The organism is Streptomyces sp. NPDC003393 (assembly GCF_053589015.1).
The window spans coordinates 56,482-111,094 of sequence record NZ_JBSFRB010000023.1 but is presented as its reverse complement, the minus strand read 5'-3'; the positions used below and the strand labels follow the sequence as shown (position 1 = coordinate 111,094).

52 protein-coding genes and 14 pseudogenes (2 of these 66 running past the window's edge) are annotated in these 54,613 nt (G+C 69.4%); 28 read left to right on the top strand and 38 right to left on the bottom strand.

From position 1 onward, the window contains the following. Both istB and ACWDUZ_RS22535 read right to left on the bottom strand, forming a co-directional pair. Positions 1-589, bottom strand: a pseudogene (istB, locus tag ACWDUZ_RS22540) (IS21-like element helper ATPase IstB) (it extends 214 nt beyond the left edge of the window). A 396-nt stretch (positions 590-985) separates the two neighbouring features. After that, positions 986-1,501 (bottom strand): hypothetical protein, encoded by a 516-nt coding sequence (locus ACWDUZ_RS22535; protein ID WP_451633578.1) that lies wholly within the window; start codon positions 1,499-1,501, stop codon positions 986-988. Between ACWDUZ_RS22535 and ACWDUZ_RS22530 the strand changes: the two genes are divergently transcribed. Further along, positions 1,401-1,805, top strand: coding sequence for a transposase (locus ACWDUZ_RS22530; RefSeq protein WP_451633581.1), 405 nt, complete (start codon positions 1,401-1,403; stop codon positions 1,803-1,805). The two genes, ACWDUZ_RS22535 and ACWDUZ_RS22530, sit on opposite strands and share 101 nt — an antisense overlap. Positions 1,806-1,941: 136 nt before the next feature. Here ACWDUZ_RS22530 and ACWDUZ_RS22525 read toward each other — a convergent pair whose 3' ends face one another. Beyond that, the gene (locus ACWDUZ_RS22525) at positions 1,942-2,520 is read right to left on the bottom strand and encodes a TetR/AcrR family transcriptional regulator (protein WP_451633577.1); all 579 of its coding nucleotides are present in this window, start codon (positions 2,518-2,520) and stop codon (positions 1,942-1,944) included. Positions 2,521-2,619: 99 nt separating this feature from the next. Here ACWDUZ_RS22525 and ACWDUZ_RS22520 point away from each other — a divergent pair, with 99 nt between their 5' ends. Next, on the top strand, positions 2,620-3,066 hold the full coding sequence (locus ACWDUZ_RS22520; RefSeq protein ID WP_451633576.1) for an anthrone oxygenase family protein: 447 nt from the start codon (positions 2,620-2,622) through the stop codon (positions 3,064-3,066). A gap of 106 nt (positions 3,067-3,172) precedes the next feature. Here the strand turns inward: ACWDUZ_RS22520 and ACWDUZ_RS22515 are convergent, their stop codons facing one another. Next, positions 3,173-3,640, bottom strand: coding sequence for a hypothetical protein (locus ACWDUZ_RS22515; RefSeq protein WP_451633575.1), 468 nt, complete (start codon positions 3,638-3,640; stop codon positions 3,173-3,175). A 50-nt stretch (positions 3,641-3,690) separates the two neighbouring features. Further along, positions 3,691-3,759 (bottom strand): annotated as a pseudogene (locus ACWDUZ_RS22510) (hypothetical protein); the annotation flags it as partial. A 1,286-nt stretch (positions 3,760-5,045) separates the two neighbouring features. Here ACWDUZ_RS22510 and ACWDUZ_RS22505 point away from each other — a divergent pair. The 3 genes and pseudogenes from ACWDUZ_RS22505 to ACWDUZ_RS22495 all read left to right on the top strand — a co-directional run bounded on the left by ACWDUZ_RS22505 (position 5,046) and on the right by ACWDUZ_RS22495 (position 6,706). Further along, the gene (locus ACWDUZ_RS22505; protein ID WP_451633574.1) at positions 5,046-5,510 is read left to right on the top strand and encodes a helix-turn-helix transcriptional regulator; all 465 of its coding nucleotides are present in this window, start codon (positions 5,046-5,048) and stop codon (positions 5,508-5,510) included. A gap of 5 nt (positions 5,511-5,515) precedes the next feature. Next, a complete protein-coding gene (locus ACWDUZ_RS22500; RefSeq protein WP_451633573.1) occupies positions 5,516-6,148 on the top strand; it encodes a glyoxalase in 633 nt (210 codons plus the stop codon). Positions 6,149-6,242: 94 nt separating this feature from the next. After that, a pseudogene (locus ACWDUZ_RS22495) lies at positions 6,243-6,706 on the top strand (iron chaperone). Positions 6,707-6,963: 257 nt separating this feature from the next. Here ACWDUZ_RS22495 and ACWDUZ_RS22490 read toward each other — a convergent pair. After that, positions 6,964-7,152: pseudogene (locus ACWDUZ_RS22490) on the bottom strand (neocarzinostatin apoprotein domain-containing protein); the annotation flags it as partial. 516 nt (positions 7,153-7,668) lie between these two features. Continuing rightward, positions 7,669-8,187 (bottom strand): class I SAM-dependent methyltransferase, encoded by a 519-nt coding sequence (locus ACWDUZ_RS22485; RefSeq protein ID WP_451633572.1) that lies wholly within the window; start codon positions 8,185-8,187, stop codon positions 7,669-7,671. Between the two features lie 192 nt (positions 8,188-8,379). On the opposite strand from ACWDUZ_RS22485, the gene ACWDUZ_RS22480 reads away from it, so the two are divergent. Further along, positions 8,380-9,072 carry a class I SAM-dependent methyltransferase gene (locus ACWDUZ_RS22480; protein WP_451633571.1) on the top strand — a complete coding sequence of 231 codons (693 nt, stop codon included), beginning with the start codon at positions 8,380-8,382 and terminating at the stop codon, positions 9,070-9,072. Between the two features lie 14 nt (positions 9,073-9,086). Here the strand turns inward: ACWDUZ_RS22480 and ACWDUZ_RS22475 are convergent, their stop codons facing one another. After that, entirely contained in the window at positions 9,087-9,317 is a 231-nt protein-coding gene (locus ACWDUZ_RS22475; protein ID WP_451633570.1) for a hypothetical protein, read from the bottom strand. A gap of 451 nt (positions 9,318-9,768) precedes the next feature. Next, positions 9,769-9,867, bottom strand: a pseudogene (locus ACWDUZ_RS22470) (hypothetical protein); the annotation flags it as partial. 31 nt (positions 9,868-9,898) lie between these two features. Here ACWDUZ_RS22470 and ACWDUZ_RS22465 point away from each other — a divergent pair. After that, positions 9,899-10,856, top strand: a pseudogene (locus ACWDUZ_RS22465) (helix-turn-helix transcriptional regulator); the annotation flags it as partial. On the opposite strand, the pseudogene ACWDUZ_RS22460 reads toward ACWDUZ_RS22465, so the two are convergent. Continuing rightward, positions 10,839-11,081, bottom strand: a pseudogene (locus ACWDUZ_RS22460) (hypothetical protein); the annotation flags it as partial. The pseudogenes ACWDUZ_RS22465 and ACWDUZ_RS22460 overlap by 18 nt on opposite strands. 101 nt (positions 11,082-11,182) lie before the next feature. On the opposite strand from ACWDUZ_RS22460, the pseudogene ACWDUZ_RS22455 reads away from it, so the two are divergent. Beyond that, positions 11,183-11,593 (top strand): annotated as a pseudogene (locus ACWDUZ_RS22455) (zinc-binding dehydrogenase); the annotation flags it as partial. 171 nt (positions 11,594-11,764) lie between these two features. Here the strand turns inward: ACWDUZ_RS22455 and ACWDUZ_RS22450 are convergent. Beyond that, positions 11,765-12,220, bottom strand: a complete 456-nt coding sequence (locus ACWDUZ_RS22450; RefSeq protein ID WP_451633569.1) for a VOC family protein — start codon at positions 12,218-12,220, stop codon at positions 11,765-11,767. A gap of 380 nt (positions 12,221-12,600) precedes the next feature. Then, entirely contained in the window at positions 12,601-12,912 is a 312-nt protein-coding gene (locus ACWDUZ_RS22445; protein WP_451633568.1) for a sigma factor-like helix-turn-helix DNA-binding protein, read from the bottom strand. 256 nt (positions 12,913-13,168) lie between these two features. On the opposite strand from ACWDUZ_RS22445, the pseudogene ACWDUZ_RS22440 reads away from it, so the two are divergent. After that, positions 13,169-13,886, top strand: a pseudogene (locus ACWDUZ_RS22440) (FAD-binding protein); the annotation flags it as partial. A 579-nt stretch (positions 13,887-14,465) separates the two neighbouring features. Here ACWDUZ_RS22440 and ACWDUZ_RS22435 read toward each other — a convergent pair. The 4 genes and pseudogenes from ACWDUZ_RS22435 to ACWDUZ_RS22420 form a co-directional block, all read right to left on the bottom strand. After that, complete coding sequence (locus ACWDUZ_RS22435) at positions 14,466-14,609, bottom strand: hypothetical protein (RefSeq protein WP_451633567.1); 144 nt, start codon at positions 14,607-14,609, stop codon at positions 14,466-14,468. Between the two features lie 385 nt (positions 14,610-14,994). Beyond that, positions 14,995-15,336, bottom strand: a complete 342-nt coding sequence (locus ACWDUZ_RS22430; protein WP_451633566.1) for a hypothetical protein — start codon at positions 15,334-15,336, stop codon at positions 14,995-14,997. A 264-nt stretch (positions 15,337-15,600) separates the two neighbouring features. Continuing rightward, complete coding sequence (locus ACWDUZ_RS22425) at positions 15,601-16,551, bottom strand: alpha/beta hydrolase (protein ID WP_451633565.1); 951 nt, start codon at positions 16,549-16,551, stop codon at positions 15,601-15,603. A gap of 345 nt (positions 16,552-16,896) precedes the next feature. Further along, positions 16,897-17,340 (bottom strand): annotated as a pseudogene (locus ACWDUZ_RS22420) (DUF427 domain-containing protein); the annotation flags it as partial. Between the two features lie 376 nt (positions 17,341-17,716). Between ACWDUZ_RS22420 and ACWDUZ_RS22415 the strand changes: the two are divergent. After that, positions 17,717-18,220 carry a cupin domain-containing protein gene (locus tag ACWDUZ_RS22415; RefSeq protein WP_451633564.1) on the top strand — a complete coding sequence of 168 codons (504 nt, stop codon included), beginning with the start codon at positions 17,717-17,719 and terminating at the stop codon, positions 18,218-18,220. Positions 18,221-18,477: 257 nt separating this feature from the next. Here the strand turns inward: ACWDUZ_RS22415 and ACWDUZ_RS22410 are convergent, their stop codons facing one another. Both ACWDUZ_RS22410 and qcrB read right to left on the bottom strand, forming a co-directional pair. Continuing rightward, complete coding sequence (locus tag ACWDUZ_RS22410) at positions 18,478-19,320, bottom strand: alpha/beta fold hydrolase (RefSeq protein ID WP_451633563.1); 843 nt, start codon at positions 19,318-19,320, stop codon at positions 18,478-18,480. 320 nt (positions 19,321-19,640) lie between these two features. Then, positions 19,641-21,260 (bottom strand): cytochrome bc1 complex cytochrome b subunit, encoded by a 1,620-nt coding sequence (gene qcrB / locus ACWDUZ_RS22405; RefSeq protein WP_451633562.1) that lies wholly within the window; start codon positions 21,258-21,260, stop codon positions 19,641-19,643. Between the two features lie 425 nt (positions 21,261-21,685). On the opposite strand from qcrB, the gene ACWDUZ_RS22400 reads away from it, so the two are divergent. The 5 genes and pseudogenes from ACWDUZ_RS22400 to ACWDUZ_RS22380 all read left to right on the top strand — a co-directional run bounded on the left by ACWDUZ_RS22400 (position 21,686) and on the right by ACWDUZ_RS22380 (position 25,417). Further along, a complete protein-coding gene (locus tag ACWDUZ_RS22400; RefSeq protein WP_451633561.1) occupies positions 21,686-22,438 on the top strand; it encodes a class I SAM-dependent methyltransferase in 753 nt (250 codons plus the stop codon). A gap of 173 nt (positions 22,439-22,611) precedes the next feature. Beyond that, positions 22,612-23,850, top strand: coding sequence for an NAD(P)/FAD-dependent oxidoreductase (locus tag ACWDUZ_RS22395; protein WP_451633560.1), 1,239 nt, complete (start codon positions 22,612-22,614; stop codon positions 23,848-23,850). 107 nt (positions 23,851-23,957) lie between these two features. Next, a pseudogene (locus ACWDUZ_RS22390) lies at positions 23,958-24,101 on the top strand (PIG-L family deacetylase); the annotation flags it as partial. A gap of 333 nt (positions 24,102-24,434) precedes the next feature. Next, positions 24,435-24,686 (top strand): hypothetical protein, encoded by a 252-nt coding sequence (locus ACWDUZ_RS22385; protein ID WP_451633559.1) that lies wholly within the window; start codon positions 24,435-24,437, stop codon positions 24,684-24,686. A gap of 191 nt (positions 24,687-24,877) precedes the next feature. After that, a complete protein-coding gene (locus ACWDUZ_RS22380; protein WP_451633558.1) occupies positions 24,878-25,417 on the top strand; it encodes a hypothetical protein in 540 nt (179 codons plus the stop codon). A 93-nt stretch (positions 25,418-25,510) separates the two neighbouring features. Here ACWDUZ_RS22380 and ACWDUZ_RS22375 read toward each other — a convergent pair whose 3' ends face one another. Further along, on the bottom strand, positions 25,511-27,448 hold the full coding sequence (locus tag ACWDUZ_RS22375; RefSeq protein WP_451633557.1) for an N-acetylmuramoyl-L-alanine amidase: 1,938 nt from the start codon (positions 27,446-27,448) through the stop codon (positions 25,511-25,513). A 526-nt stretch (positions 27,449-27,974) separates the two neighbouring features. Here ACWDUZ_RS22375 and ACWDUZ_RS22370 point away from each other — a divergent pair. Next, a pseudogene (locus tag ACWDUZ_RS22370) lies at positions 27,975-28,820 on the top strand (RNA polymerase subunit sigma). Between the two features lie 197 nt (positions 28,821-29,017). On the opposite strand, the gene ACWDUZ_RS22365 reads toward ACWDUZ_RS22370, so the two are convergent. Genes ACWDUZ_RS22365 through ACWDUZ_RS22355 form a run of 3 tightly spaced genes read right to left on the bottom strand, consistent with a single transcriptional unit; the run spans position 29,018 to position 30,535 of the window. Beyond that, positions 29,018-29,491: a hypothetical protein gene (locus tag ACWDUZ_RS22365; protein ID WP_451633556.1), complete on the bottom strand. Its 474-nt coding sequence runs from the start codon at positions 29,489-29,491 to the stop codon at positions 29,018-29,020. Beyond that, positions 29,488-29,805, bottom strand: coding sequence for a hypothetical protein (locus tag ACWDUZ_RS22360; RefSeq protein ID WP_451633555.1), 318 nt, complete (start codon positions 29,803-29,805; stop codon positions 29,488-29,490). Before ACWDUZ_RS22360 ends, ACWDUZ_RS22365 begins: the two co-directional genes overlap by 4 nt. Before the next feature lie 49 nt (positions 29,806-29,854). Continuing rightward, on the bottom strand, positions 29,855-30,535 hold the full coding sequence (locus tag ACWDUZ_RS22355; protein WP_451633554.1) for a DJ-1/PfpI family protein: 681 nt from the start codon (positions 30,533-30,535) through the stop codon (positions 29,855-29,857). A 207-nt stretch (positions 30,536-30,742) separates the two neighbouring features. Between ACWDUZ_RS22355 and ACWDUZ_RS22350 the strand changes: the two genes are divergently transcribed. Next, positions 30,743-31,681, top strand: coding sequence for a GlxA family transcriptional regulator (locus tag ACWDUZ_RS22350; protein ID WP_451633553.1), 939 nt, complete (start codon positions 30,743-30,745; stop codon positions 31,679-31,681). Positions 31,682-31,782: 101 nt separating this feature from the next. Here ACWDUZ_RS22350 and ACWDUZ_RS22345 read toward each other — a convergent pair whose 3' ends face one another. Next, positions 31,783-32,082, bottom strand: a complete 300-nt coding sequence (locus ACWDUZ_RS22345; RefSeq protein WP_451633552.1) for a hypothetical protein — start codon at positions 32,080-32,082, stop codon at positions 31,783-31,785. A gap of 395 nt (positions 32,083-32,477) precedes the next feature. Between ACWDUZ_RS22345 and ACWDUZ_RS22340 the strand changes: the two genes are divergently transcribed. Beyond that, positions 32,478-33,026 (top strand): hypothetical protein, encoded by a 549-nt coding sequence (locus ACWDUZ_RS22340; protein WP_451633551.1) that lies wholly within the window; start codon positions 32,478-32,480, stop codon positions 33,024-33,026. A 138-nt stretch (positions 33,027-33,164) separates the two neighbouring features. Here ACWDUZ_RS22340 and ACWDUZ_RS22335 read toward each other — a convergent pair whose 3' ends face one another. The 5 genes from ACWDUZ_RS22335 to ACWDUZ_RS22315 form a co-directional block, all read right to left on the bottom strand. After that, positions 33,165-34,031 (bottom strand): ATP-grasp domain-containing protein, encoded by an 867-nt coding sequence (locus tag ACWDUZ_RS22335; protein ID WP_451633550.1) that lies wholly within the window; start codon positions 34,029-34,031, stop codon positions 33,165-33,167. Then, positions 34,028-34,933 carry an ATP-grasp domain-containing protein gene (locus tag ACWDUZ_RS22330; protein WP_451633549.1) on the bottom strand — a complete coding sequence of 302 codons (906 nt, stop codon included), beginning with the start codon at positions 34,931-34,933 and terminating at the stop codon, positions 34,028-34,030. Before ACWDUZ_RS22330 ends, ACWDUZ_RS22335 begins: the two co-directional genes overlap by 4 nt. Positions 34,934-35,212: 279 nt before the next feature. Further along, positions 35,213-35,560, bottom strand: a complete 348-nt coding sequence (locus tag ACWDUZ_RS22325; RefSeq protein ID WP_451633548.1) for a MerR family transcriptional regulator — start codon at positions 35,558-35,560, stop codon at positions 35,213-35,215. A gap of 21 nt (positions 35,561-35,581) precedes the next feature. Further along, positions 35,582-36,520, bottom strand: a complete 939-nt coding sequence (locus tag ACWDUZ_RS22320) for an aldo/keto reductase (RefSeq protein ID WP_451633547.1) — start codon at positions 36,518-36,520, stop codon at positions 35,582-35,584. 214 nt (positions 36,521-36,734) lie between these two features. Further along, on the bottom strand, positions 36,735-37,589 hold the full coding sequence (locus tag ACWDUZ_RS22315) for an NAD-dependent epimerase/dehydratase family protein (protein WP_451633546.1): 855 nt from the start codon (positions 37,587-37,589) through the stop codon (positions 36,735-36,737). Positions 37,590-37,725: 136 nt separating this feature from the next. Here ACWDUZ_RS22315 and ACWDUZ_RS22310 point away from each other — a divergent pair, with 136 nt between their 5' ends. Continuing rightward, positions 37,726-38,574 (top strand): helix-turn-helix transcriptional regulator, encoded by an 849-nt coding sequence (locus ACWDUZ_RS22310; RefSeq protein WP_451633545.1) that lies wholly within the window; start codon positions 37,726-37,728, stop codon positions 38,572-38,574. Positions 38,575-38,842: 268 nt separating this feature from the next. Next, the gene (locus ACWDUZ_RS22305) at positions 38,843-39,730 is read left to right on the top strand and encodes an SDR family oxidoreductase (protein WP_451633544.1); all 888 of its coding nucleotides are present in this window, start codon (positions 38,843-38,845) and stop codon (positions 39,728-39,730) included. 32 nt (positions 39,731-39,762) lie between these two features. Here the strand turns inward: ACWDUZ_RS22305 and ACWDUZ_RS22300 are convergent, their stop codons facing one another. Next, positions 39,763-39,897: a hypothetical protein gene (locus ACWDUZ_RS22300; protein WP_451633543.1), complete on the bottom strand. Its 135-nt coding sequence runs from the start codon at positions 39,895-39,897 to the stop codon at positions 39,763-39,765. Positions 39,898-40,304: 407 nt separating this feature from the next. Between ACWDUZ_RS22300 and wrbA the strand changes: the two genes are divergently transcribed. Further along, positions 40,305-40,922 carry an NAD(P)H:quinone oxidoreductase gene (gene wrbA, locus ACWDUZ_RS22295; RefSeq protein WP_451633542.1) on the top strand — a complete coding sequence of 206 codons (618 nt, stop codon included), beginning with the start codon at positions 40,305-40,307 and terminating at the stop codon, positions 40,920-40,922. Between the two features lie 126 nt (positions 40,923-41,048). Here wrbA and ACWDUZ_RS22290 read toward each other — a convergent pair whose 3' ends face one another. From ACWDUZ_RS22290 to ACWDUZ_RS22270, 5 genes are all read right to left on the bottom strand, one after another. After that, positions 41,049-41,966, bottom strand: a complete 918-nt coding sequence (locus tag ACWDUZ_RS22290; RefSeq protein WP_451633541.1) for an NADP-dependent oxidoreductase — start codon at positions 41,964-41,966, stop codon at positions 41,049-41,051. Between the two features lie 231 nt (positions 41,967-42,197). Continuing rightward, entirely contained in the window at positions 42,198-42,581 is a 384-nt protein-coding gene (locus ACWDUZ_RS22285) for an MmcQ/YjbR family DNA-binding protein (RefSeq protein ID WP_451633540.1), read from the bottom strand. A gap of 83 nt (positions 42,582-42,664) precedes the next feature. Beyond that, positions 42,665-43,312: a nitroreductase family protein gene (locus ACWDUZ_RS22280; RefSeq protein ID WP_451633539.1), complete on the bottom strand. Its 648-nt coding sequence runs from the start codon at positions 43,310-43,312 to the stop codon at positions 42,665-42,667. Next, on the bottom strand, positions 43,309-44,190 hold the full coding sequence (locus ACWDUZ_RS22275) for an isocitrate lyase/PEP mutase family protein (RefSeq protein WP_451633538.1): 882 nt from the start codon (positions 44,188-44,190) through the stop codon (positions 43,309-43,311). The genes ACWDUZ_RS22280 and ACWDUZ_RS22275 overlap by 4 nt, the downstream gene beginning before the upstream one ends. An 80-nt stretch (positions 44,191-44,270) precedes the next feature. Next, positions 44,271-44,819 (bottom strand): carboxymuconolactone decarboxylase family protein, encoded by a 549-nt coding sequence (locus tag ACWDUZ_RS22270; protein WP_451633537.1) that lies wholly within the window; start codon positions 44,817-44,819, stop codon positions 44,271-44,273. Positions 44,820-45,347: 528 nt separating this feature from the next. Between ACWDUZ_RS22270 and ACWDUZ_RS22265 the strand changes: the two genes are divergently transcribed. The 4 genes from ACWDUZ_RS22265 (at position 45,348) to ACWDUZ_RS22250 (ending at position 48,221) form a co-directional block, all read left to right on the top strand. Then, positions 45,348-46,064 carry an HAD family hydrolase gene (locus tag ACWDUZ_RS22265; RefSeq protein ID WP_451633536.1) on the top strand — a complete coding sequence of 239 codons (717 nt, stop codon included), beginning with the start codon at positions 45,348-45,350 and terminating at the stop codon, positions 46,062-46,064. A 276-nt stretch (positions 46,065-46,340) separates the two neighbouring features. Beyond that, the gene (locus tag ACWDUZ_RS22260; protein ID WP_451633535.1) at positions 46,341-46,979 is read left to right on the top strand and encodes an HAD family hydrolase; all 639 of its coding nucleotides are present in this window, start codon (positions 46,341-46,343) and stop codon (positions 46,977-46,979) included. 82 nt (positions 46,980-47,061) lie between these two features. Further along, positions 47,062-47,565: an NUDIX hydrolase gene (locus ACWDUZ_RS22255; protein WP_451633534.1), complete on the top strand. Its 504-nt coding sequence runs from the start codon at positions 47,062-47,064 to the stop codon at positions 47,563-47,565. A gap of 98 nt (positions 47,566-47,663) precedes the next feature. Further along, entirely contained in the window at positions 47,664-48,221 is a 558-nt protein-coding gene (locus ACWDUZ_RS22250; RefSeq protein ID WP_451633533.1) for a hypothetical protein, read from the top strand. A 91-nt stretch (positions 48,222-48,312) separates the two neighbouring features. Here the strand turns inward: ACWDUZ_RS22250 and ACWDUZ_RS22245 are convergent, their stop codons facing one another. After that, positions 48,313-48,660, bottom strand: a complete 348-nt coding sequence (locus tag ACWDUZ_RS22245; protein WP_451633532.1) for a VOC family protein — start codon at positions 48,658-48,660, stop codon at positions 48,313-48,315. Positions 48,661-49,048: 388 nt separating this feature from the next. On the opposite strand from ACWDUZ_RS22245, the pseudogene ACWDUZ_RS22240 reads away from it, so the two are divergent. From ACWDUZ_RS22240 to ACWDUZ_RS22230, 3 genes and pseudogenes are all read left to right on the top strand, one after another. After that, a pseudogene (locus ACWDUZ_RS22240) lies at positions 49,049-49,228 on the top strand (alpha/beta fold hydrolase); the annotation flags it as partial. Positions 49,229-49,676: 448 nt separating this feature from the next. Next, positions 49,677-50,456 carry a hypothetical protein gene (locus ACWDUZ_RS22235; RefSeq protein ID WP_451633531.1) on the top strand — a complete coding sequence of 260 codons (780 nt, stop codon included), beginning with the start codon at positions 49,677-49,679 and terminating at the stop codon, positions 50,454-50,456. A 380-nt stretch (positions 50,457-50,836) separates the two neighbouring features. Next, the gene (locus tag ACWDUZ_RS22230; RefSeq protein WP_451633530.1) at positions 50,837-51,049 is read left to right on the top strand and encodes a hypothetical protein; all 213 of its coding nucleotides are present in this window, start codon (positions 50,837-50,839) and stop codon (positions 51,047-51,049) included. 333 nt (positions 51,050-51,382) lie between these two features. Here the strand turns inward: ACWDUZ_RS22230 and ACWDUZ_RS22225 are convergent, their stop codons facing one another. The 3 genes and pseudogenes from ACWDUZ_RS22225 to ACWDUZ_RS22215 form a co-directional block, all read right to left on the bottom strand. Next, positions 51,383-51,766 (bottom strand): VOC family protein, encoded by a 384-nt coding sequence (locus tag ACWDUZ_RS22225; protein ID WP_451633529.1) that lies wholly within the window; start codon positions 51,764-51,766, stop codon positions 51,383-51,385. 277 nt (positions 51,767-52,043) lie between these two features. After that, a pseudogene (gene ettA, locus ACWDUZ_RS22220) lies at positions 52,044-53,679 on the bottom strand (energy-dependent translational throttle protein EttA). Between the two features lie 435 nt (positions 53,680-54,114). Then, a protein-coding gene (locus ACWDUZ_RS22215) for a LysR family transcriptional regulator (protein WP_451633528.1) crosses the window boundary here: on the bottom strand, positions 54,115-54,613 show its 3' portion. Its footprint extends 434 nt past the window's final position; only the last 499 of its 933 coding nucleotides appear in the window; the start codon falls outside the window, past its right edge; it ends in the stop codon at positions 54,115-54,117.

Here is a 54,613-nt window from a genome sequence, read left to right as displayed (position 1 = left end):
AGCTCGGCGCCGTGCCGGTCGAGCTTGACGTAGCCAAGCTCGTCGAGGCAGAGCAGATCCACCCGGCCGTACTTCTTGATCGTGCGGCCCAACTGCTTGTCGCTGGCGACCTCGGCTAGCTCGTTCACCAGGTTCGCCGCGGTGGTGTAGCGGACACGGCCGCCGGCCTCGGCGATCGCGGTGCCCAGCCCGATCAGCAGGTGCGACTTGCCGGTGCCGGAGTCACCGATCAGGGCTGGGTGAGGGTGTTGATCACCTCTTGCGGGACGTTGGGGTTCTTCGAGAAGTCGAAGTCCTCGATCCGCTTCGGCCGTGGGAAGTTGGCCTCCTTGACCCGGCGGACCTTGCGGCGGGCGTCACGGTCCTCGCATTCGCTCTCCAGCAGATCGGCCAGGAAGTCCGCGTAGGACGCCTGCTCGCGCAGGGCCTGGGCGGCGAACTCTTCCCAGCGCGTGCGGACCCCGGACAGACCCAGGCTCCGGCAGGCCGCGTCGATCGTCTCTGACGGGTTGGGGCCGCGCTGGCCGGGCAGGCCGAAGGAACCCCACCGCCCCGTGGTCGCAGGGACAGGGGTGGTGCTCTGCGTCATGCCGAGCCTTTCGGTTGGATAGAGAGCAACTGGCCGTAGGCGGACCGACCGGCGCTTCTCGATCGGCTTCCGCGCAGGTGGCAATGCACTGTCCAACGCCTGGCGCACCACCCGGCGGTGCACTCCGTAACGCCGAGCCAGACTCCGGACCGAAGCGTCCTCCAGCCTTCGGTCACGACGAATCCGCTCGAACAACTCAACACGCTGCAAAACCCGGCCTCCTGACACGGCCAGCTGACAACTCGCACAGCGTGATCCCGGTCACGAACCCCGTTCAATCCGGCATTACTCCAAATGAGTGCATCCCACCCGATCAACTGCCGGGTGGGGCCAAAACAATCCGTTCCTCACCCGGGGCCAGAACAATCCGGTACCCCGGGGCCAAAAGAGGCCGCCCTAAACACCCGTGCCCACCAGACGCTGATATGGGAACGCACCCGCACCTTTCAGCGGCTGCGCAGCACGCTGCGCGAGTACTTCCCCGCCGCCCTGGCCGTCTACGCCGACCTCGCCTTGACCAGTACCGACGCCCTGGAACTGCTGGTCAAAGCCCCCACTCCGGCCACTGCGGCGAAGCTGACCCGCACGCAGATCACGGCCGTCCTGGCCCGCCACCGCCGACGCAACCGCGAGGCGAAGGCGGCCGCCATCCAGACCGCTCTGCGCGAGCGGCAGCTCTCTCTGCCCGACCCGGTCACGGCGGCCTACGCGGCCGCCGTGACCGCTCACGCACGGCTGATCACCGCGCTCAACGAGCAGATCGCCGGGATGGAAGAGCAGGTGAAGGCGCATTTCCTCGCGCACCCGGACGCTGAGATCTACCTCTCCATGCCCGGCATCGGGGAGATCACCGGAGCCCGGGTGCTCGCCGAGTTCGGAGACGACCCGATACGCCTCCGCGAAAGCACGCAAGAACTACGCCGGGACCAGCCCCGTCACCCGCGCCTCCGGCAAGAGCCGCACCATCCAGGCCCGCTACGTCCGCAACAACCGGCTCGCCGATGCCCTTCAACGGCAGGCGTTCTGCGCGCTGCAGGCATCCCCCGGCGCCCGCCGCTACTACGACAAGCAACGCGCCCGAGACGTCGACTACAACCCGGCACTACGCCAAGTCGGCAACCGCCTCGTCGGCATCCTGCACGGCTGCCTCAAGACCCGAACCCACTACGACGAAGCGACCGCATGGTCGCACCACGCACACCTCCAAGCCGCTTGACCTCTAACGGTACGGGGTGTCTGACACCGGCGCCGGCCCCGTCCAGGACGCCGCACCGCACGGCCCGGGTACGCACCGCGCGCACCCGGGCCACGGTGCGCGCGGGATACGGAGCCGCTCGCGCCCGGGCGGTGCGTCACAGGACGGCGAGCCGGCCGACCAGGAGTTCCACGCGCTGCTCGGTGTCCTGCGGTGGCAGCCGCCGCGCCCGGGTCAGGGTGGCCAGGCCGTGGAGGGACGCCCAGAACACCTCGGTGAACAGGCCCGTATGGACGCCGCCCCCCGCGACCTCGCCGACGTTTTCCAGCAGGGCGGCGAAGGCGTCCTTCAGCGGCTCGGGGGTGTCCTCCTGGGCGAACGCCAGGCCGCCGTCGAGCTGGAACATGGCGTCGTAGACCGCCGGGTTGCGCTCGGCGAAGTCGAGGTAGGCGCGGGCGAGGGCGGCCAGGCGGGAGCGCGGGCCGTCCGCGGCCGCGGCCGCGGCCCTCAGCTGTGCGGCCATCTCGGTGGCGCCCTGGAGGGCGACGGCGCCGATGATCTCGCGCTTGCCGCGGAAGTGGCTGTAGAGGACGGGCTGGCTGTATTCGATGCGCTCGGCGAGGCGGCGGGTGGTGACCGCGTCCCAGCCCTGCTGCTCGGCGAGTTCACGGGCCGTCGCCACGATCAGACGCTCGCGGCCCGCCCGTTCGCGCTCTTTGCGTTCCTGTACCGACATACACCGATCCTAGCAGCGCTAGACAATCGAGCGACTATAGGTCTAGCGTTGCCTCATTGCCTAGCAACGCTAGATTCCGGGAGTCCGGGAGGGGTCGCCATGCTCAACGCGCTCGAGGTCATCACCACCGTGATCGTCGGCCTGATGGTGGGGGTGGAGTTCTCCGTCGCCTTCGTCATCAACCCGATCCTCAACGCCCTTCCCGACGACAGCAACCAGCTCGGCCGCTCCCACGGAGGCCGGATGCTCGGCGCCGTGATGCCCCTCTGGTACATCGGCTCGCTCGTCCTCGTCGCGGCCTGGGCCATCGCCGGACGCCGCCACGAGGGCACCGCACTGCTCGTCGCCGCCGCGGCGTTGCTGGTCCTCAGCGTGATCATGTCGGTCCTGCTGCTCGTCCCGATCAACAACCGGGGCAAGACGTGGACCGCCGAGAACCGGCCCGCCGACTGGAAGCAGCAGATGAACCGCTGGGACCGCTACCACTACGTCCGCGTCGCCGTCATCGTCGCCGCCTTCACCCTGCTGGTCACCGCCCTCGCCTGAAACCCCGCAGGCCCGGCCCCGCACGGCCGGCGCCCAGGCCGGCCGTGCGGCCGCGGCCGGGCCGCCGGAACACGCAAAGGACGGGTGTCCCGGCGGGCCTGCCCGGTCAGGCCGCGCCGAGAACGGCCGCCGAGTTGAAGCCGCCCCGGCCCCGGGCCAGGACCAGGGCGTGCCGGACCGGGGTCCGGCGGGGTGCGGTGACCAGGTCCAGGGGGCAGTCGGCGGCGGGCCGGGCGGTCCCCGTGGTCGGCAGCAGGACCTGGTCGCGCAGTGCCAGCAGGGCGGCGGCGACGTCGAGGGAGGCGCCTCCGGCCAGCAGCCGTCCGGTCATCGACTCCGGCGCGGTCACCGGGACGCCCCGGGGGCCGAACAGCCCAGCCAGCGCCCGCGCCTCGGTGCGGTCCGCGGCGCGCGCGCCGGCCGCGTCGGCGAACACCACGCCGATCTCCTCGGGGCGCACCCCGGCATCGGCCAGGGCCAGCCGGGCGGCGTCGCCCAGGCGCGGGGTGCCGGCGCCGTCGAAGGTGGCCGCGTACCCGGTGAAATGCCCCGTACACGCGGGCGCCGCGCGCACGGGCGGCGGCCTCGCTCCACGACCTCGTCCGAGAGCACCCCGACGATCAGCCGCTCCCCGAAGTTCCGCACGGCCCTGAGCAGCGCGACGTGCCCCGGGTGGAACAGGTCGCCGACCATGTCGACGTAGACGTTTCCGCGATCAGCCGTGCCTGTTGCCCCCTCGACGGTCCCAAGCCGACCAAGGTTGGGCCAACCGCCCCGCTCCGTCAACCGTCCGTCGGTCGACGTCCGAAACGGCAAGAGACGATCCACTCATGATCCTTTTACCAGCTCATTCAACGGGCCCCGCAAGCCGACCTTTACACAATTCCCGGCTCACCATCAGCGACGAACCGCGTCAGGGACCACACCAGCAGCTCCGGAAACCCGCCGCAGGCCACCGGCCGCCTTCTCCCGCTCCGGTTCGTCCAGCGACACCGTTAACGCCCGATGAACCGACCCACCAGGGCCGACGACACAACACAAGCCGCGACCGTCCGAGCCGACGAGCACACCAAAGGCCCCTCCGGTACGCACGGACATCGACAACGCCGCACTCCCCGAAACCCCGCAACGACATCGCCTGCCGCATCGAGGAAGCAGCCGCTGCCCACACCCGCCCACACGGCACCGCCGGACGCAGCCGACACCGCCGCAAAAGGTGACCAGATCAGCGGCCCCCGGGGCCACCCCAACCGGAACCCAGCACCGAGATCACAGAACCCGGCACCGGTGCGGCAGCAACAGGAGCTTGTGGTGGTGGAATCGGCCGCCTACCTCAAACTCGACCGAAGCGACGCTGAATCACCCCTCATCAGCGGCCGGTTCAGCGTCGCAAGACTCGAACTCAATGTAATCGAGGGGATCCTCGTCGCGGCGTCCGAGCAGAGGCAGACCCCCGGACGCCAACCGGCCGCGAAGCCACTCCAGCAATGTCACGGTCAAACCGGCGCTGAACGCTCGGCCGGCATGACGCAGCACAACCATCAACGCCCACTCATCCCACGCGGCACCTCCAGCCAGCCAGCACAGCCTGTCGCCCTGGGTGCGGCGGCGAGGCGTGATCAATCCGGTTACATGGACAGTGGCCTCAGGTGCCGCGGACACCGCTCGAGCCGCAGTGCTCGCAGCCGTCGCGGGCATCGTGATCCACTCGGGCCCCGCCCGGGCCCCGCTCAAGATCTGCTGAGGGTCACCGCAGGTCCCGGCCCGAAGGGATCAGGATCCAAGAAGCCCGGGCAACGGGCCCGCGGCTAGCGTGAGGCCATGGACCTCACCCTTCCCGCGAGTTCCCTTCCAGCGAGTTCGCCTCCCACGGGTTGCCTGCCGCACGGCGTGAGGGACGGCGCGCCGTGTGATCCGGCGGGCGGCCCGGTCGGCATACACGAGCTGCGCTCCGGCACCGCGTAGGGAGGGGCTCTGCCATGTGTCACCCCGCCTGGCGGCAGGCGCAGATCGCCGCGCAGCGCCTGCTCGACCTCACGCGTCTGCGCCGCGTCCGCGACCGCATCGGCCGACACTACACCCGTCCGCTGGACCTGGAGGCCCTCGCCCGCCAGGCGGGCATGGCGCCCGGCCTGCTCGGCCGGCAGTTCCGCGACGCCTACGGCCAGTCGCCGTACGCCTATCTGATGACGCTGCGCGTCGAGCACGCGATGGCCCTGCTGCGCCACGGCGAGACCGGCGTGAGCGAGGTCTGCCGCGCCGTCGGATGCCCCTCGGCGGCCGCGTTCGCCACCCGCTTCACCGAACTGGTCGGCATGCCGCCCGGCGTCTACCGCAGCCGCGCGGCCCTCGGCACGGCAGGGCTGCCGTGGCGTGTGACGGCACCGGTGCCGGTATCGAGCAGGAATGAAGAAGCCCCGGCGAGCACGGCGCGGCTAGCGTGATCGCCATGACTTCCCTCTCATCCGTCACCCTGGAGGTGGCCGACGCCACGGCCGCCGACCGCTTCTACTCCGCCGCGTTCGGACTGGGTTCGCAGGTACGCCTGCGGGCCTGCGAGACGCCGACGACCGGCTTCCGCGGGTTCACGATGTCGATCACCGTCTCCCAGCCGGCCGACGTCGACGGCTTCGTCGCCTCCGCCCTGAAGGCGGGCGCCACCACGCTGAAGCCGGCCACGAAGTCCCTGTGGGGCTACGGCGCCGTCGTGCAGGCCCCGGACGGCACGATCTGGAAGATCGCGACCTCGTCGAAGAAGAACACCGGCCCCGCCACCCGGACGATCGACCAGTTCGTGCTCCTGCTGGGCGTCGAGGACGTCAAGGCGAGCAAGCAGTTCTACGTCGAGCAGGGCCTGTCCGTGGCGAAGAGCTTCGGCGGCAAGTACGTCGAGTTCGCCTCCGACGAGTCCAGCCCCGTCAAGCTGGCCCTGTACAAGCGCCGGGGCCTGGCCAAGGACGTCGGGGTGCCCGAGGACGGCAGCGGCTCGCACCGGATCGTGCTCGGCGGCACCACCGGGGCCTTCACCGACCCGGACGGCTTCGCCTGGGAGCCCGCACCGGTGACGTCCACGCCGGCCTGATCCGGACGAAAGACCCTGGGCCTGAACGCCGTGCGGGGTGATGCCCCCGCGTGAGAGGGTCACCTTGAATCCTGGCACGGGAGGAACAACCGCCATGAAGCGCATGCAGTCGTCCGCCGACAACTCCGGCTCGGCCGCCGGGAAGCACGAGGGCTTCACCGCCGAGGAACGGGAGGCGATGAAGGACCGCGCCAAGGAGCTGAAGACCGCGCGACGCGGGTCCAAGGGGGACCCGGAGGGCGAGGTGCTCGCGAGGATCCCGGAGATGCCGGAGGCGGACCGGGTCCTCGCCGAGAAGCTCCACGAGATCTCAAGGCCAGCGCCCCGGAGCTCACGCCGAGGCTGTGGTACGGGATGCCCGCCTACGCCAAGAACGGCAAGGTCCTGTGCTTCTTCCAGAGCGCGCAGAAGTTCAAGTCGAAGTACGCCACGCTCGGCTTCAGCGAACAGGCGGCGCTCGACGACGGCGCGATGTGGCCGACCTCGTACGCGCTGACCAAGCTGACCACCGCCGAGGAGAAGCGCATCGGCGCCCTGCTGAAGCAGGCGGTGGGCTGACGGCCGGCGCCCCTTCCGGGGCCCGCGTCCCTGGCACGGCCGTATACGTGCGGGCCCACCGAGCGGTGCCGGTCGCGGGCACCGCTCGGTGGGCTCCGGTCCGAGCGGACGGGGTGACCGGCGTGCCTCAGCCGAAGGAGATCCCCGTACCGACCGGGCCGGTGGCCTCCACGTAGGCGACCAGCCGGCACGCTTGCGTGGCGCAGTCCACGGTGACGGGGGTGCCGGTGCCGGTTGCTCCAGTCGATGGCGGTGAACTGCCGGTGCACGGTGTAGGGCGCGGTGAAGCCGCCGTCGGGGCCGACGGTGACCGTGGCCAGCACGTCGGTGCACGTGGTGTTCTCCCGGCACTGCGACACGGCGACCTCGGCACCCGCCGGGAAACCGGTACCGGTCACGGTCACCAACTGGCCGCCGGCCAGGCCGCTGCCGGGCGAGACGGTCACCGCCGCGACCGCGGAGGCCGCGCCGGTTCAGAGGGCCAGGGCGGCCACGCTTGCGGGTCAGGGCCACTTCCTCACCGTCGAGGAGGATCTCGCGGGCGCCGGCGTCGATGTGCACGCGGCCGTGGCGGATCCCGCGGGCGGCGGCCGGCCACCGCTGTGCCGCGCGGGCGCTCGTCCGCGGCCAGGCCCGCAGGACCACGGCCGGGTGGCGGCTGGAACGGCTGTCCTTCCAAGGCCTGTTCACCGAGGGCGTGGCGGCCTGGCTGACCGGCCGGTGTCGCACGGCAGCGACCCTGCCCGCCGGTGTCCCACCCCCGCACGGCACACTCCGAGGCACAGGGGTCCGCCGGACCGCCGCCGGGGCATCGGCCGGCGCCGGGCCACCCGCGGCCACCGGCCGGATCCGGGCCACCCGCGGCCACCGCACGGCAAGGACGGCCCCACCCGGAAAACCGCCCTCCGGTGAAAGCCGGCCGGGCGGAAGAAGCCTCGCCCCCTCGGGCCGGCCGGGGGACGTCAGGCCCGGCCGTGCGCCAGCAGCGCTGTGTGAGGCAGCACGAGCACCCCGTCCGGGCCGGTGAACTTCGCGGACAACGCCTCGAAGTGGTTCCTGATCTCGGCGATGACCACCGGCTCCTGACTGGTCACGATCCGGCCGATCGTCGCCACTCCGGCGGCCGGTCCGCTCCACCACTCCTCCAGCGTGGTCCGGTGGTCCCAGGTCAGGGTGGCGCAGCCGACGTCCCTCCACCCCGCCTCGGCGAGCAGCGCGGCCAAGCCCTCCTCGGTGCGGACGAAGCCGTCCTGGGGAGCGAGGGCCGACAGGTGGTCCAAAGGCGTGGCACCTGCCGCCCGGCAGGCCTCGCCCAGCAGGGCCTGCCCGGCGGCCGGAGAAACCGGCCAGATGGTGACCGCCGTCCGCCCGCCCGGCCGCGTCACCCGTCGCAGCTCCCTCAGAGCCGCCCGGGGCCGTCCGACATGGTTGAGGACGAAGTTGCCGACCACGGCGTCGAACGCGTCGTCGACGAACGGCATCCATCACCGGTCGGCAGCGCCCGGAAAGCACCACCATGCACACCGACCACACGCACCCATAAACCCCAACCAACCCCGCAACCAGGCGATAGCTCAACGGCCGCGTTCCGCGGAGGCGCTTCCCGCTTCGAGTCCCACGCGAAAACAGGTGAGGTAGGGAAACTACGGTGCGACCCGGACCGTTGGACAGGCATGGAGCTGAACAAGCGAGCGGGACATCAAGGGACCGGGCCCGGCGTGATCACGCCGGACGGCTGCGCGGTCGAGCTGTACACGCGGCTGCCGGTCGGGCCCGAACCGGACATCGCCGCCGGCGCCGTGCCGCCGGGTGCGCACATCCTGGAACTGGGCTGCGGTGTGGGGCGCGTGACCCATCCGCTGCTGGAACGGGGGTTCACGGTGACTGCCGTGGACGAGTCCCCGGAGATGCTCGATCACATTCGCGGGGCACGTGCGATACGCAGCGCAATCGAGGACCTCGAGCTGGGCGAGACGTTCGACGTGGTGATGCTTGCGTCGTTCCTCGTGCACGCCGGAGACGTCGAAGTGCGTCGTGCGCTGCTGCGTACCTGCGTCCGGCACCTCGCCGCGGACGGCTGCGTCCTGATCCAACGCGAGGGTGAGGGCTGGCACACGCATCTGCCCCGTGAGCGTGTCGACCCCAGCGGTTTCACGGTGCGGATCGTGTCGGCGGAGCCGACTGGCAATGGGGCGAACTCGGTGTATGCCGAGTACGAATTCCCGGACGCCACCTGGACCCAGACGTTCGTGTCCCGGCCACTGACGAAGGATCAGTTCGCGGAGGCTCTCGCGGAGGTCGGTCTGAAGGTGGACACGTACCTCACAGAGGACGGAACATGGGCGCGGTCGCATCTCGCGACGTAGGCGCATGTGACAGGTCAATCTCTGCCCGGCATAAGGGACGAGTACGGGGTTTTGGGCAGCCGGGTCCGATACCCGAAAGCCGGAACCGGCGGGATCGACTCGCGCAGCTTCGTGCCCTTGGAGACGACGTAGACGATCCCGGCCGGCCAGTCGACGTCGGCCGACGTGGCGTCGAGCACCTTGGAGGCGCGAACAGGCCGCGGCCGTCGGCGGTGGTTGCCGGGCAGGCCCTTGAGACCCGGCACGCTGCACGCGCAGCATGACGGTGCCGTGGCTGATGGAAATGCCGTGCCCGAGCTTGAGCTCCGCGTGGACGCGGCGGATCCCGTAGGAGCCGTGGAAGGCGGTGTGGATGGTGGTGATGGCCCCGGTCAGCCACGAGTGCCGCAGGGAACGGGGTGAGGGCGGGCAGGGGCGCCAGGCGTAGTAGCCGGACTCGGAAACGTTGAGCACCCTCGTCGCCGTCTGCACGGACAGGCCTTCGCCGGCCATCGCTGCGACGGCCTCGAACCGTCTTTTGGGGGCACCACCTTGCCTATGAGTCCGCTGCCGAGCAGTGGATGGCCAGTTCCGCCTCCAGTTCGGCGATCCGCCGGCGTGCGGCCACCGACTCAGCCTGGTCCTCGCTGGTTGACCGATGTCGATGAGGTGCTGACGGCGCCAGGCATAAATCGTCTGCTCGCTGATGCCGAGGTCTTGGGCAACCTGCCGGACAGGCCGGCCGGCTTCGACGAGATCGAGGACCTTGCGCCGGCGCGCGGCCGGGCAACTACGGGGTACTGAAGCCTCCTTGATTGTCTAAGGCATCATCTGTCCAGCAAGATGACTCCACCAGACCCGGGGCACATCACTCGCCGACCGGCTCGGTGTCGAAGGACGCACTGTGCGGCGCTATGTGAACCAGCTGATCGAACTGGACGTGCCCGTGGAGTCGGTGCGCGGCCGCTACGGCGGGTACCGGCTGGCTCCCGGATACCGCCTGCCTCCGCTCATGCTCAGCGACGACGAGGCGCTGGCCGTGCTGCTCGGCCTGGTCGCCGGCCGCCGGGCCGGATCCGGCGGGTGCTGCCCCAGCACATCGCCCGCCGGCTCGACACACTCCTGCAATCCCTCGCATTCACGGATCAGCCCGGCGAGCTGGACCACCCGGACGCCGCCCTGCTCCTCACCATCGCCGATGCCGTCCGCCACCGCCGGCCGGTCTCGATCCACTACACCGACCGGGACGGACGGCGCAGCGAACGCACACTGCAGGCGTACGGGATCGTCGCCCACGCGGGCCGGTGGTACGTGGCGGGCCAGGACACCCGGATCGGCGAGGACCGGACCTTCCGGCTCGATCGCATCTCAGCCGCGAGGACGCTGCCCGGCTCATTCGATCCACCCGGGGGTCCCGGTCCGGCACAGCGCGTGTTGTCAGGGTTCGCCAGAGCCGAGTACCGGCATGAGGTGACCTGGCGGATCCACGGGACAGTCGAGCAGATCCGCGCACACCTTCCCGCCGGCGTCGCGGCCGTGCAGGAGCCCGAGTCCGCGGACGACCAGGACCGGCACCCGCGCGCCGGACGCGCGTCGAGCTGAGGGCACAGCAGCTCGACTGGTTGCCTTGGGTACTGGCCGCACTCGACCGGCCGTTCGTCATCGAGCGCCCCGATGAACTACGCGACCTCGTCATCGCGCTCGCCGATCGCCTCACGTCCTACGCCCGTCCTGCCCCGATCGATGCTCCCGCCCCCTCCGGCGCACGCCCGCCCTCACCGGCGAGGTCACCCTGTGGTCCGTAGGACACCAGAGTTGCTGGGCGGGCGCGTGGGCTGCAGGTGCGGTGCGGGCGGCAGCGGCGTGAGTACTGCCGTCTCCGGTGCGGCGCGAAACGCCTCGATCACGTAGGCGGCGAAACGGCGGGAGGCCGTGACCCGGACGGCGGGCGGCGCGACCTGGAGGCCCCGGTGGGCCATGAGCATGAGGACGAGGTCGTCGACGACGAAGCCGGGGCGCACCCCACCGGTGATACCCGGCTGCAGGGCCGGTTCGCCCCCCCATCGCAGCAGTTGTGATCCCTTCCGCCACCGACCCGAGGAGCAGAGATGAAAGCCGTCCTGATCCGTACCTCGGTGCGCCTCACGTCCTCGACCGCTCCGGCGAGGGCAGCCCTCAGGCGCCGGCGGGGTTCGACGTGGTGATCGACGTCGTAGGAGGTCCCCAGGTTCCCCTCTTCCTTGACAAGTTGAGCTCCAACGGACGGTATGTGGCCGTCGGTGTGGTCGGTGGGCAGCCTCCGGCGCACTTCGGCATGCGGCGGATGGACTCCTTCCGCAGGTCGTTGTCGTTCGCCACCTTCAGCTCCGACGCCGTGCCCGGACCCGACCGGCAGGCCGTGCGCTCATCCCAGTTCGCCGATGCCGCGCGCGGGGACCTGCACACGGGCGTGCACAAGGTGTTGCCCCTGGACAAGGCGGTGCCGACCCACCGCGAGATGGACGCGGGCAAGGTGTTCAGCAGGATTGGGTCGGCGCCCTGAACCGGGCCCGGGCGGACTTCGCGCCCGGGCGGCGAAGTACCGGATCCGGCCGCGGCTGACGCCCGGCGCCGACGGTCACCACCGCCGCAGGGGATAAGTGCGGGCAGTGCCCAGTTGCCGGTCCGTGCCTTTGGACACCGGGATCAGGCCGACAGGGCTGGGGGGCGGTGCTCAACTGGGCTCTGCCGGCGGAGCCGCCTGGATCCCCACGAGCAAACCAGTGGACTGGCCCACCTCGATGAGATAGCCGTCGGGGTCGCGAAAGTAGCAGCGCAGCTCGGATCCGCGGTCGACGGGCTCGGTGAGGAAGTCGGCCCCTTGGGCGACGGCATGCGTGTAGAAGGCGGCGATGTCGGCCACTCGCACATTGAGGAAGCCCGAAACACGTTCACCACTGTGTGGCGCCTCCAGTGTGACTCCTGGCTTGTCGGGGGTGGGCCCGCCGCCGGGGTTCATGATGATCCACGAGTTGGCGACCCTGACGATCGCCGGATTCTCCTGCATCACGACCTCGCCGCCGAAGACGTCCGCGTAGAAGTCCCGGGACACAGCGACATCGCACACGGTCAGGAAATGCGTGAGGAGCAGACCGTGCTGCGGTGCAGGGAGATCCCCGTGAGGTGTCATCGTCCGTCATCCCTTCATGGGGCCCGAGTGGTCGTGGACCGGGTCAGACATGTCCTGATCCACCGCGCTCACGCAGATCCGGCGAGCACACCGGCGTGTGGCTGAGGGATTGACCGAGCAGCCACCCGAACTGTGACACCGTGGTCGTTCGGCGGGGTCGCTCGATGCCGATGCACCCGGCAGATAGCGGCACCGGCCGGCCGGACGCGCATGCAGCGCCCGCTGTGCATCGGCCCTCGTCGGCACGAGGTCGTGCGCGTCGGTGATCCGCTTGGGCCATGGCCTGCCGGGGGCATCGGGGCACGGGCGGGTGGTTCAGGGGGCCGCGTCAGCAGGCGGCGCACCGGTCGGGGACGAGCAGCCGGATGAGGCCTTCCAGGTCACCCGTGCCTGCCGCGGTCCGGAACGCAGCGACGAGACGACGGTGGGACTCCGCTGGGGACCGGCCGCTCGCGGCCGCACTCGAGGCGGGCCTGCGCACGGTGGACCGCCACCCGTGCGTTCTGGGCGCTGGTCCGAAGCAGCCCCGCCAGATCGGCGTAGGCGTGGTCGAAGCCCTTGCGCAGCACGTAGACAGCCAGCCGACCCGGTGTCAGCTTCGCCATGAGCAGTGCCAGGGCCGCCTCGACCGCCGCGGTTTGCTCGGCACGCAGCACGGGATCCGGGGCGGCCCGGTCGTGGAGGTCGGCCAACAGCGGTTCGGCCGGCGTCTCGTGACGGTGCCGCGCGGACTGGATGACGTTGATCGCCAGACGGCTTGTGGCCGTGGTGAGGAACGCGGCAGGTTGTCGGGGCGGTCCAACAACGATACCTGGGACAACCCCACACTTTGTGCCGCAATGTTGTGACAGAGTCCACTGAATATTTACTCAGACGCTGTCACACACGAGGCCGCTGTCCTGTCGACCACTGCCGTGCTCTCGCCCGTCCGCTGCCCCAGGAGGTCCCATGTCTTCGCTCGGCCACCAGCTCGCCACGTCCGTTCTCGTGGTGGGAGCCGGTACGGCAGGCCTCCGGGCGGCCATCGAAGTCGCCGAGGCGGGCATCGCGGTCATCGCTGTGACCAGACGTACGGCCGACGATGTCCACTGTCACGGCGTCTGAACGTTTGGCTGAGGCGTCCCCCGACACGGTGTTCGGGGACACGTGGGAACGGCACACGGCTGCCACGTTGCGGGAAGGGCAGTCGCTGGCCGACCCACGTACCGCCGAGGTCGTGGCCCGCTACGCGGCTCAGGGACTCCACGACATGAGGCGCTACGGGATGATGCGCCTCGACCGCCGGCGTTACGGCGGGACCGTCCGGCACCAGGTCGGCGATTCGTACCGCCGTACCCCTCTCACCGGTGAGTACACCGGTCCGGAGGTACGACGAGCGCTGCGTGAACGCGCCGAGCAGTTCGCCGTTCCCGTCCTGTCGAACGTCTACGTCACCCGACTGCTGGTCGACGACGGGGCGGTCTTCGGCGCCCATGGATTCGATCTCGTCGACGGCTCGCGCTACCTCGTGCACGCCGACTCCGTGATCCTCGCGTCCGGAGGACACACCCGCATCTGGCGGCATACGTCGTCGCGTCGAGGCGAGAACACCGGCGACTCCTTCCGCCGCGCCGTCGAGGCCGGTGCCCGGTTGCGCGATCCGGAGCTGGTGCAGTTCCACGGTTCGGAGGAGCTGCGAGGCAGCTGCGCAACTTCACGCCGTACCGCTCGATGACCCTCGCCGCTTGGCGGGGACGCGAACGCGAAGCCGCCCCGCTGATCGAGGCCGGCATGGAAGATGCCCGCAACCGCAGTGAGGGCATCGACGTGGCCGTGGCACGCCGATCCTCAACTGTGCTCTACAACGGTCTGGGGAGATACGAGGAGGCGTTCGACGCGGCTCGCCTGGCGAGCGCGCGTCCGCGGGACCTGGCAGCGGCCGACCGGGGGCTGGTGGAACTGGTGGAGGCCGGAGCTCGCAGGGGTCGCCTCGACGCGGCCGAAGCCGCACTGGTCCGGCTGACCCACACCGCGGAGGCCGCCGCCACGGGCTGGGCGCGTCGGGCGTCCAGGCACGCTCCCGGGCCCTGCTCGGCCGGAGGGCGACCACCGCAGAGCTGTACGGCTCGTCACGTGCTGTCCACGGCCGGGCACCGGTACGGATGCCTGCACGGCCGCTCGGTCGGCCTCCGGCACGGGTGCTTCCACGGCCGCTCGGTCGGCCTGCGGCGGGTCGTGAGGGGCTCCCCCCGGCCGGCCGGGGCGGTCAGCCGTTCGCCGGCCGGCCCGACGCCACACGCGTGGGCTGCCCGACGTCGCGCAGGAGGACCTGCTCCAGACGGGCCATGTCGCCTGCCTGTGCGGCCGCGAGGAACGCCTGCATGAACCGGCAGTGCGTGAGGCGATCCACGGGCTGCCTCCGGCGCTGTGCACCGAGGTACTGCTGTCCCCACGGCAGGATCGCCTGTGCGGCTCCGGCCTCGTCGAGGTGGCTCAGTTCCGCCGCATCCGTGAGGGCGATACCCCGGCACTCAGTGCCCCTGCATCGGCTCGAACCAGTTGCTCTCCGCACCACGGCGAGGTCCGGGCCGCCTTGATCCGGCCCCCTCTCTTCCTGCCCGTCACCATCCGCTCGGCCCGCTCGTCACCCTGACGTCGGCAGGCGCTCGCCGGGGTCGCGGCGACAGGACGAGCGCGCGCGACGCCGTTCGGCGCCCGCGGCCCGGCGGGGGGGCGCACATGGCCGCAAGCCGCCGCGACGCGCCTGTACGGCAGCGCGGTGACGCCTCGTCGGATCAGGCCACCGATCCCACGACGACGGCCGTGCACACGAACGTCAGCACGATGATCACCGCCATGGCGCTCAGTGTCCCGCGCAGCCATCGCCCGAACCGGACGTGGTTCGCCGCCTCGACCGCGCCGACGCTGTCGGCGATGTACTCCGTCACCATGCGGGCCACGTACTTCTGCTCCTCGAGATACCACTGCTCGATATCCCTCTTCTGTTCACCGGTCAGCCCGACCGCCTTCGTGGTGAAGGCGGCCACACGCCGGCGAGCAGCGCTGAGATGAGCCTCCCGGTACAGATACTCCTCCAGGTCGCCCAGCCCACGGGCTGCCTCTTCGTTCGTGTTCATGATGCGCTCCCAGAATCGGTGGTCCGGCGCACGGGACCGCGACGCGAGACGCTGACCGCATCGGAGGCGGAGACGGTGACCAACGTCGCTCCCGCCCCTTCGGCCACGCAGGTCAGCGCCCGCACCAGGATGTTCCGGTGTCCAGTGGCCACGAGAGCCCAGACGGACCTTCCTCCACGCGGCGCGGCGGCCCCCTCAGCCGGTGCGGCATCGGCCACAGGCCGCTGAGCGACGGCCGTGATCGCCGCGGGCCGGTGTGAGAGATCAGTCGGTGCCGAGGACCTTGCGCAGGACCTGGATGGCCTGCGCGATCGCCGCGGTGGAGGCCTGCGTTCCGCGAACCGGATTCAGCATCATGAAGTCGTGCAGGGTGGCGTTGTAACGGATGCTCGTGGTCGGCACGCCGGCCTGGATCAGCTTGCGGGCGTACGCTTCGCCCTCGTCGCGCAGTACGTCGTTCTCGTCGACCACGACGAACGCCGGCGGCAGTCCCCGGAGGTCTTCGAGGGTCGCCCGCAGGGGGGAGGCCGTGATCTGGGCGCGCTCGGCCGGATCGGTGGTGTAGGCGTTCCAGAACCACTCCATGGCCTTCGCGGTCAGGTGCGGTCCGTGGGCGAACGTCCGGTAGCTCTCGGTGTTCTGTCCCGCGTCCGTGACGGGGTAGTACAGCGACTGGTGCAGGAAGGTCACGTCCCCGCGCTGTTTGGCCATGTGGGTGAGCGCAGCACTCATGTTGCCGCCGACCGAGTCACCGGCGACGACCAGACGGGAACCGTCCAGCCCCTCTTCGGTGCCGTTGGTGGTGACCCACTGGGCGGTGGCGTACGCCTGCTCGATGGCGACGGGGTACTTCGCTTCCGGGGAACGGTCGTACTCGACGAAGACCAGGGCCGCCTCGGCGCCGACGGCCAGCTCCCGCACCAGACGGTCGTGAGTGCCGGCGTTGCCGAGAATCCAGCCGCCGCCGTGCACGTAGAGGATCGCAGGCAGGACACCGGTACTGCCGACCGGCTTGATGATGCGTACCCTCACATCGCCGACCTCGGCGGGGACAGTGATCCACTTCTCGTCCACGTCGGGCATGTCGACCGGCCCGGACTGTACGTCGTCGAGCAGATTACGGGCGCCCTCGACACCGCGTTCGTTGATCAGTGGCGGCTCGGCGGCCGCCTCGGCGAATTCCTGCGCTGCGTGCTCGAGAATGATGTCACTCAAGGCATACTCCTGAAGGTCGGCCCGTTCCGTACGGCTTTACTCTCATGAGACCGGACCGGGAGTCGATGTGTGACGCGCCGGGGCGCACGGCTCGGACATCTCCCCCGGCTGCACCGGTGCCCGGGTTCGGGAAGCCGGCGCCTCCTTCTTCAGACTCTGCCTGTTCTGCCGTGGCGCCTCAGGGATGTGCGGCGGTTGGCTGTGCTCGTCTCTGCGGGGTCGGTAGTCGTGGTGGACCTTCTGAGCAGGTGCCATGGACCTTGCTCCGGCTCGTACCACGGGCGGCAATCGCTGTCTTCCGACACCTTTGGACGATCGAGCATCTTCGACCGTCGGCGCCCGTCCCTACGACACCTCGCGCTTCACCTGAGTGAGGTCGGTGGGCCTCGGCAGCGGGAAGCCGTCGACGTACAGATCGACGTGCTCGTCGAAGAACGCGGTCAGCCCGGCGATGCGGTTGGCGTGGAGGGTCGGGAAGTCGTACGTCCGGGCGATGTCCTCGTGGGAGGCGGTGTCGCTGTCGAACGACCAGTAGCTGCTCGTCGTCCCCTTGTAGGGGCACCGGGTCACCGTGTCCGAGTGCCGCAGCCGGGTCCAGTCGATGTGCGTGCGGTCGAGGTAGTAGCGAGTCGGAAGGCCTGTCTCGAACAGCTTCACGCAATGGGGTGCCTCCGCCAGCACCACACCGTCCGACTCGACTCGGACACTGGAGCTGGAGCTGGAAGGCAGGGCGTCCACGCGGGAGTAAGGGCTCCGGGGATGGACGAAGACGGGCTCGTCCTCCTCGAACGCCCGGTGTCCGCTCCCACAGGACAACTGGTCCGCTCGGGCGCACGGCCCTCAACCGCGTTCGATGCTATCGGCTGTGGATGGCCGTGGCCCTACAGAGCGCGGCGCGACCAATGCTGTCTCACACTCTGTTGCGAGTCGGTGTGTGTCGTTGCGCTTGAGGATCCGCTCTTCACGGGTGCCCCGCCCTCGGTGCTGGAGCCGGCCGAGCGGCCACGCGCCTCGCGGACGGCTCGGACGCCGCGGACCGCGGGTCGGCCGAGACCCCGGCTGTCACACCCATGGATGTCCACCGGTCTCGTTGTGGAGAGCACCGCTGCTCAGCTGTTCGTCGCCGGCGCATCGTCACGCGCCCGCCGAAGGAAAGGATCCAGACATGTCGTACCCGTACCCGGAGCAGAAGTACTGGGGAGAGGACGGTGAGGTCAGCGCCGTCTTCCGACCGGTCACCACGCCGCCGGACATCGGTGAGAGCGGTACCGGGAAGGACGCCACCCACTATCTGGCGACCACCGACGTCACGCGGGGTGAGTTCGGGCTGTACCGGGTGGAGATGCGGCCCAGGGCGGGCGGCCCCAAGACGCATTTCCACAAGCGGATCTCGGAGTCGTTCTACATCCTGGACGGCACCGTGCGCGTGTTCGACGGTGTGCAGTGGATCGACGCGCGCAAGGGAGACTTCCTGCACGTGCCCCAGGGCGGGCTGCACGCCTTCCGGAACGACTCCGGCGCTCCGGCCGACATGCTGCTCCTGTTCACCCCGGGCGCTCCGCGCGAGGAGTACTTCGAGCAGGTGTCGCAGTTGGCGCACGCCTCGGAGGAGGAGCGTGCCGCGTTCTTCGACGAGCACGACTCGTACTTCGTGGACCAGAGACACTGACAGGCGGGCGTGGGCGCGACGGTCAGGAGGCCCGGGGTCGCGCGCAACGCAGGCGAGGGACCGTGGCGTTCGAGGACGGCCTGTACCCCGACGTCGGGATCTGAGCCGTACCGGCGCCCCTTCCAAGGCCCACCCCTGGCCCCGCGCCGGGACCGGTGGCCGGCGGAACGAGGCCGCGCACATGAAGCGTGGCACGCCCACGGGACCGACGTGGACCGAACGGTCCGTGTCGGTCCCGTGGGCGTAACGGGGAAAGGTCAGCGCACCGAACGCGCGGCGTTCTCGATGACGTCGGTGACCTTGCCGGGCTGCGAGACGCTCACCGCGTGGGACGCTCGGACCTCCGTGGTGTGGGCGCCGGCCCGCTCGGCCATGAACTCCTGAGTCTTCGGTGGAATGTTGAGGTCCTGCGTGGCGACCAGGACCCAGGACGGGATGGACTTCCAGGCGGGCTCCGCCGCGCCCTCGGCCAGAGCGGTGTCGGTGACCGGTCGCTGGGTGACGGCCATCAGGTCCGTCTCGTCACGGGGCACGTCCGCCGCGAACTGGTGCCGGAACTTGTCGCTCTGAATGTAGAGGTCGGTGCCTTGGGAACCGTCGGCGTTCGTGAACGGCACCGGGCGCAGCGCGTCGCCGAGGGTGCTGCCGGGGAACTTCTTCGACAGCTCGATCGCGCTTTCGCCCTTCTCCGGGAGGAAGGCGGCGAGGTAGACCAGCGCCTTGACGTTCTTGTTGCCGGTGGCGGCGTTGCTGATGACCGAGCCGCCGTAGGAGTGGCCGGCCAGGACGATGGGACCGTCGATGCCGGCCAGGACGTCCTTGAGGTAGGCGGAGTCGCCGCTCAGGCAACGCAGCGGGTTGGCGACGGCGATCACGGGATAACCGTCGTGCCGCAACCTCTTGATCACGCCGTTCCAGCTGGTGGCGTCGGCGAAGGCGCCGTGGACCAGGACGACGGTGGGCTTGGGTGCGCGCGAGGGGGCGCCCTTGTCGGCGGAGGCGGGGCCGATCGTGGTGGCGATCAGGCCCGCGGCGATCGTGGCGCCGGCCAGAACGGTGAGGGAGGTACGGGCCCGGTGTGTGCGGGAGGTACGGGTCATGTCGAATACCCTTTTTGGACGGGATCGGGGTGCCGGCTCCCGGAGGGGGAGCGGGCTGGTACTGCGGGTCGATGCCCCTGCGCGGCCCGCTGCCGCGGTACGGGTGTGGATCCGCTGTGGCCGCGAGGACAGCACCGATGCTGCCGCGCGGGCAATGGAGAGGGTCGACTCGGCAAGGCGGAGGCGCGGCGCGGCGAACTGCCCTGCGCGGCGGGCCCATCGGCCCGGCACTTCCTTGTGCCGCCTCTCGCACCTATGACCGGAAACATGTCGCAGGTGTGACATGTCGTGGCAACAGGTCGTGGACTGGGCAACGGCGCTCAGGAGTGGTGGCCGCCGCTGATCTCCGTGTACTCGGCCGCCGTGGGCTTGGGAACCTGCGTACCGGGGCCGTAGAGGATGCGGCTGAGCCTGACGCGCAGGCGCTCGGCACGGCGGGGCAGGGCACCGTCCGTGTCCTGCCCGGGCGCGATCTCCAGGGGCCGGTACTGCGTGTGGGCGGTCAGGGTGTGCAGTTGCGCCTGGGTGAGCGGCTCGTGAACCTCGATGTACTCGCCGTGCGGAAGCCGCTTGATGATGCCGCTCTCACGCCCGTGCAACACCTTGTCGCGGTCCTGCCGTTGGAGACCCAGTGCCACACGTTTGGTGATGAAGAAGGCCAGGACCGGGACGACGAACAGGCCTGTGCGCACGGTCCAGGTGACTGCTTCGACGGAGACGCTCAGGCGAGTCGTTATCACGTCGTTGGCGGCACCGATGAGGGCCACCGAGTAGACGCTGAGCCAGGCCACGCCGAGGGCGGTCCGTACCGGGCGGTTGCGGGGACGGTCGAGCAGGTGCTGGTCACGGTCGTCGTCGGTGACCCAGGACTCGATGAAGGGATAGGCGCCCATGGCGAGGAAGAGCAGCACGCCGATCCGCAGGGGCAGGAGGTTGTCCAGGGCCAGGGTGTGGCCCCAGAACGTGACCTCCCAGCCGGGCATGACGCGCAGGAGGCCGTCGGCGACGCCCATGTACCAGTCGGGCTGGGAGCCGGCGGAGACCTGGTCGGGGCGGAAGGGCCCGTAGCTCCATACGGGATTGATCTGCGCGACGGCGGCCATGAAGAAGATCACGCCGGACACGAGGAAGAAGTAGCCGCCGGTCTTGGCGGCGTACGCCCGGAACGGGATGCCGACGATGTTGGTGTTGGTACGGCCGGGCCCGGGGTACTGAGCGCGCCGGTGGCGTACGGCCAGGGCCAGGTGGCCGACGAGCAGGGCGACCATCAGTCCGGGGATGATCAGGATGTGGATGGTGTTGAAGCGGGCGATCAGGTCGTCGCCGGGGAACTCGCCGCCGAAGAGGAGGAACGACATGTACGTCCCGACGACCGGGATCGAGAGAATCGTGCCGTTCACGACCTGCAGGCCGGTTCCGGACAGCAGGTCGTCGGGCAGGTCGTAGCCGGTCAGGCCAGCGAACATGGCCAGGAGGAGCAGCAGGAACCCGCATACCCAGTTCAGCTCGCGTGGCTTGCGGAACGCGCCGGTGAAGAAGATTCGCAGCATGTGTACGAACAGGGCGGCGACGAAGACCAGCGCCGCCCAGTGGTGGGCCTGGCGGATGAGGAGGCCGCCGCGGACGTCGAAGGATATGTGCAGGGTCGAGTCGAAGGCCTCCGACACCAGCAGGCCCCGCAAGGGAGCGTAGCTGCCCTGGTAGACCACGGGGTCGGAGGACGGGTGGAAGTAGAAGCTCAGGTAGACGCCGGTGAGCAGCAGGATGACGAAACTGAAGAGTGCGATCTCCCCCAGCATGTAGGACCAGTGGTCGGGGAAGACCAGACGCCGAACGGAGCGGGCCGGACGGCGGTGGCCGAGTCGGCCGTCCGCCCACTGGGCGAGCCTCTCCCCCGTGCGCTCCTGCCCCGGCTCGGCCGGCCGGCTGTCGTTGTCCATCTCTTCACCATTCATTTCTGCATCACCCGAAGCTCGCTGCGTCTGATGGCGGCGCGGTTCCGGTCACTGCCGTGGGTCCGCGGCACTGGCGTGTTGCGTGGGCTTCCCGTCGCCGTGCAGCCGTAGCTGTCCGTGCCGTGCGCGTCCCCGGCATCGGTACGGGCCGGAAGAACACACACGCGGCGCTGCGGAGCCGACTCGTCCACGGCTGCACTGTTCGGGCACGGTTCGTGAACTGCTGTCCCAGTCATGACCGGCGAGACGGTTCAGGTGTGACAGAAGGAGATCGGCGCCGCTGTGCTCCCCGACGCCCGCGAGCAGGCCGCGGCATCAGCGCGGAACGACGTCGTCCGTGGCGCCGTCGCTCGTCACATCGCTGTCACACCCACGGCCCGGGTGCTGTCTTGTTGGATATGCACCCTGTCATGGCGAGAACACCGGCCTTCTGGCCGCAGACGGATTCCTACGCCGTCACCGCGGAGTTCTACGACGTCCTGCAGGCCGAAGCGGACGAGAGACGGGTCCGTCACCTCTACGGTCGCGAAGTCGCGAAGGCCCGTATCGCCGTGCTCGACATCGGTGCCGGTACGGGACGGGTCACGTTGATGAGCCTGGCGGAGTCTTACGTCGACGTGCACGCCGTCGAGCCCGCGCGGGCCATGCGCACGTCCTTGATGACCCGCCTGGCCGCCTGGCCGGCACAGCAGAGGGAACGGGTGACAGTGCATCCGCACGCCTTGGACGAGGCGGCTCTGTACGCGGTGGCGGACGTGGCCGTCTGCCACAACACGGTCGCCTGCCTCCCGCCGAGCGCGCGGCACACGCTCTGGCATTCGATCGGCGCGGCCCTCGTCCCCGGTGGTTCGCTGTTCCTGCAGCTCCCGCCTGCCCGGCTTCCTGCCCGGACCATGGTGCGTGTCCTGCCCGAACAGCGGGTCGGCGAGCACGCGTACGGCGGACGCATGGCGATGACACCCGACGGGAACCGCATCCGCACACGCGCCCACTACTGGGTCCGGGGTGCCCAAGGTGTGCTCAGGCAGCAGACGGAAACGTTCTGGATGTGGCCCGCCTCGCGCCACGAGATGATCGACGACCTGGAACGGCACGGATTCGTCCCGTTGCCGGGACACGACGATCCGGCCGTCCTGGCGGCGACGCTCCCAGCTCCTTGGTGAGACGACGGGCCCCACATCGCGGTGCGCGCGAAGACGGCCGGGGGACGCCGACGGCGATCGCCGCGGCACGCTGACTCGGCGATGTCACAACCCAGGTGCCAACCCGGTCTCATGGATGACCGCACCACACGACTCGCTGTGTGCGCCGCACCACCCGAGACAGGGAAATCATCATGTCACCTGGGAATCCATTCGTGATCGTCGGCGGCGGCCTGGCCGCCGGCAAGGCCGCGGAAGAACTACGCGCGCACGGTTACGAGGGACCGCTCCTTCTCATCGGGGACGAACCGGAGCGGCCGTACATTCGGCCGCCGCTGTCCAAGGGCTATCTGCTGGGCAAGGAGGACCGCGAGTCGATCCACGTGCACCCCGAAGACTGGTACCGGGAACACGGAGTCGATCTGCTTCTGGGCACGAGTGTGACGTCCGTCGACAGGCAGGCCAAACAGGTGACGATGGACGACGGCCGTCATGTGCCCTACGCCAAGCTGCTCCTGGCGACCGGTTCCTCACCGCGCCGCCTGTCCGTCCCGGGGGCGGACCTGGACAACGTGCTGTATCTGCGGCGCGTGGGCGACAGCGAGCGCCTCAAGTCCGCCTTCACCGCGGATGCCCGGATCGTGGTGGTCGGCGGCGGATGGATCGGGCTGGAGACGGCGGCCGCGGCCCGGACGGCCGGGGCACAGGTGACCGTGCTCGAGCAGGCCGAGCTGCCCCTGCTCAGGGTCCTGGGACGGGAGGCGGCCGAGGTCTTCGCCGGCCTGCACCGGGACCACGGCGTCGACCTGCGCCCCCACGCCCAGGTCGAGCGCATCACCGGAACCGGCGGCCGGGTCGACGGGGTCGGACTCGTCGACGGCACTCATCTGCCCGCGGACGCCGTGGTGGTGGGGGTGGGCATCACACCCAACGTCCACCTCGCCGAGGAGGCGGCCCTGGACGTGCGCAACGGCATCGTCACGGACGAGCACCTGCACACCTCGGCGGCCGACATCTGTGCGGCCGGCGACGTCGCCAACGCCTACCACCCGCGGCTCGGCCGGCACCTGCGCGTGGAGCACTGGGCCAACGCCCTGCACCAGCCGCGCACCGCGGCGCTGAGCATGCTGGGCAAGGACGCGGTCTACGACCGGCTGCCGTACTTCTACACCGACCAGTACGACCTCGGGATGGAGTACACCGGCTACGCCGAACCGGGCGGCTACGACCGTGTCGTCTTCCGCGGGGCACCCGACGAGCGGCGGTTCATCGCCTTCTGGATGTCCGGAAACCGGGTCGTGGCGGGAATGAACGTCAACGTGTGGGACGTCATCGACACGATCCGTTCCCTGATCGAGTCCGGCGCGGAGACGGACGACGCCGTCCTCTCCGATCCCGCGGTACCCCTGGAGAGCCTTCTCCCGCGCCTTTGAACCCACTTCACCCGACACGGTCGGCTCCAAGGTGCCCGAGAGCATCGACTCGCGCGCCCTGGCGCCGGCCTGTCACCCCATCACGCCACATCGACGGGAGCAGACGCATGACCGACAGTCCCCTTCCGCAGCTGCGCCCGATGCCGGACGACTGGCAACGGGCACTCGCCGTGGTGGCCCATCCCGACGACCTCGAGTACGGATGCTCGGCCGCCGTGGCCTCCTGGACGGCCGACGGCCGGCAGGTCACCTAGGTCCTCGCCGCCCGTGGTGAGGCCGGTATCGACAGTCCGCGATGAGGGGCGGATACGGTCTCGGGGGCGACTCGTCCTCAGGGAGTGCGAAGACGCGGGTGGGCTCTGCGGCACCGCTCGTCACTGGAAAGACCGAAGCCGACGCGTGTGTGACATCGAAGGTGTGTTTCGGCCCGTTTTGGCGAACACCGAGCCACTCCGATGCGGCACGCACGCGCGGCGCTGTCACAGCTCGCCCCGCTGCCTGGTCTATGCGGTGTCGACGGCTCGCGGCGGCATCCGCTCAAGCCCGCGGCGAAGATCCGGCGCAAGCTGGGGAAGGACGAGAGGATGACCCGAAGCACCGACCGGCACGCCGATCCCTCCGCCACCACCGCGTCACTGGCGGCGGAGGCGGCGCTGCTCGAGGGCCGGGTGCGCCTGCTGCGAGAGGCGATCAACGCGGTGGACGCCCGCATCGAGGCGGTCTCCGAGACCCTCCGGCAACTACAGCGCTCGGGGGCCGGGACGGCTGACGAACGTAAGCACCCGGGCGAGGCCGGCGCCACCCGGCTCGGTCACTCGGCGACCGGCCGTCCCTGACGGATCGCGCGGGCGGATCCGGTGAGCCGTCTCGGCAGTCGACGCGTGCCACGGTGTCCGCCCGCTCCTTTCCCGACCGGCGGGGCCGCTGCATATGATGTCGGGGAAGCATCCCCCCGGTGTCGGCCGCGCTGACACCGCCGGCACATCGGCGGCCCCGCCGGAGCAAGGGTTGAGGACGAGAGGAACGCATGGGCTCCGTGACCCCCACGCCTCGCAACATCGAGAGCACCGCCGAGAGCCTCCGAGAGGACCTGGCCCGGCTGGAGGTCCAGAAGCAGGCGCTGGAGAGGGAGTTGTCCGCCGTGAGCGCTCACCTGGACTCCGTTCAGCGTGCCCTCAGCGCCCTTCAGGCCCTGCTGCCCATGACCGCGTCGTCGTCCGCGGCACCCGCTCCCGCGGAGGTCCGACCGATGACGGAACCGGCGCCCGCACGGCGAGCGACGGCCGCGCACACGACCGAGGACACCGGCGAGCGCCGGGCGAGGCCCGACCACCCCGAGGCAGAGGCCGACACCGCGCCGAAGTACGGCAAACTGACCGAACAGATCCTTGCGTACTTCGCCGACGTCGCGGACACCGACGTCCGCGCCCGCGATGTCGCCGCCGCTCTGGGCCGTGACACCGACAGTGGCAGCATCAACGCCGTCCGGAGCACGCTCGACCGGCTGGTGGCCACCTCCCGCATTCGCCGGGTCGGCCGCGGTCTGTACCGCGCCGCCACGTCCTGACCGAGCAACCATCTCGCCTGTGCGACGACGACGTCCGTGGCGGGGTGACGTGACAGTGCCGGCCGCCGAGGTGCCACGTTCGCACGCGCCGGGTCAGCGGCCGCCGTGCGGGCGGTTCCTGACCTTCACGTCGGCCTCGTAGACGAGGGACGTACGGTGGCCGTACTGGATGGTGTACATCTTCTTGCCACCGAAGACAACCTTGTTACCGGCCGACGGGAAGTAGTCGGTGGTCTGCCGGGGAGCCGCGGTGGAGACGTAGGCCTGACCGGCGGGGACGGTGTACATGCTCAGCGGCGCCTGGGTCGACGGCGAGAGGCCGGCGGGGATCTCGGCGGCGTCCGGGTAGCTGGTGCCGTACACCTTCACGGGCTCCGTGCCGGTGGGCCCGACGATCGTCACTCCGCGCGCCGGGACGGTGTTGCATCCGTGCGGGTTGTAGAACCAGACCTTGCTGCCGCTGAACCAGATGGCAGTCCAGTCGCCCTTCTTTCCCGCGACCACGAACTGCTGCCCGGCCTGGGCGGTGCTGCCCCAGTCGTTGATCCGGGTGGTCCCGGAGGCACCGGGGTGCAAGGCCTGGTCGCCGAAGAGGGGCGCGGTCGACCGGGGCTCGGTGCGCAGGTGGACGAAGTTCGACGCCTGGGTCACGTCGGTGCACTCGGGGGTGTCGCCGGTCGGGTCGTCGGACGGGCAGACCTGCACGGTGTTCCGGTTGCGGGCGAAGCCGGGCACGATGGTCACGGCGGAGCCGACGTCACCGACGCCGTGCCTGCCCCGGACCGGAGCGCCGAGCAGGTCCATGAAGTGGTTCCAGTCCCAGAAGGGGCCCGGGTCCCAGTGCATGCCGGAGACGAGCGTGGAGCTGGGGGCGACGACGTTGTCGTGGCCGACGATGTGCTGCCGGTCGAGCGGGATGTCGAAGCGCTCGGCCAGGTACTTCACCAGGTCGGCCGTCGCCTGGTACTGGGTCTCGGTGTACCAGGACGCACCGTGTGCGGCGAAACCCTCGTGCTCGATGCCGACCGAGTGCATGTTGGTGACGTAGTTGCCCGCGTGGTAGGCGAGGTTCTTGGTGGGGACCATCTGGGTGACCGCGGCGTCCGAGGAGCGGATCACGTAGTGCGCCGAGGCCGTGCCCGCGAGCTGGGCGTTGGCGATGGCGGACTCGTAGGACCCCTCCGTGTCGTGGATGACGATCTGGTCGATCACGATGCCGTTGGCCGGCCGGTCGGCGACCTGCCCGTTCGACGGATGGGCCGGGACGAAGACGCAGTCCAGAGTCGGCGGGCACTCGGTGTCCGTGACCGTCGCGGTGGGCAGCTTCAGCTTGTCCAACTGCGCGACGGACGGAGCGACCGCGGTATCGGCGACGAGCCGGACGCTCTGTCCCTCGGACGTCTCGCGGGCGGCGCCCTTCTTGATGGTGGCGAAGACGCGGTCCGCGTAGGCGGAGGCGCCCCGGCGATCGGTCGGCTGGCCGTAGCGGGCGACGGCCGCGTACCAGTCGGCCGGATCATCGGACGTATTGCCGTTGAGCTGCTTCTGGTACGACGCGAGCAGCGCCGCTCCACCACGGATGTTCGCCGAGGGGTCCTCGCGCAGCCTGTCGGCGGGCAGGCCCGTCAACTCGGCCGCGGCGCGCAGCGTGTGCCGCGCGTCGTCCTCGGCCGCCTCATGCACGTCCGCGCGACCAGCCATGCCCGCGGCCCCGCCGGCGATCATGTCCGTCGTGACGTCGGTCAGGTGCATGGGACCGAATCCGCCGGAGGCGCTGTGTTCGCCCGGGTGCGTCTCCCAGACCGACTGCTGATAGGCGACTGCCAGCAGCACTTCTCGGGGCACGTGGTACTCCTCTGCTGCCTCCGCGAACATCTGCTGAAGGCTGGTGCTCGTCGCCGAGGTGTCTTGCCCAGCCTGCGCCACCACCGGGACGGACAGGGCGCCCGCCACCACCACCGCCGCCGCGCCGAGCGCGATCGGCCGTCGCCGCAGGGCGTGCCTCCGACGAGAACGTATGTTGTGTGTCATCAAGTCCCACTTTGAAATCAGTCGAGTGAAAGCCACCGCCAGGAGAGGTGTCGTTCCGGCCTGCGCGGGTGTGCCCAACATGGGCCGCGACAGGGGGATACGGTGGCGAAAGACGGCAACCGGGTCCGGAAAACTTACCGTTGAATATTGAACGTATCAGACACGCTCCACGAGACCAGTGGGGGCCGTCCCCGAGAGGCCGACGAGGCGCAGCCAGGCGACGCGGCCGGTGAGTATGCGTCACCAGTCGTGACCGTCCCTGCGTCACTGGACGACGCCTCGCTCACGGCGCCGCACCAACATCCTGTCACACTGCTGTGTCTCAACGGTTCATCAGGTCCAGGTGACGAACGTCCTCATGTCACATGATCCGTGCCTCTCCGGTCTGCACTGCTGAGGGCACCGAAGACAAGCCCGCGGGCCAAGGCGTCCCAGGACCGGGAGCTCCGTCCGCCGACCGTCATGGACGTCGATCCAGCCGATCCCGTCGATGGCATGTGGTGCCGAGTGAGAGGGAGGGTGGCCCATGGACCAGGCCGGTGACGCGGTGCCGATCGCGGATCTGCTCGACGAGCGACGGCATCTGCTCGATGTCGCCTACTGGATGCTGGGCACGGACCCCGAGGCCGAGGACGCCGGCACCGAGACCTACCGGCAGTGGTACCGCCTGTCCGACCTCCAAAGAGCACACATCGCCGACCCCTGGGCCTGGCTGACCGAGACCACGGGATCCATCTGCCTGGCACGCCTCGCCCTGCCCGAGCGAGCGGCACACAGGCGTGGTCGGGAAGCACGGCGGCACGGAGACGCGACTCCACCTGGACGCCCTCTCCCCCGCTGAACGCGGGGTGTTCGTCCTCAACGCCGTCTTCGCCATGCCACTGCGATCAGTCGCCGGCAGCCTGGGACGGACACCACACGAATGCGCCGAACTCGCCGAACTCGCCGACCGCGCCCGCCGCAGCGTGCGGGCCGGGCGCGCACACCCCACCACGCCCCAGCAGCACGACAGGATCGTCCGCGCGGTCCTGCGAGCCTGCACCACAGCCGACGCCACGCATCTGGCGTCCCTGCTGGCACCCGACGCCACCGCGTTCTTCGACGGCGGTGGGAAAGTGCGCGCGCTCACCCGGCCGGTGCACGGCGACCAGCGGGTCGCCCGCGCCCTCCTCACCCCCGCGCGCACACCGCCGTCGACCTCGGCCCCGCCAACGGCCGCACCGCGATCGTCGTACGCCACCACGGCCAGGTCGCCGCCGTCATCAGCTTCGACATCACCGACCGTCATGTCATCCAGGTCTGGGCCGTCCTCAACCCCGACAAACTCCGCACTTGGAACGACCTCCGCATTCCCGGCGCCCGAGACCTGTAACGGATCGAGGGTCGTCCTGGTCGACGAAGCAGACACCGTTGAAGTCAGTGTGACTTGTTGTGACGTGGCACGTGCCGGCTGCGGGTTCCGCGCCGTCTGCGCATCGCGGCTCACGCCGAGCTGGTCTCTCTGATCGCGATGCCGGCCGGCGTGTCCACCGTCCCGAGCCGCCAAGCTGGTTGAGAGATGGCGCCTGGTCACACTCCCGTGGTGGAGCCGGGGCGAATGATCATCAGTACGGTGACGGTGGCCCACAGCAGGTTGAAGACACCGGTGAGCGCAGCCAGTCGGCCCGGTCTGGAGGAGGTCGGTGCCGCCGGCGACGGGGGATCCGCCGTCTCGGCCAGGGCACGGTCCTGGGCGGGCAGGATGAGCAGGGCCAGGACGCCTGCGGCGGCTGTGGTCAGCAGGATCGAGGTGATCAGCCAGGCGTCGCCGAGGACGCCGAGGCTGCCGGCCGTGGCGAGGCCGAAGAGGGGGACGGCGATGCCGATGCCGGCGTAGACCCGGCAGATGCGGTGCAGTGTCCGCAGGGTCGTTCGGGCGTCGCTGTGACCCCCGTCGCCGAGGACGCGGCGCAGTGTCGCGGGGAACATGCTCGAGGCGACGGTGACCGGTCCGACGGCCAGGATCGCGGCCAGGACGTGCAAGGACAGGAGAAGCTTGGTCACGCCTGACGCTCCGATGCGCTCCGGCGCTCGCCGGTGACCTTCGAGGCCGGAAGGCGGCCGGCCCGGGACGTGCCCTGGAGGGTGTCGCCGTCCACCGTCACGTCGAACGCCAGGTTCAGCCGCATGGGCTTGGTGATGGCTTGCCGCCAGGTGAGCCGGTCGCCCTCGAGGGCGATGTCGGTGAGCGGTACTTCCTCGCCGGCTCCGTGGGCGACGCCGGTCAGAACGGCGTCCTGCTCACGCAGTTCGATCACGGCCTTCATCGTGCCGATGGGTGTGGAGATGGACAGGTTCCAGGTGCCTTCGACGGACATGCGGGTGTGCTTCCTGACTGTGCGGTGCGGGTGGGTGGGTGGGTGGGGCTCAGAAAGTGGCGGGAGCCGGGCTATCGGCACGCCAGACGATGCCGCGCCGTTCGTGGGCGAAAAGTTCCTCGACCGCGTGGGCGATGCGCGGACCCAGTTCGCGTTCCAGCAGGTACAGCCCCAGATCGAGCCCGGAGGTGACCCCGGAGCCGGTGATCAGGTCGCCGTCGTCGACGACACGGGCGCGGATCGCGTGGGCGCCGGTGGCGTCCAGCAGGTCCAGGCCCAGGTGGTGGGTAGTGGCGTGGCGTCCCTCCAGCAGGCCTGCCATGGCCAGGACGAGGGAGCCGCCGCAGACGGTGACGAGCGTGATGTCCGGGTCGTGCATCGCCCGCTCGAGCAGTGCAGGGAGCTCGGTGGCCAGTGTGCGGCTCAGCAGCACCGGGACGAACTCGTCCTGCTTCCACTCGTCGGCGCCCGAATGTTCCTCCCCGGGGTCGCTCACGCGGCCGGAGGCACCGGGCACCAGGAGCATGTCCGCCCGCTCCAGGTCGAGGGGGCCGGTCGCGCGCAACGCCAGCCCGCCAGAGCCGCTCGTCACCTCGCGGGGTCCCTCCACGGAGACCAACTCAACGGTCACCGCGCCGCCCGAGGCCATGCCGCCGGCGTGCAGCACCTCGTAGGGGGCGATGACATCAAGCGGGTCGAACCCATCGAACAGGACAACTTGGACATGCATGGGTGTTCCTTCGGAGCCGATGACGGAGTCGATGTCTCTGCGACGCATGGAAGTCAACCGGCCGCCGATCTGATCGCCCAGTGGCACGAGTGACAGTTTTCGACGGGAAATTGCCATGAGGTTCCGAGGGCTTCAGATATGCGGTGACATGGGGCTGTCCGGATATCGGTACGGTTCCCCCGCGCGGCGAGGAGGTAGGTTCTGGCCATGCACACAGTCGCCGTCCTCGCGCTGGACCAGGTGATCCCGTTCGACCTGTCCACCCCGATCGAGGTCTTCTCGCGCACCCGCCTGCCCGACGGGCGGCCCGGCTACCAGGTCCGGGTCTGCGCCGAACTAGACGAGGTCGATGCCGGAGCCTTCGTCCTTCGCGCCCCCTGGGGTCTGGCTGGCCTCCGGGACGCGGACACGATCATCGTTCCGGGCGTCATCGATCCCACGGCCCCGCTCTCCCCCGCCGTACGTGACGCGCTGCGGTCGGCCGCTGCCGGCGGCACCCGCATCGCCTCCGTCTGTGTGGGCACCTTCCCCCTGGCCGCCACCGGACTCCTCGACGGGCTGCGTGTCACGACCCACTGGCGCGCGGCCGGGCTTCTGGCCACCCTCCACCCGAATCTCGACGTCGACGCGGACGTCCTGTACGTCGACAACGGCCAGTTCCTCACCTCGGCCGGCGCGGCCGCGGGCATGGACCTGTGTCTGCACATGGTCCGCCGGGACTACGGGTCGGCGGTCGCCGCCGACGCCGCCCGCCTGTCGGTGATGCCGCTCGAACGCGAGGGCGGTCAGGCGCAGTTCATCGTCCACGACCACGCCCCGGCACCACAGGGCTCCGAATGGGAGGAGCTGCTCGGCTGGCTGCGGGAGAACCTGGCCCGCGACCTCACCCTCGCCGACATCGCCGCGCGGTCCGGGACCAGCACCCGCACCCTGATCCGGCGGTTCCGCGAACAGACCGGCACCACCCCGCTCCAGTGGCTCCACCGAGCCCGCATCCGCCAGGCACAGCACCTGCTGGAAACCACACAGCACTCCGTGGAGCGCATCGGCGGGCAGGTCGGCTTCGCTTCGCCCACCACGTTCCGCGATCGCTTCAAACGCACCACCGGCGTCAGCCCCCAGACCTACCGGCGTACCTTCAGCTGAACCAGCGACTCGGAGCGCTGTGAGAACCTCGCGCGGCGGCCCACGAACGGCACCCGGCGGCTCAGCTCAGACAGCCGGCGAGGCGCCCGGCGGCGCGGGTGTCACCGTGTGCCCGGTACGCGGCCGACCCGTCCGGCGAGGTGGTCGGTGTACCAGTCGGCGACCTCAGCGAACCTCGTTGCGAAGCCCGGTCCCGGGTCCTCTCCGGTGCGGGCCCACAGACGGTCGCTGCGGTACCAGTGGTCCTGGGTGAGCAACGCGTACTGACGGTCGGAGAGTTCGAACACCGCGCGGGCGACCAGTGCCCGGTGCCCCCCGCCCGGACACCGCCCCTCCTCCAGACGCGGCAGCGGCAGGCCGAGGTGGCGGTGCAGGGCGCGTAGCACCCCACCCGTCGGCACCGGCCGCGGATGAGCCGCGTGATCCCCCGGCTGGCGCCGGTGACCAGTGTCGTTCTCCCTTTCAGCCCGCCCATGCCCACCCCCGTTGAAGCCGCGGACTGCGGTCAAGAAAGATACCGTCTGGACGGTTTTTTGCAAAGGGTCGAGAGTCCGCCCCACTCCGCCCCCCTACGCCGCTTCCGCGCGGCCCGGCTCAGCGGGCAGCGGGCGGGCAGGTATCCCCCGGACACCGACCGCACAGCTCAGCATGCAGCGCCGCGCGCCCCTGGTACTTCGCGCGGAGTAGGCGGTGTGCCGCCCGGGGGACGACGACGTCCGCGCAGTTCGCCTTCAGGATCGGAGGCGATGCCCGACCCCTGACAGAACACACACCGGACACCGAGGACGCCAGCCCCGTGGACACCCCGTCGCACAGTCTCACCCCCTTCGCTCCCGCCACCCCGACGACGCACCAGCCGCAACCGGCGCGCCGCCGGGGCACACTGCCGCCGCGGTGGCGCAAGGTGCTACGGGCCGCGCACGTGACGGTTTCGGTCGGACTGCTCGGCAGCGACGCCGCTGTACTGGTCCTGGCCACGGCGGGGCGGCTGGGCAGCGACCCTGTCACCGTCTACCCGGCCGCCCATCTGATCGGCGAGCTGTTGCTCCTGCCGCTGGCCGTCCTGGCTCTGGTCACCGGCATCGCGCTGGGCCTGCTCACGCCCTGGGGTCTGCTGCGCCACTGGTGGGTGGTCTTGAGCCTCGCGATCACGGCCGGGGGCACCGTCCTGGCCGCGTTCGTGCTGGTCCCAGGCCTGGGCGCGGCTGCCTCGGCGGCGCTGGCCGGGCATTCCGTCGCCGACGCCACCGGACTGGTCCGGGATGCGGGCGCGGCCTGCTGCGTGCTGATCGCAACCGTCGTGCTGTCCTATCTCAAGCCCTTCGGGACGGTGCGCCGCAGGTGACCTCTTGCGACTCCTCGTCCCGTTCTGCGCCGCCGACGCGCGGATGACTCGAACTCGAACGCGTGCGGTGCGCAGAAGTCCACCGGGTCGAACTCGAACTGCAGCGGTCGGCGGGCGTGGGACCCACGCTGCTTGCGGTTACGTGCCAGGTCGGTCATGTCGCTGTCGCTGCAGCGTATACGACCCGGCTCTCCCTCCCCTCTTCTCCTCCGCGGTGCGCAGTGCGAGTTCCGTCAGTGCCTCGGGGGCGCCCGCCTGGCCGCGGACCCCGGGAAAGGCGTTGACGTCCACGATCCGCGGTGTGTTGCCGCCGGCGTCGATCAGGTCGACCCCGTACACCTCGAGTCCGAAGAGCGGGCCGATTCCTCTCGCCATCTCCAGCCACTCTTCCGGGAGTTCGCGGAGCGCCAGCGCCACGGTTCTACGCCCGGCAGATGGATCACCGGCCAGCTCCGAGCGTCGCAGCGCCGCGAACACCTGACTGCCTATGACCCAGAGTTTGCGGTCCCAGCCGTCGTTGGCGGTGTAGGGCTGTACGACCACCGGTTCGTCGGCCCACTGGCCGCACAGGTCATGGAGCCGCCCGGCGTCGTCGATCCGCGCGACCAGGTCACCGCGTCTGCTGTGGCGGCTCTTCACCACCAGCGGATAACCGAGTTCGGGCTCAGCGGTGAGGTCTCGAAGCTTCGCGACGGTTCTGTTGTCCACGAACGGCAGTCCTGCGGATACCGTCAGTTCCGCCATGAGGGTCCGGTCCTGACACAACGCTGTGGCAGAGGACGAGTTCACCACCGGGACACCGCGCTCCTCCAGGGCCCGGGCCAGGGAGAGGGCGGGCGCTGTACGCGCCTTGAGGAGGTAGACGTCGGCAGGTGTGCCGGGAATGCGCGGGCCCGAGGGGTCAGCAGGATCGATCCAGTCGATCGTGTGGTGGGGTGTCAGAAGGGCGGCTGTGGCGGCCAGTAGTGGGTGGTCGGGCCGCGGCGTGATGAGACCGACCCTCATATGGCCTCTCCGACGGCCGAGGGCGTAGGCATCTGCGCCAGAGTCCGGGTGGCGTGAAAGGACGTCATGACGGCGGCCGGTGGCGGCGTGCCTCCGTCACGTGCCAGTTTCAGGATGGCTCTTGCCACCCGGGCCGGCGCGTCGGGGACTTGGCGGAAGCTCGGGAAGTCGTTGACGTCCACGACCACCGGGCCGTCGGGGCCCAGGAGCACGTCCACGCCGTACAGGTCGAGCCCGTAGACCTGGCCGACCTCGGTGGCGATCCTCGCCACCTCCGAGCTGAGTTCGACGCGCCGTTCGGGGATCGTGCGGCTCGGGTGGAGCGGCGAGCAGCGCTCGGTCGCGTACATCTCGTCACAGACGCAGTACACCTTGAGGTCGGCGCCGGAGTTGGGAACGTACGGCTGGGCGATCAGAACTCCCTGGCCTGCCAGCTTCGCCCCCATCTCCTTCAGCCGGATCGGTGACGACACGAGGTGTACGCCGCGCCCCGAGCTGCCGTCGGCCGGCTTGACGACCAGCGGATAGTCCACCTCCGGTATCTCGGCCAGAGTCTCCCATCGAGCCACGGCGTACGTCAGCGGAACAGGCAGCCCGTGACTGCGCCCGATCGAAGCGGCCAGCGCCTTGTCCCGGACGCCTCTGATGGCGCGGGCGTCGTTGACGGTGGTGAGCCCGACGGCCGCGGCCGCCTCCAAGAGTGTCAGTCCGGGGCCGCCCGACACTGTCTTGAGCACCCACGCGTCGTGACTGCCCCGGCGCGCCACCTCGGACACGGGCACCAGCGAGCTGCCGGGGCGCAGCACGTCCACGTTGTGTCCCCACGAGGTGAGTTGGCGAATCACCTCGACGGGCATGCCGTCATGACGGTATTGCTCCTCCACCAAGAAGCAGAGTTTCATCGGCCCTACCCCATAACCCCTCACTCGGCGTGCCCGGTCAAGCGACCTGACGACCTGACACATGAGAGGTCATGATCTCCTGCGCCCGGCGCTCACTTCACCAGACCCCCTCGAAGGGCGTCCGATACGGGTAGCCGGTGTTCTGGTCCGTTCGTCCCACAGGTGGGGTCGACGGTCGTCGCACGACGTGCGAATGCTCCACGGCCCTGTCATGCGGCGAGGTCCGATGCACGCCGAGCGTCGATCGGGATCGGGCCGGTCTTCAGCCCTCGGGGACGCTCAGCTGTAGTAGGCGATCTTTTCGTCGAGGACTTTCATGGCTTGGCACAGCGCCGCCACTCGCCGCTCCAGGGCAGCACGGCGGTCGCGGAGGAACGCGACCCGGTCCTGGGCAGGGTGCTCGGCGCGCAGCATCGCCACGAACTCCCGCAGGTCCGCTATGCCGAGGCCGGCTTCGCGAAAGCACGTGACCAGGCCGATCCAGAACACGTCGTCCTCGGTGTACTGCCTGCGTCCGCCGGCCGAGCGCCGTATCGGTCCGATGAGCCCTTCGCGCTCGTAGTAGCGCAGCGTGTCGATGGAGACGCCGGTGCGGTCGGCGGCTGCTGCCGGGGTGAGGGTGGTCATGGGGCTCCTTGGTCACCGCCGCTACCGCGCTTCGGCGAAGCGCGCCAGGTGCTCGTCGCTGAGCCGCACACGACGTGCGGCGAGTGCCTCCTCGATCTGCTCCGCCCGGCTTGCGCCGACGATGGGATCGATCCCCTGCCGCATCAGCCAGGCGAGGACGACCTGGTTCCTCGTGACCGAGAGCTCGCCGGCGACGTCGTCCAGGACCGCCAGCACCCGATGGGTCCCGGGATGATCATAGGCGGGCGGAAGCGGCTTGTCCGTACGTACGTAGGAGCCCCACATCAGCGAGCTGTACGACCAGACGGTGAGCCGCTCTGCCCGCGCGAGGTCCAGGTCTTCCGCGGTGAGCATGCGGTGGCCGGCTTCCGGGACGGGGGTGAGCGGACGCGGCTGGAGGAGTGAGTGGCGCAGTTGCAGGGCCGTCCACGCTTCCACGCGTTGCTCCCGCGCGAGCGACCGGGCGCGCTCGACGCGCCAGGCGGCGTGGTTGGCAGCCCCGACCCGCAGGGTCACTCCCTCCGCGACCAGCTCGCCGAAGGCGCCGACCGTCTCCTCCAGCGGCACGGTGCGGTCCTCCGCGTGCGCCCAGAGCAGATCGATGTGGTCGACTCCCAGACGTCCCAGGCTGTCCTTCACGCCGGCCTGGACGGCGGGGGCGGAGAGTCCTTCGGCGCTGTCCGGCCAGGAGTGCGGGACCAGCGGGTTCTGCCGGACCTTGGTCGCGATCCGCACCGCGTCGCGCACACCCGGACGCGCCCGGAGCCACGCGCCGATGACTCGCTCGCTGGCGCCGCCGACGCCACGAGGGTCGGTCCAGAAGGAGTAGCAGTTCGCGGTGTCGAGCCAGACACCGCCGCCGGCCACGAAGGAGTCAAGGATCGCAAAGGCCTGGTCAGGGTCGACGCGGGTGCCGAAGTCCATCGTCCCGAGGACGATCTGGGGGTCGCTGATGTTCATGCCGACCATGTTCGGATCTGGAGCGCGCTCCAGGTCAAGAGCGGTCGCTGCGGCCGGTCCGGCCCCGGCGCCGCCGGTCACGGACGCTCTCCCGTGCAACGGGCTCGTAAGCCCCAGGTGACCGGCGCAGCGCCGGAGCCACGCGAGGCCTGCCAGGCGTCAGTCAGCTCGTCGACCGCCGCGCGGAAGGTGTCGGCACGATCACCAGTGACCGCTACAGAGCTCCGGCGTCCCGGGCCGTCCAGACGCTCGGGTAGATCGGCCGGAAGCCGAGCTCCCGGCGGATACGCTGGGTGGACATGATCCCGAACCACGGGTCGGGGTCTGTGAGCTCGTGGAGCTCGTCGGGCACCTCGACGCCGTTGAGCTGGTGAAGTTCGACCGTCGTCACGGGGGCGTCGTCGGCGATGTTGTAGATGCGGCCGGCGATACCCGGGGCGTACAGCAGACGCATCAGGCCTTGGGCGACATCCGCGTGGTGGGCCATCTGCAGGCGCTGGTGCGGCGCCCAACGCGCGGCCCACTGCATGGAGTTGGCCAGGTGCGGGTCGCCCTCGCCGTAGACGAAGGGGAGCCGTGCGATGCGAACGTCCAGGCTTTCGAACGCGAGCAGTGCGCGCTCGGCCTCGGCCTTGGACTCGGGGTAGGCGCCCCACATCTCGCCGCCCGGCCGGCTCTCGTCCTCCTCGGTCAGCGGGCGGCCCCGTCCGACGCCGTACACGATGCCCGTGCTGACCTGCACGAACCGCTTCACGCCGGCGGCCTGCGCGGCGCGGCCCAGGGCCACCGCGGCGTCCCGGTTGACGGCCCACGCCTCCTCGTCGGGCACCCCGCGGAAGGAGGCCGCGACGTTGACGACGGCGTCCACGCCGACGAGCGCCTTGCCGAGCGTCTCCTCCTCGCGCATGTCGCCCACGGCGACCTGGGCGCCCAGCTTCGCGAAGTGCTCGCCGCGGGCCTCGTCCCGCACCAGGACACGGACCTGCTCGCCCGGCTCCCGCTGGGCCAGCAGCCTCGGTACGAAGCGGCGTCCGACCTGTCCCGTCGTTCCGGTCACCAATGTCAGCATGATGTGCTCCTCACGCACTGTCTGAGCTGTCGTCGACGACCAGCCTCGGCGGATGCGGGGACGACCGGGAGAGACCTCTTCATCAGGGGATCGCCAGTCCCTGGCTAAGCCGGCCGGCGTCCCGCACGCTGGAGAGGTGAACCGAGCCGAACTCGCCGACTTCCTGCGCCGCGCTCGCGCCCGCCTGGACCCCTCCGACGTAGGTCTCACGGCCGGCGCCCGCCGTCGTACGCCGGGGCTGCGCCGCGAGGAGGTGGCCCAGCTGACCGGCATGTCCGTGGACTACTACACGCGACTGGAACAGTCCCGGGGCCCGCGCCCGTCCCGCCAGATGCTCACCTCGCTGGCCCGTGCCCTGCGCCTGACGGAGGACGAACGCGACCACCTCTTCCACCTCACCGGTGAAGAGCCGCCGCGCCGGGAGGCGACCAGCACGCACGTGCGCCCGGGCATGCTCCTGGTACTGGACCGGCTGCACGACACCCCGGCGATGGTGGTGACCGACTGCGGCGAGGTCCTGGCCCAGAACGCGCTGTCGCGGGCATTGAGCGGAGACCTCCTCGCCCGCCCGCCCCGAGAACGCAACATCATCCGCCGCTTCTTCCTGGACCCGGCGACCCAGGAGCTGTTCCCTCCCGAGGACCGTCCTGAGCGCGCCCGCGAGCAGGTCGCCGGGCTGCGAGCGGTGGCCGCGGCCCGCCCCACGGACCCCGAGCCCGCCTCCCTCGTCGGCGAACTACGTGCCTCGAGCGAGGAGTTCGCCCGTCTCTGGGACGAGCACGAGGTCGCCGTGCGCCGCGCCACCACGAAACGCTTCCGGCACCCTGCGGTCGGCCTCCTGGAACTCGACTGCGAGATCCTCGTCAACTCCGACCACAACCAGCAGCTCGTCATCCACACGGCCCGCCCGGGCACGGAGTCGTACGAACGCTTGCAGTTGCTACGGGTGGTGGGCCTGCAGAACCTGACGCCGACGAGCTCCTGACCGCGTCGGGGCCTGCACTCGGCCAGGCCGGTCCGGTCGGCGCTCACAGCATCGGTGGTGTCGTCGTCGGAGAAGACCGAAGCGCCGCCACAACGAGTCGCTCGCGCGTGTCCGATTCCCGGCGCAACATGTTTGCACTGATAAAATTGCGGTCGGGCTGAGCAGAGGTGGTCGCCTCGTCGTACATGTTTCAGCGCCGAGCGGCGTCCGAACGGCCCGGACCCCCAGTTCCTGCGACGCAGTATCGCAGCAGTCATCTGGAGTCTCCATGCGCGTGTTCGTCACCGGCGCCAGCGGCAGCATCGGCTCAGTTGTCGTTCCCGAACTCATCGCGGCTGGTCACGAGGTCATCGGCCTGGTGCGCTCCGATGCCGCGGCTCAGGCCGTAGCCGCCGCCGGAGGGACACCGTTCCGCGGTGCCCTCACCGACCTCGACAGCCTCCGCGCCGGCGCCGCGCAAGCCGATGGTGTCATCAACCTGGCCTTCAGCAACGACTGGAACAACTTGGAGCAGGGCATCGACGAGGAAGCGCGCGCCGTGCAGACCCTTGCGACCGCACTCGCACACAGCGGCAAGCCGTTCGTGCATGCCAGCCTCACGCCGATGATGCCAGGCCACACCTCCACCGAGGAGGACCCCAACACCACCGACGGACCGGTCGGTGGCCGTGGCCGTACCGCCGACATGGTACTGGCCCTCGCCGCCCAGGGCGTCCGGTCCTCTGTCGTCCGGCTGCCGCGCTCCGTGCACCAGCGCGGGTCGCAATACGGCTTCTGCTCCGTGCTCATCGCCGCCGCGCAGAAGACAGGCGTGTCGGCGTACGTCGGCGACGGCGCGCAGCGATGGCCGGCGGTCAACCGGCTTGACGCCGCCCCCCTGTTCCGCATCGCACTCGAGGACGCCGCGCCGGGCACGGTCCTGCACGCGGTAGCCGACGAGGACGACACCATGAGGTCACTGGCCGAGGCCATCGGCGGCGTTCTCGCGGTGCCGGTCGAGTCGATGCCACCGGAGCGCTTCGGCGTCATCGGCCGCGTGTTCGCCCTCGACATGCCATCGTCGGGTGCACTGACCCAAGAGCGGTTCGGCTGGCAGCCGACCCACCCGAGTCTGATCGACGACCTCGCCGCCGGCGGCTATCCCGCCCTGGGCTGACATCGTCGGATTGCCGCCGGGACCGGACGGGGTCAGTCACCGCGGCTGACGCCTTCACGCCGTAGGTCCATGCTGCGGGTCTGCGGGTGCGGGTCAGCGTACAGCTCCTCGATCAACAGCAGCGGGGCGAAGTTGCCGTTACCGAGCAGCAGTGGTTCGGCGGCCATGAACAAGCGTTGCCGTAGCCCAGGCCGCGCCGGGTCCACTCTCCCCCCTCCCCCGGCTCCCCCGACAGCATCGGCTCAAGACGACCGCGACGAGCAGCGCGGCCTGGGGGCCGGGGCCACCTCCCTCGTCGCGGCTGTCACGGTACGCCGGTTCCTACCGTTCATGGTGGATCCCTCCAGGAGGGTGAGGCACCCCGACAGCCGCCGTCCCCGGCACTCCGCACACAGCCGTGCGCACCCACTTCTGTTGAATCTTGCATCAACAGCGCCCATGGTTTAGCGTTCAACTACACAAGCGGCGATCACCCGCCACCCACCGGGGGACGCCGATCACATGAAAGCCACCCAGCACCATGGGCATCTTCCGCCGTAACGCCGTCAGCACCAATGAATTGGAGACCACTCCCGTGACTTCCCCCGTCAAGCTTGCGGTCATCTACTACTCCTCGACTGGTTTCAGCGCCGAGATCGCCCAGGAGATCAGCAGCGCCGCAGAGAAGGCCGGCGCCGAAGTGCGTCTGCTCAAGGCGGCGGAGCTGGCTCCCGAAGCCGCCATCGCCTCCAACGAGGCCTGGGCGGCCCACGCCGCGGCCAGCGCCGGTGTCCCGGTGGCCACTCCCGCCGACGTCGAGTGGGCCGACGCTGTGATCTTCGGCTCCCCGACCCGATTCGGCAACATCGCCTCGCAGCTCAAGCAGTTCATCGACACCCTCGGCGGCCTGTGGGCGCAGGGCAAGCTCGCCAACAAGGTCTACAGCGGCTTCGCCACCAGCGCCACCGCTCACGGCGGCCAGGAGTCCACGATCCTCGCGCTCTACAACTCCATCCACCACTTCGGTGGCATCATCGTCTCCCCCGGCTACACCGACCCGGTGAAGTTCGTCGACGGCAACCCCTACGGCACCTCGCACGTCGACGCCCAGGGCCAGAACCCCGTCGGCGAGGAGACCCGCAACGCCGCCCGCCACCAGGCCGAGCGCGTCGTCCAGCTGGCCGCCGCCCTGAAGGCCGGCTTCGCCGCCTGACCGTGCCGCACCCCAGCGGGGCTGCGGGAGCACCTGCTCCCGCAGCCCCGCTGCCGGTTGTCCCCGCTCCGTCAGGGCGCTCGCTCGGTCGGACGAGCCCCTCGATCGGAGTGCGGCCGTCAGTCCCTACGGACGTACGCGAATGACCGTCTTGCCCTTGCGCCGCTCGGTCGAGTTGAAGGTGGCGATCGCGTCGTCGAGGGACGCGGTGGTTCCGATGTTGGTACGCAGCCGCCCGTCCCGGACTCGCTGCACGATTTCACCCAGCTGGGCGCGATCGGCCTCGACGACGAAATCGATCGCCAGGCCATCGGCGGGGCGTGCCTCGACCGGGCCCACGACCGACACCAGCGTCCCGCCGGCCTTGATCAGAGCCGCGGAGCTCCTCTGGACGTCGCCGCCGATGACGTCGAAGACCAGGTCGACACTGCCGACGTCCGCCAAGGACTCCTTCGCCAGGTCGACGAACTCGTGCGCGCCGAAGTCCAGCGCCTTCTCACGGTCGGCGGCGCGTCCGGTGCCGATGACGTAGGCGCCGGCCTCGCGTGCGAGCTGGCTCACCATCGTGCCGACCGCCCCGGCAGCGCCGTGGGCGAGGACGGTCTGGCCGGCCTGGAGGCGGCCGTGCTGGAACAGCCCCTGCCACGCGGTCAGACCCGAGATGGGCAGGGACGCGGCCACCTCGAAGTCGACGTCGCCGGGCAGCGGCGCGAGGTTGCGGGCTTCGATCGCCACGTACTCCGCGAGGGTGCCGTCACGGTGCCAGTCGGCCAGGCCGAACACCCGCTGCCCGACCGACAGCCCCGTCGTGCCGTAGCCGAGCGACGTGACCACTCCGGCCAGCTCGTGACCCGGGATCGACGGTGTCTTGTCACGGCCGGCGCGGTCGGTCCAGGTCGACGGCCACTCCATCTCCGTCGAGACGAAACCCGACGCATGGATTTCGACGATGACGTCGTTGATCGCCGCGGCCGGCTCGGGCCGATCCGTCAGCGTCATCCCGGCCGTTCCGGCGGCCTGGTCGGTTACCACAATGGCTTTCATTGAGATCGTCCTCTTTCTTGTACGGGCTCTTGACACGACCACGAACGGTGCTTCGCCAGGCACCTTCAGCAAGATGCTGCTGTCGGCCGACGAGCCGGGGCATCGTGAATTCGCAGGTCACAGGTTTGGTGTGTGTGGCGGTTCGGGCATGTGCGCCGGTCGGTGGCCGATCGACAGTGGCATGTCGCGGCCTCCGTCTGGAGCTTCTCGGCGCTGACGGCATGACGAAGGTCAGGCGTGGTGGCCATAGGTGCGCGGGTCCACGGGCTGCTCGGACTTCGGAAGCCCGCCGACCACGAGACGGTAGGAGTCGATCACGAGCTCCTTCACGAGCTCCTCGTCGATGGTGCCCCCGCCTTCCGCCGTGATCCAGTGCTTCTTGTTCATGTGGTAGCCGGGGGTGATGTCTGCGTGCTGCTCGCGCAGGGCTGTGGCGTCGTCGGGATCCGCTTTCAGGATCACGACGGGATGCCCCGGCATGTCGGTCATGAGCATGAAGACCTTGCCGCGCACCTTGTAGATCTTCCAGTCCGGGTGGAAACGCTGCTCCATGTCGGTGCCGGGCAGTCCCACAGTGCAGTCGGCGGCGATCTTCTGCAGCTCCTGTCCGTCCAAAATGATCAACTCCTTGATGGATCCCGGTGCCCTATGCCCGACCCAGCTCTGCGTGGTGTGGTGTTGTTTTCCGGGTGGGTGTTCTAGAGGAAGGTGAACAGCTGGTCGGGGTTGAATCGCGAGATCGGGCTGGTGTAGACCCTTTCCGGGTCGGGGTAGCCGAGGGCGAGCAGCACCGTCGTGCTGTGTCCGGTCTCGCGGATCTTGAAGGCCTTGTCGACACTGGTCGGGTCGAACCCCTCCAGCGGCGTGGCCTCGACACCGAGCTCGGCGGCCGCCATCATGGTCAGGCCCACCGCCATGTAGGTCTGCTTCTCCATCCAGTGGTTGAGGTCCTTGTAGCCGTAGTTCCTCAGATTGAGGAAGTCCCGGGTCATGAACTCCCACCGCTCCTGCTTGGACAGGTCGGGGAACCGGCCGTCGGCCCTCTCCTTCGCGAACACCGCCTCGAGGTGGTTGTCGGGCACGTCCGCCCGGGTGGTGAGGATGATGGTGTGCGAGGCGTTCAGGATCTTTTCGGCGTTGTCCTTGAAGCGTTCGCCGAGGTTGTCGGCGAGCCGCTCCTTGCCCTCGGGTGTGGCCAGAACGTAGAAGTGGTTGGGCTGTATGTTCACCGAGGACGGCGTGGAGCGCAGGAACCTCAGCAGCTGCTGCAGGGTCTCCTCGGGAATGGTCCTGCTGGGGTCGAAGTACCTGGTGAGGTGCTTGCTCATGAGCTTGTCGAGGTTCATGTCGTTCTGCCTTCTTGTTGCGATACGTGAGCGGCGGCCGGCGAGGATTCGGGCTCGTTCGTGCCGCGGGTGAGCAGGTCGTTGATGCGTTCGAAGTCGATGCCTGTCGTCGCGGCGGTGAGGTCGCCCGCGACGAGAGCCTCGGTGGCCTGCTGGAGTGCAGCCATGGCGTGGGTGTAGAGCGCCGGACCCAGGCTGATGCGCTTGACCCCGGCCTCCTGCAGTTCAGCGACGGTCAGCACCTTGTCCGCCGGCGAGATGAGGACGTTGACCGGCGTCGGCGCGACGGCGGTGACGATCGCGGCCAGTGCGTCGAGGTCGGGCGGGTAAGGGGCGTAGAGCACATCCGCGCCGACCTCGGCGAAGGCGGTCAGACGCCGGATGGTGTCGTCGAGATCGGGCCGGCCCTGCAGGAAGTTGTCGGTGCGGCCGGTGACGACGATGCGCCTTTTGGCCGCGTCGACAGCGCTGCGCATCCGGTTGACTGCCTCGTCGAAGTCGCGGATCGGTTGGTCGGGATCGCCCGAGGTGTCTTCGATCCCGATCCCGGCCAGGCCGGAGGCGACGGCGGCTTCCACGGTCGCCGCGACGTCGTCGGACGTGTCGCCGTAGCCGTCCTCGAAGTCTCCGTTGACGGGCAACCCGGTGAGCCGGCCGAGCAGCCGCGCATGCTCGAGGTGCTCGTCGCGGGCGACTTCATGACGCCCGTCGGACCGGCCCAGCGTGGCGGCAAGTGCCGCCGATGATGTCGCGATCGCCTCGAAGCCGGCGTCGGCCAGCATCAGCGCCGAGAGCCCGTCCCATGCGTTCGGCATGACGAAGCCACCGTCGCGGGTGTGCAGCGCCATGAATTTCTCATACAGGTCGGAGCCCGGCATGTCGAACCTTCCGAAAGTGATCGTTCTGGGGCGGTGAGGGTTTACCGACCCCGAGTGCGACCTCGACGGGGTCCCGGCGGTCAGCCGGTCGTACCGGCCGAGCTGACAGCGGGGATGTCGATGTCGGTCTGGTTCACATTGTTGATGAAGTTGGTCAGCAGGGCCCGCACCGCCACCGTGACGATCGCCAGGATCTGCGCGTCCGTGTACCCGGCGCCCCGCACGGCCGCGAGGTCGGCGTCGCTGACCTGGCCGCGGCTCTCCACCACCTGCTGGGCGAAGCGGGCGACCGCGGCGCGCCGGGGGTCGGTCGAGCTGCCGGCGCGGGCGAGGTCGATGTCGTCGCTCGACATGCCACCGAGTTCGGACGACACGTACGTGTGTATCGCCAGGCAGTAGTCGCAGCCGTTGGTCTGCGACACCGCGAGCGCGATGGTGTGCCGCGTCTTCGCGTCCAGAACCCGGCTCAAGGAGGTCTGCAGGCCCGTCACGACGTCGAGGACAGTCGGGTTCGACGCGAGCGTCGCGAACATGTTCGGGACGAAGCCGAACTGCGCGCCGACGGTGTCCAGGATGCCCTTCGCTTCGCTGGGGATGTCGTCAGGAGCGGGAACGGTCAGTCGTGACATAGCTAATCAGCCTCCGGTGAATGCGTGCAGGGGGTCAGCGTCGAGCCCAGGTCGGTTCTTACCGCCTCAAAGGTCCGCTCCCCGTTGTGACAACGAACCTCGTTGGATTCTTTGGGCCGCTCAGCCCACTCCTGAAGTGAACACCGTCCCGGAATGGGCTGTCAAGCCCACTCTCGGTGTCGCGTGAAAGATGAAGCTCATGAGGGAAGCACGGGAGGCTCGCAAGCTCACCGACGGGGGGCAGGCCGCGCGGGCCCGCATCGGGAAGTACGCCGCGCACTCCATCTGCACGACGGTGTCCACGCCACGAAACAACGAGGGGGTTCGCCGCACCGCCGGTGTCAGCGCATCACAGCTCAATCACTGCTTCCCCGACCGAGGAGAGTCCTGCCCTGGCGGTGATCGCATGGCAGGCCTGACGCGTTCCGGCAGTCCACCGACCAACGGGGCGAACGCCCCGACGAAGAGGCAGCGGCCGCCTGGTCATCCGGGGCCACGCCATGCGGCCCTCTGCGAGATGATCCTCCCATGGCGGATGTGATCTTCTTCGACCTGGACGGCACCCTGGTCGATCACCGAAGCGCGGTCCTGGAAACGATCGGCCAGATCATACGGACCGCGCCGAACGCAACGGTTCCACCGGAGGGACTGGTGACGCTGTGGTGGACGCTGGAGGCGCGGCACATGCGGGAGTACTTGACTGGTCGGTGCTCCTTCGCCGAGCACCACCGACGCAGGCTCCGTGCCTTCCTGCCGAAGCTCGGCGAGCCGGTTCCCGACGATCCCGCCCTGCTGGACGCCTGGATGGCCGAGCGCTACCTCACCGTGTTCGAGAAGTCCTGGCGGTGCTATCCCGATGTGCAGCCATGTCTGGAGACCCTGAAACGGCTCCCCCGCGCGCCGCGTCTTGCCGTTCTCACCAACGGGGACCCCGACCAGCAGCGAGCCAAGCTCGCCCGTTTCGGCCTCCTCGATTACTTCGAAGCCGTCCTGACCCCGACAGAACTCGGAGCGGCGAAGCCCGCCGCCTACGCCGCCGCCTGCCGGCGGATGCAGACCGACCCCGCGCAGGCAGTCAACGTGGGCGACATGCTCAGCAGCGACGTGAGAGCAGCCGCCCTCGCCGGGCTGACCGGCATCTGGCTGGACCGCGGCATCGACTTCGTCACCGGTGGACCGTCACCGACGGCAGACGAGACGGTCCTCCGCATCGAGCGCCTGACCGACCTCCGCGACCACCTCTGACCCACGAACGCGTGGCCGACCGGTGGTGCCCGAGGCAAGTTGAGTGTGCCGGTGGAACCGTGACCACGTGCTCCTTCGTCGGTGCCTTTCTTCGTCACGAGTGGTGAAGGCATCTGCCGATGCAGCCGAGTCGTGTCGCCGGCCCGCAACAGGGATGCCACAAGGTTTCGAGATCACTTGACGCTGCCCCGGAGGTAAGGCCGACAGTGTCTCCGTTCATCACCTGAGCGAGCGGTGCGCGCTCGCCAACCGGGCCGGACGAAGGGGGGAGTTCGAGTGACGGCGTCCTGCGTCATTCTCGACATCGGTGGCGTGCTGGAGATCACACCGGAAACGGGGTGGGTGCAACGGTGGGAAGAGCGGCTGGGGTTGCCGCTCGGCACTGTCCATGAGCGGATGCGCGACGTGTGGCAAGCCGGCAGCGTCGGGAGTATCAGCGAACCAGAGGTGCGCGAACAGGTGGCAGCACGCTTGCGTCTCGACGCGCCCCAGGTCGAAGCCTTCATGGCTGATCTCTGGACGGAGTACCTGGGATCGCCGAACGAAGAACTCATCGCCTATGTGCGAGGACTACGGGGAAGCTGCAGGCTGGGCATCCTGAGCAACAGCTTCGTCGGCGCCCGGGAGCGGGAGACGGCGCTGTACCACTTCGACGAACTGGTCGAGCACATCGTGTACTCACACGAGACGGGCATCGAGAAGCCGGACCCGCGTGCCTTCGCATCCGCGTGCGCCGGCCTCACAGTGCGGCCGGAGGACTGTCTGTTCATCGATGATGTCGCAGTGAATGTCGAGGCTGCCCAGGCGACGGGCATGCAGGCGCATCTGTTCGAGGACAACGCCCGGACGATTACGCGCATCGCAGCCCATCTGGACGCTGGTCCCCGGGCTGTAGGGCCCGTCCCGCTCGGATGACGTCGGCCCGACACTCCGGCCGAAGATCGTGATCTTACGGACGAATATCGGTTCATGAAATACCCGTCCTACACTGTCGGTCATGTCCGAACACCTTCCGTCGTTCACTGTCGACGACGGCGTCGAGGTGCCCGGCCCCACCTCGGGCGAGGTCTGGACGGTCGGCGCCGTCATCCTCAGCCAGGACGGCCGGGCCTTCGCCCAAAGGCGGAGCCCGGACCGTCGCCTGTTTCCCGGCGTCTGGGACATCGTGGGCGGCCACGTCGAGGCCGGGGAAACGGTTCTGGAGGCTCTCGCACGCGAGGTTGCGGAGGAGACCGGCTGGCGCCTGACCCACGTAGTGCGGTTCCTTGGCACCACGACCTGGACGGGGGACGACGGCGGTGGACTCCGTCACGAGGCCGACTATCTGGTCGAGGTCGACGGCGACTTGGGCCATCCCACGCTGGAATGGTCCAAGCACTCTGCCTACGGCTGGTTCAATCCCGGCAACCTCGCCCGCCTCAAAGAGAACTGCAGACCCGGGGAGTTCTTGATTCACGACCTCATCGCACGAGCCATCGAAGAACGCTCGGACAAGTCCTGACACACAGGTCGTCGCGGATCGCGGGCAGCGTTCCTTCAGAACGACGTAGGGAAGTTCGGGCAGACTCGCCAGGAAGGGATTGCTGAGATGCTGTCCCCATGTGGGACAAGACGGGTGGGCCCGATGGTCGAACAGTGCGTCCGGGCAAGTACGCACGAGTCGAGCGGGAGAGACGGTTCCTCCTGGCCGACCCGCCGGCGCCGTCGACAGTGACTGTCTCGCGGCTGATCGTCGACCGCTATCTGATCGGAACCCGCCTGCGACTGCGGCGTGCCGACTTCTCGGACGGCCGCTGCGAGCTCAAGCTCACCCAGAAGGTTCCGGTGTCGCGGCCTGGCGCTACCCAGGGCTTGATCACCAATACGTACCTTTCGCCCGCCGAGTACAGAGTGCTCGCCGCCCTGCCCGCCCACGTCATGGCGAAGACCCGACTCAGTGTGCCGCCCTTGGGCATCGACGTCTTCGACGCTCCGTTGCAGGGCTTGGTACTCGCGGAGGCTGAGTTCACCACGGACGAGGAAGCCCAGTCTTTCACGCCACCTGCCGAGTGCGTGGCAGAGGTGACCGAGGACGCTCGCTTCACCGGCGGACGCCTCGTCCGGACGTCTCGCCGAGAACTGGTCGACTGGCTCGCCGAATACGGCCTCCGTCCCTGACGGCGTGATCAGGCTTCGATGACACGACACGGCAGGGGTGCAGACCCGGCCGCCCATGGCCGGTTGGATCCTCGACAGCAGCCTCAACCGGTCAGCGGTGAGCCAGCACGTTGACCACCCGTCCGCTGGGGTCGCGGACGAAGAACCGCCGTACGCCCCACTCCTCGTCCTGCAAGGGGTGAACGATCTCCGCGCCGCTCGCCCGCACGACCGCATAAGCCGCGTCCACGTCGTCCACCTCGATACTCATGTCCGGGACGACAGGCGCGGTCTTGTCGCTGGTCATGACACTGATCTGCGCGGCCGGACTGGCCGGGGACGCGAGCGTCATGATCCAACCGTGGTTCATGACCTCCTGGAAGCCCAGCAGGCCGTAGAACTCACGGCTCTCCTGCGCGGCCTCCGACCGGATATTGGGAACGACACGGCGAACGGCCATCGACGACTCCACACACGAAAGAAGGGCAGCGGGTGACCCTATCGCGGCGGCACCGACGGTTCACCATGGTCACATGGGAAGAGAGCCCTGGAAACACAGTCAGCAGGTCCTCCATCGACCAGATCCCCTTGGCCGTGTCCGACCCGGTGATCTCTGTCTCCGGCTGTCGCTCGCCGGCCCTGTTCTGCCAGGGCACTCGACGCGCTGAGGCCACCGCGTTCGGATACGCTGGCCGGACGACGTGCCTTCCGGCCCTCTCGGGCTACTGGTCCTGCCGTCTCCTTTCGCGCGTCAGTTGCGGTGCACGCGGCATGACGGCCGCCGACCGGCTCGGGCACTGAACCCCGCCGAGGAGCGGAGTTCCCGGAACAGCCTGAAAGAACAGATCATGTCCTTTGTTACCGTCAACGACGGCACGGAGATCTTCTACAAGGATTGGGGCTCAGGTCAGCCCGTGGTCTTCTCCCATGGTTGGCCACTGACCGCCGATGCATGGGACCCCCAGTTGAAGCTGATGGCCGACACCGGGTATCGAGCCATTGCCCATGACCGGCGCGGCGGCGGTCGTTAACAAGAGTTCCAAACTGGTCAAGGACGCCGTGTACAAGGTGTATCCCGGAGCGCCTCACGGGCTGGCCATGGTGCCCAAGTACGCCGAGCGGTTCAACGCTGATCTGCTGGACTTCGCATCCGGCTGAGCTGCGCTGCTACGGGCTCAGAACAGGAAGACGCCTCAGTAAGGGAGTGGACTCCTCGCAGCGACTGGGCCGTCACCGTCGGAGTGTCCAGCGCATCATGGCCCGGCTCGCCGCCTGCTGCCGCCTCCACCGACGAGACGGAGGACGCAGGGTGCCAGGTTCGAGGGCGTGCGGGCGGTGGCTGATCATCGGCCCTTCCGTCGGGTTGTGCCCGCCCTTGACCGGATTCCGCTTCTCCGGAGGATGGGGGCCGAGAGCGGGTCTGCGTGGTGAAGTATGGGTCTCCGACAACTCCGCACGCAGGGAGCGTTTCTTGCGATGACCACACAGCCCGCACGCCCCGAGCGCGGCGGTTCCGAGACCGCCTCGCTTATGGACGTCTCGCCGTTCAAGCCTTCGCTCGTCAAAACGGTGTTCAGGGACGTGACTTGGATGCACGTCTCCCGGTCGGCCGCGTGGGCTGCCGCGTCGGTGACGCGGACAGTGCTGACGGAGATCATCGACGGTGCGAGGAGAGCGGCGGCGGAGGAGTCCCGGAAGAGGCTGATTCCCGGTGACCTCCTCTCGGCGATCGACCGGAACGTCGAGCTCGAGGTGGGGAACAAGTGGTACGACCACAGCCCGACGTTTCGAGGCCTGACCGGTGTGCTGTACGACGCCGAGGGCACCATCGTGCCTCCTCGTAGGCGCAGTACGTCGCGCAGACCGAGTGCTGTGGCCGGCGCCCACAGGTTCGAGGCCGGGGTCAGGAAGCTGCTGCGGAGCCAGGGGGCGACGGCCGTTCCGGCGATGGTGCGCGATCTGGACGGAATCGCGAGCGTGTTCCTGACGGACCTCGCTCGGGACGCGGCCAGGGTCGTCCGCGAGGGTGGGGTCAAGCGTGTCGGTACGGTCGCCCTGGTGACGTCAGGTCAACCGGCTCCACACCCCTTTCCCAAGGATTCCCTTGGGGCCCTGTCCACCCGCAGGGGGGACGGGCGGACCATCGGCAGGGATGACATCCTGGCCGCCACCACGATTCAGTTGTTCGGCGGCAAACTCAGGCAGCGAGCCCTCACCGAAGCACGCACGGTGACACGGAATATTTCGGGCGGCTGAGCAGGTGCGACGGGCGTCCCGCCGACGGGGAGGATTGATCGTGTTGTCCGACCCGGAACGCCGGCGGGCCGTCACCGCACCTCATCTTCACGCACTTGTTCGCGCCGGCGCCGCGTGCAAGGGCGGCGCGTGCGTTCAAGCGCACCGAGGATCACGCAGCCTGATCCACTGCAATCGATCCCCAGGTCTCTCAGGTGGAGTTAAGATGACGCCATGACTGCCGGGTTGGCCTTGCGCCGCACACAGAACGGATACCCGGCCGGCGTTTGATCCGGACGCGGGCCCGTGGCCCGCCTCCCTCGTCACGGTTCACCCCCTCCGCATGCCGGACAGACCGGCATCGCGCGGCTCGTAAACGTGACGACAAGGAGATCAAAGACATGAGCTGGCAAGAGTTCCTCACCAACCACCACGTCGGTGACGTGGTCGACGGCATCACCGTCTCCCAGGCCCCCTTCGGCACCTTCGTCGAGATCGACGGGTTCCACGGGCTCGCCTTCGAGCAGACCTGGCCGGTCGGAGACCGCGTGACCGTCCGCATCCTCGCCATCGACGACGTACGGCAACGGTTCAGCCTGGCCGCTGCCGCATAGTGCCGTGGTGCCCCGCCCCACGAGGGCGAGGCGGGGCACCATGTTTCCCGCTCCAACACCCCCTGGGTCACGTCCCCATAGTGGTGGCGGATCACCGCGGGGCTCAGCGGCAGGTGAGGGCCGAGTACGGACCGCTGCTCGTCGTGACGGTTCGTCACCGCGCCGGGGAGGCCGCGATCAAGATCGTGCCCGAGCGGTCTTCGAATTTCGGGTGTCCGGCCCGGTGATGGCGATCTCCGCATGAAAGCGCGGTGGACGGTGGTCGCCGCCTCCACCCAGCCGCCGGCGATGCGGACGAACGCGTCCGAGCCGGTGAGCACCGCGTCAGGGACGTCACACGTAGTAACGAGCGATGATCTCCAGACGCGCCACTTCGTCGGGTCCGGGATAGGTCACCAGTACGGGCAGCCCACTGGGGTCCCGGCCCTCGATGAGCGTGAAGCCATCACCCTGCCGTGTGTCGACACGGGCGGAGCGGGCTCTGAGCACGCGCTCGCACCGTCGGAAGTCGTCGAGGTCGTTCGCCGTCCAGACGACGTACTGTGCGCCGACGTGACCCACCGGGTGCAGCGCTTTCGGGCCCACAGCGCGAAGGTATACCTGGAAGCCGCCCTGGCCCACGAGCAGCGCGGCCGTGGAGTTGCGCACCGTGACCTCCATCTTCAGCAGGTCCCGGTAGAAGTCCGCCGATGCGTCGTGGTCATGGACGAACAGCACGACCGAGGCCGGACGCGGCCCGTACGCCTCTGGTTCCGTACCGATCTGCTCCGAAGGAGCCGGAAGCGGCGCAGGCCGTGAGCCGGAGGGTACGGATTCAAGTGGACGTTCCATGGAGACCCCTCCGCCTTCGACCGTTGTACGAGATTCCTGCACAATTTCCAGTCTTTTCCCACGCTACCCGGCACGCGCCCTGGCCGCCGAAGCCAGGCGGCCGGCCCGGACCCGATCCGGCTTGGGCACTACATGTGCAGCGCCAGGTCGCGGTGACGTGAGCTCAGTGGCGGGCGAGACGTCGGTGGGTGGTGTGGTGCGGGTGTGCCGCCTCGGCTCCCAGGCGGTCGATCTTGTTCGCCTCGTAGTCGGCGAAGTTCCCCTCGTACCAGAACCAGGCCGCACCCCCTTCCCAGGCCAGGATGTGGGTGGCTGTGCGATCCAGGAACCACCGGTCGTGGGCGGTCACCATGACACAGCCGGGGAAGCCGAGCAGGGCATTCTCCAGCGAGGCCAGGGTCTCCACGTCGAGGTCGTTGGTCGGCTCGTCGAGCAGCAGCAGGTTTCCGCCCTGTTTGAGGGACAGTGCGAGGTTGAGGCGGCTCTGCTCGCCGCCGGACAGCACACCGACCGGCTTCTGCTGGTCGCGTCCCTTGAAACCGAAGGTCGCCACGTAGGCGCGCGAGGGCATGTCGCCGCACGGGACGCGGATGTGGTCCATCCCGTCCGACACCGTCTCCCACACGGTCCGGTCCGGGCGCAGTCCCGTACGGGCCTGGTCGACGTACGCGATCCGTACGGTCTCTCCGATGCGCAGTCGGCCCGCGTCGGGCCGCTCCTGGCCGGCGATCATCCGGAACAGAGTGGTCTTGCCGACGCCATTGGGGCCGACGACACCCACGATGCCGCCGCGCGGCAGCGTGAACGAGAGGTCCTCGATGAGCAGCCTGTCGCCGTATCCCTTGGTGAGGCCGTCTGCCTCGACGACCAGGCGGCCCAGGCGGGGGCCGGGCGGAATCTGGATCTCCTCGAAGTCGGGGCGGCGTGCTTTCTGCGCCTCGGCCACCAGGGCGTCGTAGCTTTTCAGACGCGCCCGAGACTTCGCCTGTCGCCCCCTGGCACCGGAGCGAGCCCAAGCCAGTTCCTCGGTCAGGCGCCGGTGGAGCTCGGCGTCCCTGCGTCCCTCGATTCTCAGGCGCGCCGCTTTCGTCTCCAGGTACGTGGAGTAGTTGCCTTCGTACGCATGGATGTGCCCTCGGTCGACTTCCACGATCTTCTGCGCGAGGTGGTCGAGGAAGTACCGGTCGTGGGTGACCACCATGACCGCGCCGGGAAAGGCGATGAGGTGCTGTTCCAGCCAGGCCACGGACTCGGCGTCGAGGTGGTTGGTGGGTTCGTCCAGCAACAGCAGGTCCGGCTGGGAGAGCAGCAGCCTGCACAGCGCCACCCTGCGGCGCTCGCCGCCCGACAGCAGCCGCACGGGGACGTCGGGCGGCGGGCAGCGCAACGCGGCCATCGCCTGGTCGAGCCGTGCGTCCAGGTCCCAGGCTCCGAGGTGGTCGAGCGCTTCCTGCAGGGCGCCGAGTTCCCCCAGCAGACGGCCGGTCTGCTCGTCGCCTGCCTCACCCAACCGGTCCGTGACCTGGGCGTAGCGCCTGAGCATGCCCCGTACGCCGGCCACCGCCTGCTCGACGTTCTCCCGGACAGTCGCCTCCTCGTCCAGCCGGGGCTCCTGCGAGAAACCCGACAACGACACCGGCGGCGGTGTGCACCGATCCGCTGGTCGGCCGCTCCCGGCCCGCTGCGATCCGCAGCAGTGTCGACTTCCCCGCGCCGTTCGGCCCCACCACCCCGACCTTGGCTCCGGCCCGGACGCTCAAGGTGACGCCATCGAGGACGGCTTTCCCGCCGTGGACCATGCCGACGTCGTGCAACGCGCTGACGTCCACTGTGCCTCAGCCTCCCGTGAGGGCCCGGAACTGCCACGAGCCCGGGCGGTCCGGTGGATTTGAGGTGGACTCCAAGCCGGAGAAGAAGACCGTCTCCCCTCGCCCAGATCCGGCGCGCCACCATGCGGCGCGTCATGTGCACGGGCGCGAGCGGCTCGCTCCGCCTGCTGGGCGGACAGGCGATGCTGTCGTCACCGGGCGGCATCGTGATGGTCGGCGCCTGAAGTCGTCACGCCCCGTCCGAGAATGCGCGTGCAGGTCAGCTCGTGCGGACCGCTTTCCGGAGCCGGGTGAGTGCGGCTGTGACCAGAAACCTGGACGCCGGCCTCATGCTCGACGATGTCGGCCGGCGACCGCCGACACCCACCGTCTGCGCACCGTGTTGATCAGCCCCCGTGCGAGAAGCTACCGGCCGACATCGGCTCCGCGTGGATCGCGGACGGGAGACTCGGACAGCGCCGCCTGGCGCAGGTGTTCCGCGAGCGCCGCGGTCGCCACCGACGCCGCCCGGTCCTTGATGCCCCAGGCCAGCAGGTGGTGGCGGCGTGCCCAGGGCTCCTGCAGTTCGCAGACGTCGAGACGTCGGTGGGGATCGATGGCGCGGCGCGGTACGACGGCGAGCCCGGCGCCGGCGACGACAAGGGAGACCAGGACATTCAGGTCGGCGACCGTGGTGCGGTAGCGCACCACCGGGGCGTGCGGCCCGAGGCGCTTCTCGATCCAGCGGCGCAGCGAGGAGTCGGCGTCGAGGCCGACGAGAGGGTGCTCGGCGACCTCGCTGTACGTGAGCGCGGTCCTTCCGCTGAGGATCCCTCCCGTCTGGCCGATCACGACGAGGGAGTCGTCGCCCAGGGGTTCCATGCGCAGGCCGCAGTCTCCGGCCTCGTTGTCGAGGACGACCCCC

Bases quoted from the DNA above. Each gene is read 5' to 3' on its own strand.
- ACWDUZ_RS22400 (WP_451633561.1), top strand. From the start codon at position 21,686: ATGGCGAGAACACCGGCCTTCTGGCCGCAGACGGATTCCTACGCCGTC.
- ACWDUZ_RS22395 (WP_451633560.1), top strand. From the start codon at position 22,612: ATGTCACCTGGGAATCCATTCGTGATCGTCGGCGGCGGCCTGGCCGCC.
- ACWDUZ_RS22300 (WP_451633543.1), bottom strand. From the start codon at position 39,897: ATGGCCGCCGAACCACTGCTGCTCGGTAACGGCAACTTCGCCCCGCTG.
- ACWDUZ_RS22280 (WP_451633539.1), bottom strand. From the start codon at position 43,312: ATGAACCTCGACAAGCTCATGAGCAAGCACCTCACCAGGTACTTCGAC.
- ACWDUZ_RS22480 (WP_451633571.1), top strand. From the start codon at position 8,380: ATGGAGCTGAACAAGCGAGCGGGACATCAAGGGACCGGGCCCGGCGTG.
- ACWDUZ_RS22320 (WP_451633547.1), bottom strand. From the start codon at position 36,520: ATGAACATCAGCGACCCCCAGATCGTCCTCGGGACGATGGACTTCGGC.
- ACWDUZ_RS22325 (WP_451633548.1), bottom strand. From the start codon at position 35,560: ATGACCACCCTCACCCCGGCAGCAGCCGCCGACCGCACCGGCGTCTCC.
- ACWDUZ_RS22520 (WP_451633576.1), top strand. From the start codon at position 2,620: ATGCTCAACGCGCTCGAGGTCATCACCACCGTGATCGTCGGCCTGATG.
- ACWDUZ_RS22385 (WP_451633559.1), top strand. From the start codon at position 24,435: ATGACCCGAAGCACCGACCGGCACGCCGATCCCTCCGCCACCACCGCG.
- ACWDUZ_RS22380 (WP_451633558.1), top strand. From the start codon at position 24,878: ATGGGCTCCGTGACCCCCACGCCTCGCAACATCGAGAGCACCGCCGAG.
- ACWDUZ_RS22275 (WP_451633538.1), bottom strand. From the start codon at position 44,190: ATGCCGGGCTCCGACCTGTATGAGAAATTCATGGCGCTGCACACCCGC.
- ACWDUZ_RS22355 (WP_451633554.1), bottom strand. From the start codon at position 30,535: ATGCATGTCCAAGTTGTCCTGTTCGATGGGTTCGACCCGCTTGATGTC.
- ACWDUZ_RS22265 (WP_451633536.1), top strand. From the start codon at position 45,348: ATGGCGGATGTGATCTTCTTCGACCTGGACGGCACCCTGGTCGATCAC.
- ACWDUZ_RS22485 (WP_451633572.1), bottom strand. From the start codon at position 8,187: ATGCCGTTCGTCGACGACGCGTTCGACGCCGTGGTCGGCAACTTCGTC.
- ACWDUZ_RS22360 (WP_451633555.1), bottom strand. From the start codon at position 29,805: ATGTCCGTCGAAGGCACCTGGAACCTGTCCATCTCCACACCCATCGGC.
- ACWDUZ_RS22500 (WP_451633573.1), top strand. From the start codon at position 5,516: ATGACTTCCCTCTCATCCGTCACCCTGGAGGTGGCCGACGCCACGGCC.
- ACWDUZ_RS22315 (WP_451633546.1), bottom strand. From the start codon at position 37,589: ATGCTGACATTGGTGACCGGAACGACGGGACAGGTCGGACGCCGCTTC.
- ACWDUZ_RS22350 (WP_451633553.1), top strand. From the start codon at position 30,743: ATGCACACAGTCGCCGTCCTCGCGCTGGACCAGGTGATCCCGTTCGAC.
- ACWDUZ_RS22430 (WP_451633566.1), bottom strand. From the start codon at position 15,336: ATGAACACGAACGAAGAGGCAGCCCGTGGGCTGGGCGACCTGGAGGAG.
- ACWDUZ_RS22450 (WP_451633569.1), bottom strand. From the start codon at position 12,220: ATGACACCTCACGGGGATCTCCCTGCACCGCAGCACGGTCTGCTCCTC.
- ACWDUZ_RS22250 (WP_451633533.1), top strand. From the start codon at position 47,664: ATGTGGGACAAGACGGGTGGGCCCGATGGTCGAACAGTGCGTCCGGGC.
- ACWDUZ_RS22235 (WP_451633531.1), top strand. From the start codon at position 49,677: ATGACCACACAGCCCGCACGCCCCGAGCGCGGCGGTTCCGAGACCGCC.
- ACWDUZ_RS22255 (WP_451633534.1), top strand. From the start codon at position 47,062: ATGTCCGAACACCTTCCGTCGTTCACTGTCGACGACGGCGTCGAGGTG.
- ACWDUZ_RS22375 (WP_451633557.1), bottom strand. From the start codon at position 27,448: ATGACACACAACATACGTTCTCGTCGGAGGCACGCCCTGCGGCGACGG.
- ACWDUZ_RS22270 (WP_451633537.1), bottom strand. From the start codon at position 44,819: ATGTCACGACTGACCGTTCCCGCTCCTGACGACATCCCCAGCGAAGCG.
- ACWDUZ_RS22410 (WP_451633563.1), bottom strand. From the start codon at position 19,320: ATGACCCGTACCTCCCGCACACACCGGGCCCGTACCTCCCTCACCGTT.
- ACWDUZ_RS22245 (WP_451633532.1), bottom strand. From the start codon at position 48,660: ATGGCCGTTCGCCGTGTCGTTCCCAATATCCGGTCGGAGGCCGCGCAG.
- ACWDUZ_RS22415 (WP_451633564.1), top strand. From the start codon at position 17,717: ATGTCGTACCCGTACCCGGAGCAGAAGTACTGGGGAGAGGACGGTGAG.
- qcrB (WP_451633562.1), bottom strand. From the start codon at position 21,260: ATGGACAACGACAGCCGGCCGGCCGAGCCGGGGCAGGAGCGCACGGGG.
- ACWDUZ_RS22290 (WP_451633541.1), bottom strand. From the start codon at position 41,966: ATGAAAGCCATTGTGGTAACCGACCAGGCCGCCGGAACGGCCGGGATG.
- ACWDUZ_RS22505 (WP_451633574.1), top strand. From the start codon at position 5,046: ATGTGTCACCCCGCCTGGCGGCAGGCGCAGATCGCCGCGCAGCGCCTG.
- ACWDUZ_RS22335 (WP_451633550.1), bottom strand. From the start codon at position 34,031: ATGAGGGTCGGTCTCATCACGCCGCGGCCCGACCACCCACTACTGGCC.
- ACWDUZ_RS22525 (WP_451633577.1), bottom strand. From the start codon at position 2,520: ATGTCGGTACAGGAACGCAAAGAGCGCGAACGGGCGGGCCGCGAGCGT.
- ACWDUZ_RS22330 (WP_451633549.1), bottom strand. From the start codon at position 34,933: ATGAAACTCTGCTTCTTGGTGGAGGAGCAATACCGTCATGACGGCATG.
- ACWDUZ_RS22230 (WP_451633530.1), top strand. From the start codon at position 50,837: ATGAGCTGGCAAGAGTTCCTCACCAACCACCACGTCGGTGACGTGGTC.
- ACWDUZ_RS22305 (WP_451633544.1), top strand. From the start codon at position 38,843: ATGCGCGTGTTCGTCACCGGCGCCAGCGGCAGCATCGGCTCAGTTGTC.